The following is a 57671-nucleotide window of genomic DNA, read 5'->3' as shown; positions in this document are numbered from 1 at the left end:
GTGATCGCGCGACCGGGATCGAAATCGTAGCGCAGCGACTGGTAGATCGCGACTTCCAGCGTCGTCGCACCGGGTCCGCCGCCCAGTACGAGGACCAAGGTGAAGCTGGTCACGCAGAGCATGAAGATCAGGCTGGCCGCCGCCGGCAGAGCACTGCGCAGGGCAGGCCATTCGACCACCTTGAAGGTGGCGAGCGGGCTCAGCGAGAGTTGCCCGGCCAGCTTCCAGCTTTCTGCCGGCACGCGGTCAAGGCCCGCTACCATCAGACGCGCAGCCAGGGGAAGGTTGAAGAAGACATGGGCGATCAGGATGCCGGACAGGCCGTAGATATCCAGCCGCGCGAGCCCGACTGCCACGAAGGCGTCGGATACGATGCCGTTGCGGCCCCAGATCGTCAGGATCGCGAGCGCGCCGACGAGCACGGGCAGCGCCTGCGGCAGCAGGAAAAGGCGAAGCACCGCCCGGCGACCGGGGAACCGCGCGCGGTGGAGCGCGAGCGCCAGCGGAATGGCACCTGCCACCGACAGGAGCGTGGAAAGCACCGCCTGCTCCAAGGTGAACAGGACGACGCCGAGTAGGTAGCGATCACCGGCCAAGGTCCGAAAATCGGGCGCCGCACCGGTCGCTACGAGAAGAACGAAGAAGGCGCCAGCCAGAAAGCCGACGAGGATCGTGGCGGCTCCGAGGCCGAGGCCGATCCGCCAGGCACGGTCCGCAGCGCCGGTCATGTTCGTCTCATCATGCGGTGCCGTCCGCCCCGACCATCAGCGGCCGATGGCCTCGAGCCATTCCCGCGTCCACTCCCGGCGGTTGGCCGCGACGGTTTGCGGATCGATCATCAGCGGCGTATCGACCTGAACCAGCCGGTCGAAGGCTTCCGGAAGTTCGACGCCGTCCAGCACGGGCAGCGTCCAGTTGGTCGTGGGGATCAGCGACTGCACGTCGGCGGACAGCATGAAGGTCAGGAAGCGCGTGGCGAGTTCGGGATGGTCGGTCTTCTCCAGCATCGCAGCCACCTCGATCTGCAGATACTGCCCCTCCGCAAAGCTTGCGGCCTGGTACCGATCCGTCCCCTCCTCGATCATGTGATAAGCGGGCGAGGTCGTGTAGCTCAGCACCATCGGCACCTCCCCGCTGGTGAACAGGCCATAGGCCTCGCTCCAGCCGGGCGTCACCGTCAGGATCCGCCGCGAGAGCTGCTTCCACTTCGCCGCCGCCTCGTCGCCATAAAGCTTTTTCATCCACAGCATCAAGCCGAGCCCCGGCGTCGAGGTGCGAGCATCCTCGATGGCGATCTTCATTTCCGGATCGCCATTGACCAGATCCTCAAGGCTCGCCGGCGGCTCGGCGATCGCCTGCGTATCGTAGACGAAGGCCAGATACGAATAGTCGTAGGGGACGAAGACCTCGTCCGAAAAGCCGGTCGGGACATCCAGCGCCGACAGGTCGACGCCGCTGGGCGAGAACAGGCCCGTCGCCTTGGCCTCGGGAATGAGATCGGTGGTCAGCCCCAGGACGACATCGGCCTCGGTCGACGGTCCTTCCAGCTTCAACCGGTTGAGGATCGCAACGCCGTCCTCGAGGCCGACAAATCGCAGGTCGCAATTACACACCGCCTCGAAGCCGGCTTCGATCTTCGGTCCCGGACCCCATTCGGGCGTGAAGCTCTCATAGGTGTAGACGGAGAGCACCGGCTTTTCGACTTGGGCGTCCGCCACCTTCGGCCCCGCAAGCAGGGCAGTGCAGGCGATGAGCCCCCAGGCTGCAAGCGCAAATTGATCGGAAAGTCTGGCCATTGCGGTGCCTTTCGGTGCGGCGGCCTTCGAAACGAAAGCGTCCGCGTGGCACCCACCGACGCTCGCATCCCTACGCCGGCATGATCCGGATCAGGTTCGTCGGGTCGGCCTGCGCCTCTCAGCCCGAAGGCACCCCGTGTGAGCAATTCCAGACTTAGAGGGCACACCGACCGCAGGCAAGGGCGCCGGCTTTTCTTGGCTTTACTAGTCCTATGGACGCAAACCTCGCTCCCAGTCCTGTCCCGAGTTTGGCGGCGTGGCGTGGGACGGCGCCACTTCTGCTGGACTGCCGACCACGTCCGTCTTCGTCCGGTAGCCTCACAGCTGGCAATTGGCCTTTTCCGGGCAATGCTATAGGCGAGCGACGATGTCGCGCTTTTCCGTTCTCCTTGCCGGCCATGTCGCCCCGACCCCCGATCTTGCAATCGCGATCGCCGGCACGCGGGTGATCGCGGCTGATGACGGCGTACGCCACGCCGCGGCGTTGGGCGTGACGCCGGAACTCTGGGTGGGCGATTTCGATTCCAGCCCGCCGCGGCCAGCGATCGAGATGACCAGCCTGCCGCGCGAACCCTACCCCCGCGACAAGGCGATGACCGATGGCGAGATCGCCATCGAGGCGGCACTGGCACGCGGCGCAAGCCGGCTGCTTCTCGTGGGCGCCCTCGGCGGGCCGCGCAGTGATCACGCCTTTGCCCATCTGATCCTGGCGCTGCGCTATGCAGCCCGCGGCATCGAGGTGGAGCTCTTCGACGGCATCGAACGCGCGTGGCCTCTCGGCCCGGACCGGCGATGCTTCGATCTGGTTCCCGGCGCGCAGTTCTCGATCCTGAAATTCTCGGACGTCTCGGGATTGACCATCACGGGGGCGAAATGGCCGCTTGAGGCCGTCGACCTGCCCTTCCACTCGATTCTCACCCAGTCGAACGAGGCGCTCGGCCCGATCACGGTGTCGCTCCGCGGCGGGGCCGCCCTGCTGCTCGCCCAAAGCGATGCGAACGTACGCTAACGCCACTCCCGGTCATCGCCGCCAGCGGGCTTGGCGAATACCCTCAGCTTCGACTATGTTGCATCGCGTGGGTCCCGTAGCTCAGCAGGATAGAGCATCAGATTCCTAATCTGAGGGTCACTGGTTCGAATCCAGTCGGGATCACCAACGTCATCAAAGACTTATGACGATACGGAATGTGGTAGCCAGTGAGCGGGGGACGGGGTGGGGACGGCTTGGTAATTTCCGCGACTCGATGACGACGCGGTTGCGCGTTGGTCAGAAGGGCAGCGGCCTGGGGTTTCGACCCAAAAATCTCGTGTTTCGACACAGGGTTTCCGCGCACCTGTGTCGAAACATTGTGCGAAACAGGTGGATGGCTGGGTCGAAACCCACGCTCGCTCAAGGATCTCCGGAACTGAAAATTCGGCATGCTTCCAATTGGGACACGAAGCTTGCCATTCGCGTCTCTCCCCACATCGCACATCTTCAAGGCCGCCTTGAGGATCGGGCCAAAGACACGCGCCGGCTCGCGGCTGTTGCCCGTTGAAGTGAAAAAGACGAACGGCGACATAAACTTCTGCGGCGAACTTTCCCGGCCGCTCTCCGATGAAGGAAGCAGCCTTACCACTGGTGGAATTTGACTTCTGCGCGGCAGACCTAGCCGGCGCTGCTATATGTCCGGCCTTCTTGCCGCCTACACAGACGGCGAGACTCACGCCAACATTCTGTCTGGGAATTGGCCACTACGCTCGGCGATATAACGAACGTATTCTTCAACGTATTCCGAGCTGATCAAAGGCACCTGCGCGAATCAGACGTCGTACTCCCCGTCAAACTTCGCGAGAAGATGACCACGTCCAAGAAGGCGTTCCGAGCACATTGACCCGTGTCAACGCGGCGGCGCCCAGAGCGCTTTAGCTGGCGTGATATTCGGGTTCCGGGTGACACCGCTTTTGCGCGAACGGGGAAACTGGTTTGGCCTGTTCAAGATACAGTATCAGCCGGGAGAGCAGGCTGCGGCGACACACGTTACGCAAGGGAGAAAGCCATGACAGGATATCCCATCGACATGTCCGTCAAACCGGACGTCCAGAGCGTTTTTCGATACGGCCACCAACACCGTCAGCTATGTGGTGAAGGATCCCGCCTCGACTTCCTGCGCCGTGATCGACAGCGTTATGGACATCGACTACGCCGCCAACGATGAGGCCATCCAGCGCCTCGTCGGCGAGTTGCTGCTCGAGCAAAATGATGAGTGGGCGGTTCTGCGGGCCAGGTACATGACANTGGACATCGACTACGCCGCCAACGATGAGGCCATCCAGCGCCTCGTCGGCGAGTTGCTGCTCGAGCAAAATGATGAGTGGGCGGTTCTGCGGGCCAGGTACATGACACTGGAATCTGTCGCTCCCCTGAGCGATGATCCTCTCGTCAGCCTGCCAGCAATGGCGCGCTGATCAGCCCGGCCTTGCCGGAAAGCGCCGTGCGAAGCCGTGAGCTACACCACGCCCTGGGACACGATCGCGCCGAGGGCTTGCCGCTATATCGGCTTACTCACGTCATTGAACGCTCGCTGGTCTGCAAGGCATCCCGCATTGAACTCGTTGACGATCCATCCAATGTCCGCAGCCGCGGCCATTGCGTGTACCTGCTCCTGGATATAGCGGACTTGAAGCAGGGCTTCGATCAGCGAGCTTTCGATGTTGAACGGCACCGGGTCACCAGGATCCGCTTGCCCCGGATCGAACGCGAAGAAATCCTGCGCTTTCTCGATGTTCCCGACGACAGCCGAAAGTTCGCGCCAAACGATCGCAAGTTTGTCTGCTTGCCCTAGTGACATCGTCAATCTCCGAAGCTCGCCTACGAACATCGGACCTAACGTAATTTCGTTTATATTCAGCGAACGCGCGTGTGGGGCCGAAGTCTCTGGGGAAGGTATTCGGCCGTAGGGACCGGGAGTCTGGCTTCAGCGGGCAAATGAGAGGGCGTTTTCTTCGTCGGTGTCGGGCTTCTGGCGCTTTCGGAGCGATTCCGCCCGGTTCTTGAGATGGCCATCCAGAAGCTCCAGGCTTTCTCTGATTGCACTGATTTCAGACGGAGGAAGATCACGGAACAGTTCTCGTTCGAGGCGCTGCCGGATTGCTTCGACAGATCGTTGAAGCTCCGCGCCATCCGGCGTGAGAACCACGCCCGTCTTCCGCCGGTCGTGCGGATCTGCCACGCGATGCACGAACCCCTTGGCTTCTAGCAATGAGAGCATCCTTGACGCGGTCGGCGGACGAATCCCCAAACGTTGGGCGATGGCGGTGACCGATTTCGGCTGACATTCTGACAAGATGCGCATCATTTCATCTTGCCCGATAACCAGGCCTGCTTCACGCACGGCGAGATCGACGTAGACCCGGGTCAGCTTACCGACACGGAGAAGGTCTTTGACGAGGCGATACTCGGAGATCGTCACATTGAGATGACTTTTTTCGTCCACGCCGACTCACCTGCTCCAGCTTCCGTAAAGTTTTATACGCTTCAGCCGAAGATCGCGGAAGACTGGTGCCGGCGAGATCACCCGTCCTCTTCCGCCGCCTCCACGATCCGATCTTTCGCGTCGATGGGCAGCGCTTCCCACGCCATGATGACGGTTTTCACGTAGCGCGGCGTCCCGGACTGCCATTTCCCTCGCAGCTGCGTGCTGACGGTGTCCTCAGTCTAAGGCATGTCGCCATCAAGCTCGCAAATGATTCGGCGGCAGCGCTGATGATCGTGCACGGGATGCCGACGCCGCACGACCCCGATATCCGGCGAGAGATGGCGGCGACGATATTGAAAGATGCGATCGCCGACGCGCCGTCCAGCTAGATCAAAACGAGAACATCCCCTAGCCTCCGGTTCACCCAGAATCGGAGGCTTCTCTTGTCTAGGCGATCTCGCTATGTCCGTCCCCTTGGCATCCTGCCCCCAGACGCAGGCATCACGGACATGCACATGCGCACCATCATCGCGCTCGCGATCGAAGAGATCCCCGTCGACATGAGGGCCCGGATCGCGATGAAGCGGCCGGCCGTGTCGTGGCAAGATTACGATGAGGCCCGGCGCCCGACGACGCTAGTCGTCCTCCGCTTCCACTCCGTTTTCGACGTCGACCTCTTCGCGCTCTTCCTGGTCTCCGCACGCGGTCAGCCCCACACTGGCCATGAGAGCGAGAGCGACGATGGCCGGGGTTCGAATATTCATTGGTCTGCCTCCGGTGATGGACATCTTCGGTAGAACGACGCGGATGGGCAGAAGTTGCCTCTCATCACAAGCGGTAGATCACCGCCCCCGAAAGCGCTCCGACTGAATGACACGGCATGAGCGCCAGGGGCAGTAGCAAGCCGAACTCATAGACCAATGCTGGAAGCGACTTTCTCGAAGGCGCAGCTTCGTCTGACATATCGGCCGGCCTTGTTCGCCGGACGGGGTCCGCCGAACCCGAGCGCTTCGTTACGCGCCACGAGACTGCCATGGTGGGCAAGCGCAGTGCGATCCTCTTCGCGTCGCACAGCCAGACACCCAAATTGAACCTGCTCATCTGCGACAAGCGAGTTCGCCGCCCCCCGATGGTCTCGCAACTATCCGGCCGAGTAGTGCACAGATATCCTACTTGGCCTTCATGGGAGTGTCCGACCGGTTCACTGTGATCAAACCAACGCTGAATCACAGCATACAAGCGACGAAGGACTGCGCGGGACACGACCTGATCGTTAAGCATCAGCGCAAGAGCCGACTTTCGCGAACCGGATCTGGCGGAGAACGCTTGCATCTTGCCTGGCAGGGTGGGATGTCGGGTTGAAATGCTCTGACCGGCTCATACCTTGAGTTTCAAAGACTATCCGTCCACCAAGGCATCCTTCATCATGGTTTGCCGGCCTCTGCGGCGACGTCAGCAAACGAGGTACTCCGACATGCTGGGCTGCAGCAGCACTGCTGGCTATCGGTATCCTGGCGCTCGTCGCAGGCGGCATGGTCTGGCTGGTCTGGACGACTTTGTCGGCGCTGATCGGGTTGCGGGCATAGAGCCGACAGCCACGAAAGGCGCCACCACAGGCGGCAAAAGACCAGATAGGTCAATCTGATACCCGGTTTGATCGCTACTGCGGGAAGTCTTGGCAGGTCCTGCGGCGACACACCCAGACGTCGAGAAGTCGGCTGCTTCCTTTGCCGGGACAGCGAACTCGACACGGTTGCGGCCGCGTTGCTTGGCCAGGAACAACGCTTCGTCGGCAGCCTTGAAGAGGCGTTTGAAGGAGAGGTCCTCCCCCTGCTGGGTCGCGACGCCGACGCTGACGGTGACGTTGCCCGTCTCCCGGTCCCTGTGAAACACGTCCGCATCAACCGCGGAGCGGATCCGCTCGGCCGTGTGGGCTGCCGCCGCCAGCGTGGTGTCGGCCATCGCCACGACGACTTCCTCTCCCCCGAACCGGGCAAGCGCGTCGGATTTGCGGACACTGGCCCGCACCACCGCCGCGACCTTCTGGAGGATCGCGTCGCCGACATCGTGGCCGTAATTGTCGTTGACCTCCTTGAAGCGATCAATGTCGATGACCAGCACCGATATCGGCTTACCGTTGCGCTGCGCCGTCTCGACCATCTCACTGGTGCGGCGCTCGAGATGGCGGCGATTGGGCAGGAGCGTCAACGGGTCGGTCGTTGCCTCCGCTTCCAGAGCCCGACCAAAGACGAAGGCCTTGCGCTCATTGCAGAGGAAACGGCCAAGGATGAGGACGCCGAGGACGTCCGCGATGATCATCGGGCCGATCGTCCGCAGGAAGATCTCCCCCGCATTGTCGACGGGAACCGTCAGGATGAAGAGCAGCGGCACGTTGCTGAAGAAGCCGAGCATGAGCAGTTGGCGCGTGCCGGCAGGGCGCATGTTTTCGAAGATGCAATAGGCGAAGATCGCCCCCACGCCGGCGGTCGTGACGATGTTGGCGATCCCGGGCAGCGCTGCGGAACCGCCGAGATACAGGCGATAGGCGCTGGTCACCGCCGCGGCCACCGTTGCGGCGCCCGGGCCGCCGAAAGGCGCCGCCAGAACCAGCATCACGGCACGTGGATCGATACGCAAGCCGGGCGCCAACTCGACGGCATTTGCGATCGACAGCGATGCACCGACCCCGAACAAAAGGCCCAGCGCGATGCCGCGAGCAATTCCCGGCTCGGCTGTGCGGAGCGCCCTGCCATACAGCATCGTCACGAGAGCGAAGATGCCCAGCCCGTTCACGACCCCCAGGAAGAATTCCGTCGATGGCACTGTCTGCTCCGGTTTACACGCCATCAGCATTAACCCGGAAGACGTTACGAAGCCGGAAATGCCGATGATGGACCGCTGGCGTGGCGCGGACATCCGCTCGCGCGATGGATCCCTCAGCATCGGGGCGGCCCGGCCGGTGACGGCCCGCCCGAGAGACTGTCGCGGCGCCCGCGGGGGCCCCGGGGCCCCCCGCCCGGCCGCCCCCGGCCCCCCCCCGGCCGCGCCACGCTCTCGGGCGGGGCCGCCCCCGCCGGGGCCCCCCCCCCCCGCGCCGGTGCGGCGGGGGGGGGGGTGCGGCGGCCCCCCGGCTCGTGCAGGATCGCGCCATGACCCGGCAACGATCCTCACTCGGCCTTTTCGGCATCTTCGGACGGTCAGAAGATCTGCGTCAGCTCGATCGGGCGCTCCGATCCGTCGATCTACATCCGCGAATGGTACCGGAGGCGGTGAAACTGACAGCGGTCAATCTGATGAAGGATCACGCTGTCGGCGCGACGCCCGCACCGCAAGCCTATCAGGCCGCCGCGGAAATCCTTGCCTATTGCATGATCGGCGCCGAAGGGTTCGCCGGCGCCAACGACGTGGCGCTGGCACTGCGGGTCGGCGAGCGGATCGAACGCGCCATGGAGGTCGGCGACAGCCTCGATGCCCAACTCGTTCTCGTCACCATGACGGCGAAAGTCATCCAGCCGAGCGTCATCGAGCGCTTCGAGCTGACGAGCGATCCGCAATAAGGATCTGCGCAATGCACTACTTGGCGATGCGCAGGCTCGACACCTGCTCCGTGATTGCATCGAAGGCTGCGAGCAGATCGCTGGAGCTCTTGGCGTCGTAATAGAGCTTCTTCGTCGGATCGATGATGCCGTAGGAAGCACATTGCTCCAACAGCTTCTTGACCGATGAGCCGTCTTCCAGGTCAAAGGCGATGGTGAAGATGACGATCCCGTCCTCGCCGGTCACCTTGCGGCCATCATCCTTGATGTTCTGGCAGATCGCCGCGACCTTCTCGTTCATCGCGGTCACGAAGCTCGACGCTCGCGCCTTCTTGTTGGTTTTGCCGGTGGTATCATCGAAGATGCGGCCCCAGCGGTGATTGCCATAGGCATCATAGGTACTGGCGTAGCCGAATGTCCCGTAACCGGATTCGTTGTAGTCGTTCTTGTTGCCGCCGTAATTATTGTCGCCGTCGGTCATCAACACCAGGACCTTGAGGTTGTCCTTGGCATCCTCGGCCCGCCCTTGGCTAAAAGGCTCGCGGGCGGAAAGCACGCGCCAGCCCCAGGCTATGCCTTCGGGGATGTTTGTTTCCCCTGCCGCCGTCATTGCGTTGATCGCTGCATCAACGGTCGCTTTGACGTCGGTCAGGGGCGTGATGGGGGTCGTGCGACAGCCGCGATTCGGCCCCTCGCCTTTTCCCCGCGGCGAACTTGCGCCGAAATATTTAGCAATTTGCGATTGCGCCGTCATCGCTGCGTCAGCCGATATGCGCGACGTCCCGCCATCCATGAAGTAGTCGTTGTCGCCGTTGCTGCCGTCGTATTCGTCCGGCGCAAAGGTTGGGACGAACAGCGTGTCTGGCGCGAGGTAGGCCGGTTCCGCGTCGGTGATCGCCAGACCGCCGGGCCGCGATTCCACGCAGCCCTTCCACGGACCCAGTTCGTCCCGGTGGACGCCATTCTTGTAGACGAAGAACCGTGTCAGCGGCGTCTTGGAGGAGATCTCCTGCCAGTAGTCGTCGGTCGCACTCCTCTCCGCAAGCCTCGCGCCACTGCTCGATTTCCAGTTGGCCCAGTCGAGATACTCGTTGTGGATCGACGAGCGTCCCTTGGTGTCCATCCAGGCAGCGCTCGCATTGTCCGGCCCGACATTGACGGCCGCGGCGAAGGGAACCACGCCGAACTGCACCGGCAGTTCCAGGGTCGAGGAGGCGGCGCCTTTCAGGAACTGCGCGGTCAGGTTGGTGGCGGCCTCCTTGATCGTATTGATCTTGCGCTTGCCACCACCGGATTTCGGCTTGCTTCCCATCGAGCCAGAATTGTCCAGAACCATGACCAGCTCGATTGACTGGTTCTGGACGACGATCTGGCTTCGCGCGGCCAGCGGAAAGGCGCTCCAGTCGAGTTCGCCGCCGGTCACGAAGGACAGCAAATCGCCGAAGATCGTCGGGTGCTGGCGGGCTGCCGAAACCTGCAGGACGGTGTTGCCGTCCTTGTCAAACACGCCGTCATAGGCGAACTGGGTAGATTTTCGCGCTTCCGCGCCAGCGTTCTCGAAGAAGTAGCCTTCGGCGACCTTCGAAAGATGCGCGTTCTCCTGATTGTTGGCATATTCTCGGCCGGCTGCGAGCGCCGCAATGTCGACCGAATGCTGGAGATTGCGCTTCGACGCGTAGATTCCGGAGATGTCCACCGCGGCGCCCATGCAGCAGGCAAGGATCGGCAGCGTAAGTCCGAAGACGATCGCCACATTGCCGGATTGGGCGGCGCGAAACCGCGTACATGTCGAGCTTTTCACGAGACCAGCCTCCACCACGATCCGTTCGTGGAGACACGAGCTTACCGTTGCGGCGTTTCCATATGGTTTCCCCAGGGGGATGAATCCGTTCGAACGGTCACCCAGTTCGTGCGAACGTTAAAAATTCGTTCTCGCACGCCGCATTGACCGGCCTGCCGAAGGCTGCAAGAAGCGCGACGATGATCCCGTCCGATGCTGCCTTCGACTGTCAGGCCTGCGGCGCCTGCTGCGCCTATTCGGCTGACTGGCCACGTTTCTCCATCGAAAGCGATGCAGACCTCGATCGCATCCCCGCCGCGCTCGTCGCCGGCAATCTCAGCGGCATGCGTTGCGAGAACGATCGCTGCGCGGCCCTGGCCGGCACGGTCGGGGCCGGTACGACCTGCACGATCTATGCCCTGCGTCCGCAGGTGTGTCGCGAGTGCTTGCCCGGCGGTGAGGATTGCCGCATGGCACGGCAGCGCTTCGGTCTGGAATGTGATATGCTCCCGCCAACGGGCGTGACATTCCAGGAAGACAGCCCCATCTCGGCCAACGCGCGAGAGTGAAATTTCCGCCGGCCGCTACATATATATTTGAAAGACGGGTTCGGCCTTTGGCCTGATCCCATGCATTGGCGATTTCCAGAGTATGCCGATGCCAGTCTAGCTTGCCGCGAAGCCCGGCAACGACGGCCATGACGACGGGCCGCAGACTGCGGAAGATTTTTGCCGACCGTATTGCGGATCGGGGACCGCTGAAGGCGAGCCCTGTTTGGCATGCGACGGCACCGGACGTATCGCCGAAATCGTTGGCGACGCCTGACAACACGGCTCGGCTTGCATTGCAGGCCGAGCGACTTTTGAAGAAGCGAGGACACAGATGGCAGCCAGGGCAGCCCATGAAGACCGAACCTACAAGGTGACCGAAGCGGTCGATCTCGGCGAAGGTCTCATTCTCCCCGAGGGAACCTACCCCGGACGTCTGCAATGGACGGAATTCTCCCAGGTCAACGGACCGCCGCGGATCGTCAGCCAGCGCTTCGTCCTGCCGCTTTCGGCGGCCGAAGTGAAGGGCTATGGCGGCAAGCTCGGCCGCACCCAGAAGCTGCGGGAGGTGGATATTTCCAAGCTCGTGGCGAACGGCCTGATCGTCGAGGTCTGACGACGTCGGCACCTATGTGCCGGATGATGTGCAAGGGGCGGCGGTCGGGATCGATCGGCCGCCCTTTTTCGTGCTGCGTCAGGCAGCCAGCGCCTTGCGGGCGTCGACCATTTCGCGCCCGAGGGAGTCGGCGACGGCGCGGTTGGTGATCAGGCCGCGATGGACGTTCAGCCCGTGCATCAGATGCGGATCGTTCGACAGCGCCACCAGGCCGGAATCGGCCAGCGCCAGTCCGAAGGGCAGTGTCGCGTTGTTGAGGGCGTGCGCCGAGGTAATCGGCACGGCGCCCGGCATGTTGGCGACGCAATAATGCACGACGCCGTCGATCTCGAAGGTCGGGTCGGCATGGGTGGTGGCGTGGGACGTCTCAAAGCAGCCGCCCTGGTCGATGGCGACATCCACCAGCACAGCGCCCTTCTTCATGCCCGGCAGCATGTCCCGCCTCACCAGCTTCGGCGCCGAAGCGCCGGGAATGAGGACGGCCCCGATGACCGCGTCGGCGGCAAAGACCTCCTCCTCGATGGCGGTGCGAGTGGAATAGCGGGTCTGGACCCGGCCGGCGAAGAGATCGTCGAGTTCGCGCAGCCGGGCGATCGACCGGTCGAGAATGGTCACATCGGCGCCGAGGCCGATTGCCATCTTGGCGGCTTCCTTGCCGACCACGCCGCCGCCGATGATGACCACCTTGCCGCAGGCCACGCCCGGCACGCCGCCGAGCAGCACGCCGCGGCCGCCATGGGCCTTTTCCAGCGCATGGGCCGCGGCCTGGATCGACAGCCGGCCGGCGACTTCCGACATGGGGGCGAGCAACGGCAGACCTCCACGGCCGTCGGTCACCGTCTCGTAGGCTACGGCCGTCACCCCGGAGGCGATCAGGCCCTCGGTCTGCTTCGGATCCGGGGCGAGATGCAGATAGGTGTAGATGATCTGGCCGTCGCGCAGTTGCGCCCATTCGGCGGGCTGCGGTTCCTTGACCTTCACCACCATGTCGGCCGTGCGGAAGATTTCCGCCGCGTCCGGGGCAATGGTGGCACCCGCAGCCTCGTAGTCCTCGTCACTGGCGTCGATGCCGGCGCCGGCGCCGGTCTCGATGATCACCGCATGGCCGTGCCCGACATATTCGCGTGTCGCCGACGGCGTCAGGCCGACGCGGTATTCGTTGTTCTTGATTTCCTTCGGGCAGCCGACGCGCATCGTATCCTCCATCTGTGGGCAGATGGATTGAAACGCCGCCTCGGCGCAAAGTCCCAGCCTTATCGAGCAGTTTCTCCGCCATTGTCGATGGATTCTTGCGTTCGGCGCCAGCTCTGCGCAATCTTCCTCGCATGGAGACGATCGACCGCTTCGACATACAGATCATGCGCACGCTGGAGCGGGAGGGCCGGCTGTCGAACGCGATGCTGGCCGAACGGGTCGGGTTGTCCGCCTCGGCCTGCTCGCGGCGGCTCGACCGGCTGGAGGCCAGCGGCGCGATCCGCGGCTATCACGCCAAGCTGTCCAACCGGACGCTCGGCCACACGATCACGGTCATCGTCAATATCGGCCTCTCTGGCCAGACCGAGCGGCAGCTTTCCGAATTCGAGGCGGCCGCGCGACGCTGCCCGAACGTCCTCGTCTGCTTCCTGATGTCCGGGGTATACGATTATCTGCTGCGCGTCGCGGCCCGCGATCTCGAAGATTACGAGCGCATTCACAAGACCTATCTGTCGTCGTTTCCCCATGTGGTGCGGATCAATTCGTCCTTCGCCCTGCGCGAAGTCCTCGATCGCACGACGGTTGGGATCGATCCCAACGTCTGACGAGGCCTGCATCTCCCCAGCCGGACACGCCAGCGTTCCGCCTCAGCCGAGCGCGGTCTGCCCGGTCTCGGCCGGAAACGGATCGGATGTCGCGGCGCGAGCCTGTTCGGTGAAGACCCGGCCGACTCCGATGAGGATCGGGCGGTCGACGCCGATCCTGGCGACAATGTCGCCAAGTTCGGCCAGCGTGCCGGCGGCGCGGGTCTCGTCGTCGCGCGACAGATTGGCGGCAACGGCGACCGGGGTCGTCGCCGGGAGGCCGTGATGGATCAGCCGCTCGGCGATCCGCGCCGCCATCCGCCCGCCCATGTAGAACACCGTGGTCGCGCGATCGTTGGCCAGCGCAGTCCAGTCCAGATCCTCCGGCAGGCCTCCCCGCTTGGAATGGCCGGTGACGAAGCGCAACTCCTGCGCCCGGTCGCGATGGGTCAGCGAGACGCCGAAGCTCGCCGCCAGCGCCGAGGCCGCCGTGATGCCCGGGACGATGGCGACCGGAATGTTCTCGCGGGCCAGTTCGTCGAGCTCCTCGCCGGCACGCCCGAACACCGACACGTCGCCGGATTTCAGCCGCACCACGTGCTTGCCCGCCTTGGCGAAGCTGACCATCATCGCGTTGATGTCCTCCTGGCGGCAGCTGTCGCGGGTAGCGCGCTTGCCGACCAGCATGCGCCGCGCCTCGCGGCGCGCCAGTTCCAGGATCTGGTCCGAGACGAGGTCGTCGAACAGGATCACGTCGGCGGCCTGCAGCGCGCGAACCGCCTTCAGGGTCAGAAGCTCGGCCTCGCCGGGCCCGGCCCCGACCAGCGTCACCCGGCCACCGGCCTGGGGCGAGCGGACAAGGTCGTCGATGAAGCCGCCGGCCGCCGCCTCGGCAACGGCGTCGGGGGGGCGGGTGGTGAAGGCGCTGTCGGCGAAGCGCTCCCAGAAGGCGCGGCGCAGGGGCCCTGGCGCCAACCGCTCCATCACCGCTCCGCGAACTTTGACCGCAAGCTCCGCCCAATGGCTGAGGGCCGGCGGCAGCAGCGTCTCGATGCGGCGGCGGATGGCCTGGCCGAGAATCGGCGCGGCGCCGTCGGTGGAAATGCCGATGACGACAGGCGAACGATTGACGATCGTGCCGAAGCGGAAGTCGCAAAAGGCCGGCTTGTCGACGACGTTCACCGGCACGCCGGCCGCGCGGGCGGCACAGGCGAAGGCCTGGCCCTCGGCGAGACTCTCGGTGTCGCCCACGGCGATCGCCGCCCCGGCGAAGACATCCGTCGCCCACGGGCGATCGTGATGGACGACGACGCCGGAGTCCGGTGGCACGGCGAGAAGCTCTGCCATCTCGGCATCGATTTCCTCGGCCGGCACGTAGAGATCCACATGGGCGCCTGCGGAGGCCAGGAGCTCGGCCTTCCAGGCCGCGCCGGGCCCACCGCCGGCCATGACCACCCGCTTGGCTGCCAGGTCGAAGAATACCGGCAGGCTCGCCAGCGGCCCCATGCGCTGCGACCGCTGACGCGCGCCGTTGGCGTCGGTCTCGTCGAGACTGTCGTCGCTCACCAGGATCGGGCGCTCGGCCATGTGATCGTCCTCGGTCTTCATTCCATCCTCACCTTGTGACATAGCGCCCCGCATCGCCACAGGGCGAGGCGAATTTTTGCGTATCTCGCAGGCTGGCGGGATCGTCCTTCGCGCCGGAGCCGCTTGCGGGGCATGAGCGTCCTGGCCGAGAGGCTGCCCTGACCTCGCGGCGTCAAAAGGGGCCACAGGGCGCACGCCGCCGACGGCTCGCCGTGCAGAAACCTCGACACTTCCATGGAAAACCATTCCCGCATCGGTGCGGTGGCACGACATGCTTTGCTCTTGTCTGTCTTCGAGAGAGGGGCTACGTCCGCCACGACACACGCGAGACAGGCCGGCTACCGGCGTCGAGGCTCGCACGAATGACGGGGCCTTCGCACAGGGCCCGAACATGCCGAGGATCAGCCATGACGTATCTGGTGACCGACAATTGCATTCGCTGCAAGTACATGGACTGCGTCGAGGTCTGTCCGGTCGACTGCTTCTACGAAGGCGACAACATGCTCGTCATCCATCCGGACGAGTGCATCGACTGCGGCGTGTGCGAGCCCGAATGCCCGGCCGAGGCGATCAAGCCGGACACCGAGCCCAATCTCGACAAATGGCTGAAGATCAACACCGAATATGCCGAGAAATGGCCGAACATCACGATCAAGCGTGATGCGCCCTCCGATGCGGAGACGTTCGACGGCGAAGAAGGCAAGTTCGAGAAGTACTTTTCAGCCGAGCCCGGCCAGGGAGACTGAGCGCTCGCCGGTTCAGGTCAATCCGGATGCCGCCTGATCAGGCGCCGTCCCAGCGCAGGCGATCATGCGCCCGCCGCTCCTTCTTGGTCGGCGGCCGCGCCGAGGGCTGGTAGCCCGGCGCCGGCTTGCCCTTGGCAGCTTCCCTCTGTTCCGCCACCGCTTCGCGCGACGGTGACAGGTCCTCGTAGAGGGTGGCCGCTTCGGTAGCCGGTCCACGCCGTTCGCCCGGGTCGACGATTTTCAGCACGAGGACATCGTCCCTGCGCGTGATGGTCAGCGTATCGCCTGGCCGCACGGCCCGGGCGGCATTCTCAGTCTTGTCCCCGTTGATGCGCACGCCGCCCGACTGGACCAGCTTCTGGGCCAGGCTTCGGGACTTCACGACCCGCGCGAAGAACAGCCATTTGTCGACGCGCTGTCCCGCGGGCGCTGCCGGAGCCATCGGCTCCAGTATGCGCTTATTTGCCAAGCTTGTCCTTCAGGGCTGCCAGTTTCGCGAAGGGGGAATCGGGGTCGATGCGCTGGGGCCGTGCCGGCTGCGCAACCGCGTTGCCGCCCTGAGGCTTGTCGACGCGACGGCCCCGCTCTGGCCGCTCGCCCCGGCCCTTGAAGTCCGCGTTGTCCGCACGATCGCCGCCATCGCGGCTCTTGCCGCGCTGGCCGCCCTTGGCGAAGCGCGGCGCGCGCTCCTCGCCCTCGCCGGCACCCTGCTGAGCACGGCCGCGGCCCCGCTGACCCTGGGCATGGCGGGCCCCGCCACGACCGGCGCCGCGCTGCGCGCGCCAGACCTGGACCAGCTTCGGGGCCTCGGCTTCGGCAGCCTCAACCTTCATTGCACCGCCCTGGGCCGCATCGGCCACGTCTGCCACCGGGGCATCGGCTGCCGGCGTATCAGTTGCCTCGGCCGGCGTTGCAGCCGCCTCGCCGTCGGTTGCCTCGCCGAGAGCCGCCGCGGCGGCCTTGCCGACCTCGGCCAGCCCGCCGGTGTCCGTTGCCTCGGGAATGGCTTCGGCGAGACTTGAAGGAGCCTCGGCTGCGTCTGACGGAGCGGCCGGATCGGCAACCGCGTCAACCGGACCCGAATCCTGTGAAACCGTCGGCGTTTCGTCCGCGGTTGCCCCGACCTCGTTCTGTGTCGTCTCGGGGGCCGTGGTGGCGACATCGTCGCCGGCGGCGTCCGGCGCCGGCTGCGGCGCATCGGCAGTGGCGGCTGCCTCCGCAGCCTTCTTCGCCGCTTCGACGCGCGCAGCCTCTTCGGCCGCCCGGGATGCGTCGTCCAGACGGGCCAGCTCGGCCTCGACCTTGGTCTGCTCCACCGGCTCGGCGCGATAGCCGAGACCCTTCAGGACCTCTTCCATGTCTTCCGATGTCGCACCGAGGATCGACATCATCCCCGGTGTGACCAGGAACTGTGAGCCGTCATAGGCGCCTTCCGGCCGCTTGCCGGTGCCCGGTTTCCAGCCGAGTGCGGGACGGATCAGGTCCGCCAGGCGCTCGAGGATGTCGACGCGCACGGCCCGGCGGCCGAGGAGCCGATAGCCGGCCAGACCCCAGAACACCGGATCGAAGGAGGCATCGGCGACGGCCGAGGTGCGGCCGGTCGCCAGCAGATGCGTGACCTCGCCGTAGCCCGGCTTGTCGCGGCCGTCATTGTGGATCGCCCACAGCAGCGTCAGCAGCGCAGCAGGCGCCGGCTTGATCAGCGCCGGGACGAAGATGTGGTAGGCGCCGAAGCGCACGCCGCAGCGACGAAGGGCTGCGCGCGATTCCTGGTCGAGCGAGCGCACGTCCTCCGAGATCTCGCGTCGCTGGATCAGGCCGTAATTCTCGTAGAGCCGGTAGGCGAGGCCCTTGGCGACGCCTTCCAGGCCATCGGCCGCCTGCAGATCGAGCAGCGGCTTGAGGACGGTGGTGATCTGGTAGGTCACCGAACGCTCGGCCCGCGCCACGACCTTGTCGCGCGCCGAGCCGGTGAGCTGCTCGTCGGCCAGCAGCACCGTCTTCGGCTTCAGCGGGTCGTCGCCGGTCGTCAGCATGGCCACGGGCGCACCGAGCCAGCGCACCAGCCCGTCCGAGCCCAGCGCAATGTCGCCATTGGGCGAATTGGCGAACCGTTCGGCGCGCTTTTCGAACTCGCCGGCCAGTGCCTTCTGGGCAGCAGCCCGCACTGCGCGGCCATCCGGCCCGTCGGCCTTGCCGTCGGGGGTGAACCTGAACCCCTGCAGCTCGCCTACCGGGTGGCCCTCGACCACAACCGTGCCGTCGCCGCCGATCTCAGCTTCCATGAACGCGTTCTCTCTCAGCCGCCTCATCAAGACGCTTGTCCTGCGGTCTACGAAGCGTTTCGTCAACCTGTCGTGAAGAGCGTCGGAAAGACGGTCCTCGATCTCGCGAGTCTTTTCCTGCCAGTGTGTCGGATCGGCCAGCCAGTCCGGACGGTGCGACATGTAGGTCCATGTGCGGATCTCCGCGATCCGCTGGGACAGCGTATCGATGTCGCCCTCGGTGCGATCGGCGCGGCGCACCTGGCTCGCCAGATAGTCTTCCGCGACATGACCGTCGGACACCAGATCGGCGTAGATCGTGGCAATGATCTCGGCATGCTGGGCCGGCGCGATGCGCCGATAGTCCGGCAGCTTGCAGGCTTCCCAGAGCAGTTCGACCGCGGCCGGGCTGGTAGCGCGATCCTTCACCGCCGGGTCGCGCGACAGAAATTCCAGCGCCCGCTGGTCGACGGCGGGCAGCGAGCGGGCCAACGCCTCGCTCGGCGGCGGCGCCTCCAGACTGGCCTTCAGGGCGTCGATCGAGGCGAAATCGAAGTCACGCGAACGCCATTGCAGGACCTTCACCGATGCGAAGGAATGCGATTCCAGCGCCTCGACCATCTCCGGCGCCAGGGGATCGACCTTGCCGGTCACGCCGAAGGTGCCGTCGCGCAGATGTCGCCCCGCGCGCCCGGCGATCTGGCCGAATTCGGCGGGCGTCAGCTGGCGATACTGGAAGCCGTCGAATTTCCAGTCCTGCGCAAAGGCGACATGATCGACGTCGAGATTGAGCCCCATGCCGATGGCGTCGGTGGCCACGAGGAAATCGACGTCGCCGGACTGGTAAAGCTCGACCTGGGCGTTTCGGGTCCGCGGCGACAGAGCGCCGAGCACGACGGCCGCCCCGCCCCGCTGGCGCCTTATCAGCTCGGCAATGGCGTAGACCTCGTCCGCCGAGAAGGCGACGATGGCGGAGCGGCGCGGCAGCCGGGTGATCTTCTTGGAGCCGGCATAGAGCAGGTTGGACAGTCGTGGCCGCGTGGTCGCATGGGAGCCGCTCAGCAGCCGCTGCAGCACGCCCTGCATGGTGGAGGACCCGAGCAGCAGCGTCTCTTCGCGGCCGCGGGCATGCAGGATGCGGTCGGTGAAGACATGGCCGCGCTCCAGATCGCTGGCGAGCTGCACCTCGTCGATGGCCACGAAAGCGGTGTTCGGCGTGCGCGGCATCGCCTCCACGGTGCAGACCGAATAGCGCGCATTGGGCGGCTTGATCTTCTCCTCGCCGGTGATCAGCGCGACAGCCCCGACGCCGACCCGGTCGCAGACCTTCTGATACACCTCACGCGCCAAAAGGCGCAGCGGCAGGCCGATCGTCCCCGAGGAATGGGCGACCATCCGCTCGATGGCGAGATACGTCTTGCCGGTATTGGTCGGCCCGAGGACGGCGGTGACATTGGACCCGTCGAAACGGATGCTCTCTCGGGCGGGGCGATGGTCGGTCATTCGTCCCGCTCATGTGGGAAGTTATATCGGTTGGAAAAGGTTCTGGGCCGATTCGCAAGGCTGGGAAGCCACTTGGACGTTGCGTCCGAGGTCGCGGGAAAAAAATCGACATGCCATAAACTTTTTTTGGAACGCTTTCGCCAGACCCGCATTCTTCAAGCACCCCCAAGCGATCATCCCCCTCGATCGCAAAGCAGCAGACGGAAAAAGGCAGCTCCCCCTCGCTGCCTTTTTTCGCGTCTGGGGGTCTGCTTCGCGCGGCCTGGCGAGAAACCCGTCGTGGGCACTAAAATTCATTTGCATTGCGCTCGGGCCTTGGCCTAGCGACGGGGCTCCCGCCGCTTACACGAATGCGTCCCCATGCAGGCCGGCATCCTTCTCGCCTTCGCGTCCTATTTCGCCTTCGCCTGCGGCGACGCCTCCCTCAAGGCGATCGGCGACCGGCTGCCGATCTTCGAGATCGGGTTCTTCGTCTCGGTCTTCGCCCTGCTTCCGGCCCTGTTCACCAAGCGGCCCGAAGACAATTGGGGCAATGTCTTCGTGCCCACGCGCCCCGGCCTCCTCGCGCTGCGCATGGCGAGCGGCACGCTGGGCGGCATCCTCGGCGTGATCGCCTTCACCAGCCTGCCGCTGGCCGAAGCCTACGCCCTGATCTTCCTTCTACCGATCTTCGTGACGGTCTTCTCCTTCGTGGTTCTGAAGGAGCCCATCGGCTGGCGGCGCTGGCTGGCCGTCCTCGGCGGCCTCGTCGGCGTGCTGCTGGTGGTGCGGCCCGGCTTCCGCGAGATCCTGCCCGGCCATTTCGCCGCCATCGGCGTGGCCATCTGCGGCGCGATCACGGTAATCGTGCTGCGCGTCCTTGGGCCGTCCGAGCGCCGGATCACGCTGATCGGGGCGGTGCTGGTCGCCGCGATCGTCGTCAACGGCATCCTGATGGTGCCGGATTTCGAGATCCCGGCCAACGATCTGTGGCCTATCTTGATCCTTGCCGGCGTCTGCGCCGGCATGGGCCATCTGCTCATCGTCTTCGCCACCCGCCTCGCTCCGGCGGCCCGCGTCGCCCCGACGCAATACAGCCAGATCGTCTGGGCGACGATCATCGGGGCGAGCTTCTTTTCCGAATTCCCCGACCTCATCGCCATTGCCGGCATGGTCCTGGTGGCAGGTTCCGGCCTGTTCACCTTCGCGCGCGAGAAGGAAACCGCGGGCTGGCCGAGCCGGGTCCCGCTGATCCGCAACCGGTAAGCGCGAAAGCGTCAGTTCTTCAGGACGACGCAGGAGCCTCCGGCGCCGCGCAGCCGGCCGCACAGCGCGTTGGCCTCGCCGCGGGTGTCGGCCCCGATGCGGACCGCATAGATGCGCTGGCGAGCAGCATTGCGTCCCCGGATGACGAGCGGGTCCCTCCCCTTCAGGATGGCCCCGAAGCTCGACTGGACCCGGCGGAACATCTTCATGGCGACGGCCTGCTTCGCATGGCCGGCGACCTGCACGCCCCATGGCCGCATCGGCGCGCTCTCAACGACGTCATCGAAGGCGGCAAAGACGGCACGGGTCTTCATGATCGGCAGCCGGGCACAGCTCTCGTCGAAGTCGCGCTCGGCGTCGAGCGGCCGCTCCTCCAGTTCGCGCCCCTCCTCGCGGAACCAGTCGGCCGGCCGGAAGGTGATGGCGTTGACGTATTCCTCGGTCTCGAAGGGCAGCGAGCCGCCGCTGGCGAGCCAGCGCTTCACCCGGTTGATCCCGCCATTATAGGCGGCCGCCGCAAGGCCCCAATTGCCGAGTTCGGCGCGCAGATCGGCGAGATACATCGCCGAGTGATGCAGGGCCTGGCGCGGATCATTGGGATCGTCGAGGCCGCGTTCGTCGGCCGTATAGGGCATGAACTGGGCGATCCCCCGCGCGCCGACCGGCGAGACCGCGCCGGCATCGAAGCGGCTTTCCTTCCAGATCAGTCTGGCGAAGAAGTCCGGTGACATGCCGACCGCGGCCGCGTTGCGGGCAATCAGCTGGCAGATGCCGCCCGCGGTGAGCGGCGTGTCCGGCGCAGGGACCGACGGATCGATCGGTTCGGCAAAGGCCGGCGGGCTTGGTGGAAAGGCCAACGCTGGCAGGGTAATCGAGCCTTCGGCGGCAGCCATCCCCGGCCACCAAACGACCAGCGCCACCAGCACGGCGGCGCCGAGGCGAGCGTTTCGGAGGCGGTTGGGCGGTGCAGCGGTCATCGGCAGATCCCCCATGAACGGTAGGCATGCACAGGATGGCCGACGATGCTACTCCGCGGCCTGGCGGGACCCGAAGCGCCGTTCGATATAGTCGGCGACCATCGCCTGGAATTCGGCGGCGATGTTCGGCCCGCGCAGGGTCACGCTCTTCTTGCCGTCGACGAAGACCGGTGCGGCGGGTGTCTCGCCCGTCCCGGGCAGCGAGATGCCGATATCGGCATGCTTGGATTCGCCAGGGCCGTTGACGATGCAGCCCATCACCGCGACGTTCAGCGCCTCGACGCCCGGGTACTTTTCGCGCCAGACCGGCATGTTCAGGCGGATGTCCGACTGGATCTTCTCGGCCAGCTCCTGGAACACGGTCGATGTCGTGCGACCGCAGCCCGGACAGGCGGCGACCACCGGCAGGAACTGGCGAAAGCCCATCGTCTGCAGGAGTTCCTGAGCCACCTGCACCTCGCGGGTGCGGTCGCCGTTCGGCTCCGGCGTCAGCGAGACGCGAATCGTGTCGCCGATCCCCTCCTGCAGCAGGATGCCCATGGCCGCCGACGAGGCGACAATGCCCTTGGAGCCCATCCCGGCCTCGGTCAGGCCCAGATGCAGCGCATGGTTGGTGCGGCGCGACAGGTCGCGATAGACGGCGATGAGATCCTGGACCTGGCTGACCTTGGCCGACAGGATGATGCGGTCGCGGCCAAGGCCGATCTCCTCGGCGAGCTCCGCCGACATCAACGCCGACTGAATGATCGCCTCGCGCGTGACGGCGCGGGCCGAGCGCGCCTGCGGCAGGGCGGTGTTGGCATCCATCAGCCGGGTCAGCAGCTCCTGGTCGAGGGAGCCCCAGTTGACGCCGATGCGCACCGGCTTGTGATAGCGGATCGCGGTCTCGACGATCGCGGCGAACTGCCGGTCCTTCTTGTCCTTGAAGCCGACATTGCCGGGGTTAATGCGATATTTGGCCAGCGCTTCGGCGCAGGCCGGATGATCGGCGAGCAGCTTGTGGCCGATATAATGGAAGTCGCCGACCAGCGGCACGTCGACACCGAGCCGGTCGAGGCGTTCGCGCACCTTGGGAACGGCCGCAGCCGATTCGTCGCGGTCCACGGTGATGCGCACGATCTCCGAGCCGGCCTTGGCGAGCGCAGCCACCTGGGCGACGGTCGCGTCGATATCGGCCGTGTCGGTGTTCGTCATGGACTGGACGACCACCGGCGCTTCGCCGCCGACCATGACGCCACCCACATCCACCCCGACGGTGGACCGGCGCGGAGCCGGATCGGCATCGATCGGGGCGGCCGGGTCGATCGGCGAATGAACGGTCATGGCAAGCCTCGGATGGATGGTGGCATATGTCGAGGTGGCGCCTTCGCGCCGGCTTGTCAATTCAGCCGGCCCGCGTGACGCGGTCATGACGGGCACTGGATGGCCTCGAATCCTGCGCGTGCACTGTTCCTGCGGACAATCCGGCCTTGATGCCGGGGGCAGGCGTGCCCTATGGCGAGAGCGAGAACAGCGCGAGGAAGTGCCCATGCCCGTCGGATACGGACCGATCATCGTCGTCATCGTGTTTCTGCTGCTGATCGCGGCGATGCCGACATGGCCCTATTCGCGGCAATGGGGATACCGGCCGACCATGGTCCTGGCGATCATCTTCACGCTGATCGCCGTCTTCGTCGCGATCGGCGGGTTCGGCCCGGCCTGACAGGCGGACGGGGCGAGGCCGGCAGCGGGAACCGATTCCCGGTTCAAAGGTTTGTGATCGCAAGTATCATGAACAATCGGGAACACGCCAATGAGTCTCGGCACAATCCTTCTGATCGTCCTCATCCTGATCCTCATCGGCGCCCTGCCGACATGGGGGTATTCCGGCGGCTGGGGCTATGGCCCCTCCGGCCTGATCGGCGCCCTGCTGGTCATCGTCCTGGTGCTGCTGCTTCTGGGCAAGCTCTGACGGCACAGGCATCGGGGCGCCTGGCGACCCCGATGCCGGCCCGCCTTACGGCGAAACCGGATCGCTCACCGTGGGCATGACATCCACCGAGCGGTCGTCCGCACCGGACAGCAGCGCCGACATGGCCAGGATGACCAGAAGCAGCCCGGACATGCCGAGAAATACCGCCGTGAAGCCGACATGCTCGGCAATGAAGCCGATGGCCGACGGCGCGATCAGGATGCCGGAATAGCCAAGGCTCGTCGCCATCGCCAAGCCGACGCCCGGCCGCAGCCCGGCAATGTTTCCGGCCGCCGAGAAGGCCACCGGCACGATGTTCGACAGGCCGACCCCGAGCAGCGCGAAGCCGGCAATTGCCCAGCCGAGGCTTGGCGCAAGGCCGACCGCCCACAGACCCGCGATCCCCACAATCAGCGACAAGCGCACGGTGCGCACCGCGCCGAGCCGGTCGCGGATGCCGTCGCCGGCAAAGCGGAACACGGCCATCGACGCAGAGAAGGCCGCGAAGGCGAAGCCTGAGCTGGCGATCGCCGCGCCCAGATCCTGGCGCAGATAGATCGCGCTCCAGTCGATCGCCGCGCCTTCCGGCACCATGGCGAACAGCGCCAGGATGCCGATGGCCAGCCCCTTGAGCAGCGCCGGCCGGTTGCGGCGCGCGGCGGCCTTGATGGCGGTCCATCCGCCATCCCCACTCTCCTCGCCGGCGCCGGCCGACACCTGCCGGTCGTCGAACATCGTCCTGTATACCGGCCAGATCAGGGCGAGCGTGACCGCGCCGATAGCCAGCGCATGGGGCAGCGCCCCGATCGCTTCGATCAGCGTTCCGCCGATACCGGCCCCTACGAAGCCGCCGACGGACCAGAAGCCGTGGCAGGACGACATGATCGCGCGGCCGAGGCGGCGCTCCACCGCCACGGCATTGGCATTCATGGCGACATCCATGCCGCCCATCGTGGCGCCGAAAAAAAAGATCGCGATCGCGACGAAGACCGCCGAAGGCGCCACCACCACCACCAGCGGCAGGGCAATTGCCAGCAGCGCCTGCGTGATCAGGACGGGGCGCCGCGACCCGCTGCTCGCCAGGACACCGCCGATCACCGGCATCGCCGAGATCGCGCCCAGCCCCAGCGCCAGGATGAACAGGCCAAGGGTGGCTTCCCCGATCCCCAGGCGCGCGGCCAGCAGCGGCACCTGAGGCGTCCAGGAGCCGAGGACCAGGCCATTGACGAAGAAGGCCAGCGCCACCGCGATGCGGGTCGGCGGAAAGGCGCGCGGTCGCGGCGAGGCTGCCGATATATGCGCTGCGGAGGCGGTCATTCGAGGCTCCAGAAAGGTTCGGCGCAAAAAGTGTAGCGAACGGGCAATGCGGTCAGGGGGTGGAAACGCGGACGATCTCGGTCCCGCCCTCTGCGAAAGCCGCAAGGATTGCCGGGTCGCAATCCGACTGCGTCACCAGGCGGGTCACCTGCGACGCGGCGATGACCCGGAACGGCGCGACGGTGCCCAGCTTGTCGCCGGTGGCGATCACCATGACCGATCGTCCGGTATTGGCCATGCGCCGCTTGAACTCGGCTTCCTCCTGGCTGAAGGCGGTGATGCCCTCGACCGGGTCGGCACCGCAGGCACCCAGCACCACTAGATCGGGGCAGAGACGCTCGGCGTCACTCACCGCCTTCGCCCCGAGGCAGGCGCCCGCATGGGAATCGAACTGGCCGCCGACCAGGACGACGCGCAGCCCGCCCCCGGCAGGCACGGCCAGGGCCACGGCGGGCGAATTGGTGACGATGGTCCCGCGGGCATTTTCGGGCAATTGCCGCGCAAGCGCGATGTTCGACGAACCGGCATCGATGAAGATCGTGGCGTCGTGCGGCAACAGGCCGGCCGCGACCCGGGCGAGTTCGGTCTTTACCGCGCTCGCCTGTTCCTGCCGCTCGGCGATCGGGCCCCCGCTCGGCGCGACCGGCAGCGCGCCCCCATAGACGCGTTCGCAGAGGCCGGCCGCCGCCATGTCGCGCAGGTCGCGGCGGATCGTGTCCTCGGACACCGCGAATTCCCGCGCCATGGCTGCCGCGATCACCCGACCGTCGCTGGCCAGGCGCGCGCCGATGGCTTCCTGGCGCTGCCGGGTGAGAAGTGAGGTCGACATCGTCCGTTACCGAAACCTTGATGCATGATTATGCACGTTCGTGCACGATCTTGCCGCATGATGTCAATCGGTATTCGATCGTTCCTGCCCTGAACAGCACGATGCCGCCGGGTGGTGTCCCGGCGGCATCGAGGATTCGCGGGAAGGTCTCCCCGGGCTTACTCGGCCGAGAAGACGATCAGCAGATCCTTGGCGTCGATCTGTGCACCGGCAGTGACATGCACCGCCTCGATGGTGCCGTCGCGCTCGGCGTGGATGGCGGTCTCCATCTTCATCGCCTCGATCGACAGCAGCACGTCGCCGCTCTGCACGGTCTGTCCGGCCGCGATCGCCAGCGTCGAGACGACGCCCGGCATCGGCGCGCCGACATGGTTGGCATTGCCGGGATCGGCCTTTGGCCGGACCGCGCCGCCGGCGGCGCCATGGGCCCGGTCCGGCACCTTGATGCGCCGTGGCTGGCCGTTGAGCTCGAAGAACACCGTGCGCATGCCCTTCTCGTCGGTCTCGCCGAAGCCGAGGCAACGGATGACGAGGGTCTTGCCGCGCTCGAGATCGACCAGCACCTCCTCATCCTGGGCGATGCCGTAGAAATAGGACGGCGTCGGCAGCATCGAGACCGGACCGTAGAGCTCCTGCGCCGCGGCGAAGTCGGTGAAGACCTTCGGATACATCAGATAGGAGGCGAATTCCTGGTCGCCGGCCTCGCGCTCCAGCTTCTCTTCCAGCTTGGCCTGTTCGGCGGCGAGATCGGCCTCGGCGAGCAGCGAGCCCGGACGCACGGTGATCGGCGCCTCGCCCTTCAGCACCTTCTTCTGGATGTCGGCGGGCCAGCCCTGCGGCGGCTGGCCGAGATCACCATGCATCATCGAGACGACGGATTCCGGGAAGGCGAGATCCTTCTTCGGGTCCATCACGTCGGCGACGGTGAGGTCCTGCGACACCATCATCAGCGCCATGTCGCCGACCACCTTGGAGGACGGCGTGACCTTGACGATGTCGCCGAACATCCGGTTGACGTCGGCATAGGTCTGCGCGACCTGGTGCCAGCGGGTCTCAAGGCCCAGGGAGCGGGCCTGTTCCTTCAGATTGGTGAACTGGCCGCCTGGCATTTCGTGCAGATAGACCTCGGAGGCCGGCCCCTTCAGGTCGCTTTCGAAGGCGGCATACTGGTTGCGCACCGCCTCCCAGTAGAAGGAGATCCGGCGGATCGACTCGGCCGACAGGCCGGAATCGCGCTCGGTGCCCTTCAGCGCCTCGACGATGGAGCCCAGGCACGGCTGCGCCGTGTTGCCGGAGAAGGCGTCCATGGCCGCGTCGACCGCATCGACGCCGGAATCGATCGCCGCCAGCACGGTTGCCGCCGAAATGCCCGACGTGTCGTGGGTGTGGAAATGGATCGGCAGGCCGACCTCCTCCTTCAGCGTCTTGAACAGGACGCGCGCAGCCGCCGGCTTCAACAGCCCGGCCATGTCCTTGACGCCCAGGATGTGGGCGCCGGCGGCCTCCATCTCCTTGGCGAGCGCGACGTAATATTTGAGGTCGTATTTAGCGCGGTCCGGGTCGAACAGATCGCCGGTGTAGCAGATCGCGCCCTCGCACAATTTGTCCGCCTCGCACACGGCGTCCATGGAGACGCGCATGTTCTCGACCCAGTTCAGGCAGTCGAAGACCCGGAACAGGTCGACGCCGCCGCGCGCCGCCTCGGCGACGAAGCGCTTGACGACATTGTCGGGATAGTTGGTGTAGCCGACGCCGTTGGAGCCGCGCAGCAGCATCTGCAACAGGATGTTGGGCGCGCGTTCGCGCACCAGCGCCAGGCGTTCCCACGGGTCCTCGGTCAGGAAGCGCATGGCGACGTCGAAGGTCGCGCCGCCCCAGCATTCGAGGCTGAGCAGTTGCGGCAGGCCGCGGGCATAGGCGTCCGCGACTGCGACGATGTCGTGGGTGCGCATGCGCGTCGCCAGCAGCGACTGGTGGCCGTCGCGCATGGTGGTGTCGGTGAACAGCACCTGCGGCTGCGCCCGCATCCATTCGGCAAAGCCGCGCGGCCCGAGTTCGTCGAGCTTATGGCGCGAGCCGTCGACGATCGGCGCCTTGAACAGCGGCGGGATCGGCAATGCGTGCTCGGCCGAGGGCCGCGGGCGGTTCTTGGTCTCGGGATGGCCGTTGACCGTGACGTCGGCGAGATAGGTCAGAAGCTTGGTCGCGCGGTCGCGGCGCTTGACCTGGTCGAACAGGGCCGGCGTCTCGTCGATGAACTTGGTGGTGTAGGAATTGTCCCGGAACCTCGGGTGCGAGATGATCGCCTCGAGGAAGGTCAGATTGGTGGCGACGCCGCGGATGCGGAATTCGCGCAGCGCCCGGTCCATCCGCGCGATCACTTCCTCCGGGGTCGGCGCCCAGGCGGTCACCTTCTCCAGCAGCGGATCGTAGAAGCGGGTGATGACCGCGCCGGAATAGGCGGTGCCACCGTCGAGCCGGATGCCGAAGCCGGTCGCGCCGCGATAGGCGGTGATGCGGCCATAATCCGGGATGAAGTTCTGCTCGGGGTCCTCGGTGGTGATCCGGCACTGCATGGCATGGCCGTTGAGCCGGATGTCCGACTGCTGCGGCACGCCCGATTCCGGCGTGCCGATGGCATGGCCGTCGAGGATGTGGATCTGCGCCTTGACGATGTCGATGCCGGTGACTTCCTCGGTCACCGTATGCTCGACCTGGATGCGAGGATTGACCTCGATGAAGTAGAACTGGTCGCTGTCGGCGTCCATGAGGAACTCGACGGTGCCGGCGCCGACATAGTCGGTGGCATCGGCGAGCTGGCGGGCATAGCCGGCGATCTCGGCGCGCTGGGCGTCGTTCAGATACGGCGCGGGGGCGCGCTCGACGACCTTCTGGTTGCGGCGCTGGATCGAGCAGTCGCGCTCGAACAGGTCGACGACATTGCCATGGGTGTCGCCCAGGATCTGCACCTCGACATGCCGGGCGCGCTCGATCAGCTTCTCGAGATAGACTTCGTCCTTGCCGAAGGCGGCGCGGGCCTCGCGCTTGCCCTCGATAACCTCGCGCTCGAGGTCCTTCTCGTCGCGGATGGCGCGCATGCCGCGGCCGCCGCCGCCCCAGGACGCCTTGAGCATGACCGGATAGCCGACCTTAGCCGCCATCCGCCGGACCTCGTCCATGTCGTCGGGCAGCGGCTCGGTCGCCGGCACCACCGGCACGCCGACCTCGAGTGCCAGGTTGCGCGCCGCCACCTTGTTGCCGAGCCGGCGCATGGTGTCGGCGCTGGGACCGATGAAGGTGATGCCCGCCTCGACGCAGGCGTCGACGAATTCCGGGCTTTCCGACAGGAGGCCGTAGCCCGGATGGATGGCGTCAGCGCCGGACAGCCGGGCGACGCGGATCACCTCGTCGATGGCCAGGTAGCTCTCGATCGGCCCCAGATCCTTGGACAGGTGCGGGCCGCGCCCGACCTGATAGCTCTCGTCCGCCTTGAAGCGGTGCAGCGCCAGCTTGTCTTCCTCGGCCCAGATCGCCACGGTCCGGATCCCCAGCTCGTTCGCGGCGCGAAACACGCGAATGGCGATTTCGGATCGATTGGCGACGAGAATCTTGCGAATGGCCAAGGAACGCTCCTCCTTCAAAGAACGCCGGGCTTATCCCGCTTGAGGCCGGCACTCAAGATCGCGGTCGCGCGGGAGGTTTCGCAAGTGCGAAGACAAACGGGCGCCACAGCGAAATATCTGCGCAACTGAAAGCCAAGGCCGAACACGGCAAGCCGAGCACGACCTCGAAGCGGCTATCCAGCCAACACTCCCACGGATGGATGGGTTGCAACCATTCAGAACGGCTTTCCGGCGTGCGTAGCCGGGCTCGTCGGTTATGCTCCCGGCATCGATCCCGGTCGCAGATAGGGGAACATGTGAGGCACGTAATCGGCCTTGCCGATCTCGACGCCCTGATTGCGCAGGATCGCGTAAGCGGTGACGACGTGGAAGTAGAACTGGGGCAGCGCCCAGTCACGAACGTATTGTTCGCCGTTCATGTCGAAGGTGATACCCCCCTGAAGCCTGATCTCGATCGGCAGAAAGGCGCCTGCATCGAGCGCGTCGTCGGTGAGGCCGTCCAGATGCTCCAGGGCTTCGCCGAGCCGGGCGCGCATGTCCGCGAAGGATCCGGGCGCATCGCCGGCATTGCGCCCCTCGGTCGCCACGGCCTCGAGGGATGCCGGTATGTCCTGGCCGCGCAGGCGAAACGTCGCCTCCTGGGCCTGGTAAGCGGCAAAGCGCACCTGCGAGGCCAGGGGATACATGTCCGGTGCCAGTCGCGCAGACACCAGCCTTTCGGCCTGATCCGGCGGCTACTGCTCCACCTTGTCCAGCAGACCGGAAAGCGTCCGCAACATGTTCCTGTAGGTCGGCACGAGGAGGTTCGTCAGTGACATGGGTTCTCTCACAGTAGCAGCTGTATTCAGGTTAGCCCGCTCCCGCAGGAACGGACAGCATGGTGCCGGCAGCAGTCGGCCCGACTCCGGCATTGTGCCGGACGTTGCTCGCTCCCGCCCCTTATAACAGGGCCTTGGTGCACCTCTCAGCTCGTCCTGTTCGCCACGAAGCGTGCGGCTTCGACCAGCACTGCGCTCGCCTCGCCATAAGGTGCCAACTCGGCCTCCGCCTCGGCCACCAGGTGGTCGAGGCGGGTCCGGGTCCAGTCGACGCCGTGGAGGGCGGGCAGCGTCTTCTTGCCCCGCTCGCGGTCTTTGCCGGCGGCCTTGCCCAGCGCCGCGGCGTCGGCCGTCTCGTCGAGGAGATCGTCGGCAAGCTGGAAGGCGAGGCCGACGATCTCGCCGAAGCGCCGAAGCCGGGCGCGCCCCTGCGCATCCGCATCGGCGACGATCGCGCCGGCCTCGCAGGCGAAGGCGATCAGCGCACCGGTCTTCATCGCCTGCATCCGGGCGATCTCGTCCTCGGACAGGACATCGGTCTCGGCGGCCAGGTCCAGTGCCTGCCCGCCGACCATGCCCGCCGCGCCGGCGTCGCGCGCCAGCAGGGCGACCAGCGCCACCCGGGCAGCCGGGGACAGGCGCTCTTCGCCGGCCACGAGGCCGAAGGCGAGCGTCAGCAGCCCGTCGCCGGCCAGAATCGCCGTCGCCTCGTCATAGGCCCGGTGGACGGTCGGCTTGCCGCGCCGCAGATCGTCATCGTCCATAGACGGCAAATCGTCATGGACCAGGGAGTAGCAGTGGATGCATTCCAGCGCCGTCGCGGCCCCCACGGCGGCCTGCACTTCGCCGCCGAACAGGCGGGCGCTCTCAATCACCAGGAAGGGCCGCAGTCGCTTGCCGCCGCCCAGCGCGCCATGGCGCATGGCGGCCAGAAGGCGTGCCGGCGCCCCCGCGACCAGGTCGCCGCCATCGGCGAGGCATTCCGAAAGCCGTGCTTCGGTCAGGTCGGCCGCCTCGGACAGCCGGGCTTGAAACGGGGTCTGGCTCATCGCTGCGTCGCTCTCCTGTCAATGCGCGTCCGGCTTTGCCGAAGCGGGACGCCGGGTCAAGCCGCCGTGCGTGCGCGAATGCAGGTCGGCGTGCCGCAGCGTTGCGGCCATGCGACGTCCCCGGTATGACCGCGAGATGAGCGCTCGCCTCCGCCCCTGCCCGTCACACAGCTGCGCCTGCTGCAAGGACGCGCCGCAATGATCCGGCGCGTGGCGGCGGTCGTCGCCCTTTTAACGCTGGTACTGGTGGCGGTTCCCCTCGTGCTGACGCCGGTCTATGCCCTGCGCACGATCCATCCCGTTTCGACGCTGATGCTGGCCGACCATTTCGGCTTCCGCCCGATGCAGCGCGACTGGGTGGCCATCGACGACATCGCGCCGGTGATGGTCTATTCGGTGATCATGTCCGAGGACGGCCAGTTCTGCCGGCACGACGGCATCGACTGGGGTGAGGTGCGCGCCGTGGTCGAGGAGGCGCTGGCCGGAGAGGAAACCCGCGGCGCCTCGACGATTCCCATGCAGACGGTGAAGAATCTCTTCCTCTGGGGCGGACGGTCCTACGTACGCAAGGCGGTGGAAGCACCGCTGGCGCTGTATCTCGACCTCGTCCTGTCGAAGCGGCGGATCATGGAGATTTATCTCAACGTCGTGGAGTGGGACACCGGCATCTACGGCGTCGAAGCCGCCGCCCAACACTATTTCAGCCGCTCGGCCGGCAATCTCACCGCCCGCCAGGCGGCGCTCCTGGCCGTCACGCTGCCCAACCCCGTCGAACGCAATCCGGCCAATCCCGGGCGCGGGCTCAACCGCCTCGCCGACCGGGTGCAGCGCATGGCCGGAGCTTCCGGCGATTATGTCGGCTGCGTGAAACCTGCCGGGGCCGGCTGAGCGGAATCGTCTCCGCCCCCTTCCCAACCGGCCGGGTCTTTGCTATGGGCAGCCTCGAATTCCCGTCATGGCGAAGTCCTGCAGCGATCTTGATGTGATTGCGGGCGACGCCGACGTGAATGCGCGGAGCCCCAGGCCGGCGCAGGACCAGATCACACAAACGTCGACGATGCCGTTTCCGGTGTCTCCCGACAGCCCGAACGGAGCAAGACATGGCCGTACCCAAACGCAAAACGTCCCCGTCGAAGCGCGGCATGCGCCGTTCGGCGGACGCGCTGAAGGCGCCCACCTACATCGAAGACAAGGATTCGGGCGAGTTGCGCCGTCCGCACCATGTCGACCTGAAGACCGGCATGTATCGCGGTCGCCAGATCCTGTCGGTGAAGGAAAAGGCGTAAGTCTTCGGCAGCACGCTGCCGCATCGATGACATGAGGCAAGGGGCCGGTCCGGCAGGACGGGCCCCTTTCTCGTGGGCGGTCCGGAATGACCGGGTGCCGGTCGCCCGGCGCGATTTCCGATACCCTGCCCTCGGACATCACAGCCCGGCCGCCACGCCTCCCCGCCGGCCGGTCAGCGAAGCCGCGAAGCCCTAGTCGGCCTTCTTGGTCTCGGTCTTGCGGGCGTCGAGCGCCTCGATCCGCTTCTGCATCTCGACCAGCTGCTCGCGCATCGCCTTCAGATCGTCGGCGGCCGGCTCCTGGGCACTGTCGCGCGTGGCGGCCGCCTGGCCGGCACTGCCATTGGCCATGGCGCCCGCCGCGAAGGGATTGAACACCGCCATTGCCTGGCGGAACATCTCGGTGTTACGACGAACCTGCTCTTCCATCAGCTTGATCGGCGTCTGCGCCATGGCGCTCGGCAGCTTGTCGCGGAACCCCTCCTGCTCGCGGGAGAAGGCGCTCATGGACTGTTCCAGATAAGCGGGAATGACCATCTGCATCTGGTCGCCGTAGAAGCGGATGAGCTGGCGCAGAAAGGCGATCGGCATCAGGTTCTGTCCGCCCTTGTTCTCCTGCTCGAAGATGATCTGCGTCAGCACGGAATGGGTGATGTCCTCGCCGGTCTTGGCGTCCTGAACCTCGAACTCCTCGTTCCGCTTCACCATCGCCGCCAGATTCTCCAGCGTCACATACGTGCTCGTACCCGTGTTGTAGAGCCGGCGGTTGGCGTATTTCTTGATGACCGTCGCATCCGAATTCTTGGCCATTCCTCACCCCTTAGCCCGCGTTCCCAGCGTCAACGCCGTCCTTTTGTGCGACTGCTTCGTTGCGCCGCATAAATGATAGGCACAAAACCCGGCGGTACTCAAACCATTCCCATGTCGCATCTTCCTTTGTGCTCGCCGCCACTGTCCTCCTCGGCACGTGGCCCGCAGGCCGTGGGTCGCACCGGGGTTCGCGTTTGACAGTCGCAAAGCGGCTCTGCGACAACACGGATGAAGTCGTCCGCGGCGCCCTGTGTGCCGCCGGCCGGACTCGTCACGGATCGCGGGCAGCCCCGCAGGGAGACACAGATCATGAGCAACGGACAATCGGTCGTCATCGTCGGCGCCGCGCGCACCCCGGTCGGCTCCTTCAACGGCGCCTTCGCCACGGTACCGGCCCATGAACTGGGCGCGGTGGTAATCCGCGAGGCGCTGGCGCGCGCGAAGGTCGATGCCGGCGAGGTGGACGAGGTCATCATGGGCCAGATCCTCACCGCGGGCGAGGGCCAGAACCCGGCCCGCCAGGCGGCCATGGCGGCCGGATGCCCGAAGGAGACCACCGCCTGGGCGCTCAACCAGCTCTGTGGCTCGGGCCTTCGCACCGTCGCCATCGGCATGCAGCAGATCGCCATGGGCGACGCCAGGATCATCGTCGCCGGTGGCCAGGAATCCATGTCCATGGCCCCGCATGCGGCGCATCTGCGCCAGGGACAGAAGATGGGCGACCTGAAGATGGTCGACACCATGCTGAAGGATGGCCTGATCGACGCCTTCAACGGCTATCACATGGGCAACACGGCCGAGAACGTCTCGCGCCAGTGGCAGATCACCCGCGATATGCAGGACGAATTTGCCGTCGCCTCGCAGAACAAGGCCGAGGCTGCCCAGAAGGCCGGCCGCTTCAAGGACGAGATCGTTCCCTTCACCGTCAAGGGCCGCAAGGGCGACACGGTGGTCGAGGACGACGAGTACATCAAGCACGGCACGACCCTGGACAAGGTGCAGAAGCTGCGCCCCGCCTTCGACAAGGAAGGCTCGGTGACGGCCGCCAACGCCTCCGGCATCAATGACGGCGCCGGCGCGACGGTGCTGATGAGCGAGGCCGAGGCCGAGCGGCGCGGGCTCAAGCCGCTGGTGCGGATCGTCTCCTGGGCGACCGCCGGCGTCGATCCGTCGATCATGGGCACGGGCCCGATCCCGGCGTCGCGCAAGGCGCTGGAGAAGGCCGGCTGGAGCGTCGAGGATCTCGATCTCGTCGAGGCCAACGAGGCCTTCGCCGCCCAGGCCTGCGCGGTGAACAAGGATCTCGGCTGGAACCCGGACATCGTCAACGTCAATGGCGGGGCGATCGCGATCGGCCATCCGATCGGCGCGTCGGGCACCCGCATTCTCAACACGCTGATCCACGAGATGATCCGGCGCGACGCCAGGAAGGGCCTGGCGACCCTGTGCATCGGCGGCGGCATGGGCGTCGCCATGTGCTTCGAGCGCCCGTAATTCGGGCCGTTCGGTACGGCTCGGCGGCATGACGGAGCTCAACTTCGAGCAGCTCGTCTTCTCGGGCGGCGGCACGCGCTGCTTCTGGCATGGCGGTTTCCTGAAGACGGTCCGCCGGCCGATGGCCCTGGAGCCGACGCGAATCGCCGGCGTGTCGGGAGGCGCGCTGGCGGCCAGCTGCTTCATCGCGGGGCGCGACGAGACCCTGCTGGAGACGATGGGCGCAACGTTCGATCGGCGAGAGGAGAACCTTTCCACCAGCTGGAACGAGGTGCAGTCGGACGGACTGACGCCGCATCAGCGCCTGTACCGGGAGATCGTCACCGAAACGCTGGACCGGCAGGCGATCGCGGCGATCGCGGACGGGCCGTCCTTCCAGGTTCTGCTTGCCCATCCACCGACCCGGCTGCTGCCGAAATGGTCGACCTTTCCGATGATGGCGGCCTACCTCCTCGATATCGCCGTCCGCTCGACGCCGAAAGTCGTGCTGCCCACCTCGCTTGGCGCCGACCAGTCGTTCGTCGACGCGCGCCAGGCGGCCCGTGACGGCACGCTGATCGACCTGATCTGCATCGCGGCGGTCATCCCGCCGGTCTTCAACGTCGAGGGGTGGAACGGCCGGCCGGTAATCGACGGCGGGATGACCTCCAAGGCACCGATGCCCGATCCGAACGAGGGGCGGACCCTGATCCTTCTGACCCGGCGGTTCCGCCACCTGCCGCAATCGGATACCTGCCTTTATGTCCAGCCGTCCGAGGCGGTGCCGGCCGACAAGATCGATTTCACGGACCGCGGCAAGATCGAGGAAACCTGGCGACAGGGCGCCAGCGACGGCAAGGCCTTCCTGCTTCGGCACAGGCTGGGAACCGACGCGCCGTCCGCCGCACATGACAAGACGCAGGGAACGCGCGACGCTCGCGCGCTCTAGGAGTTTCAAACCGGGAGGAAGACATGGGAAGAGTTGCGATCGTCACGGGGGGCACGCGGGGAATCGGCGCCGCCATCTCCGAGGCCCTTAAGGAAGCCGGCTACACGGTGGCCGCGACCTATGCGGGCAATGACGAGAAGGCGAACGCCTTCAAGGAGGCGACCGGCATCGCCGTCTACAAATGGGACGTGTCGTCCTACGAGGCCTGCGCCGAAGGCATCGCCAGGGTGGAGGCCGAGCACGGGCCGGTGGAGATCCTCGTGAACAATGCCGGCATCACCCGGGACGCGATGTTCCACAAGATGACGCCCGAGCAGTGGCAGGAGGTCATCGGCACCAATCTCAACGGCCTGTTCAACATGACGCGGCCGGTCTGGGAGGGCATGCGGTCCCGCAATTTCGGCCGTATCATCAACATCTCGTCGATCAACGGCCAGAAGGGCCAGGCCGGCCAGGCGAATTACTGCGCCGCCAAGGCGGGCGACATCGGCTTCTCCAAGGCGCTGGCCCAGGAAGGTGCCAAGAAGGGCATCACCGTCAACACGGTCTGCCCCGGCTACATCAACACGGAGATGATGGCGACGATCTCCGACGACGTGATGCAGAAGCACATCCTGCCGCAGATTCCGATCGGCCGCCTCGGCGAGGCAGGCGAAATCGCCCGCTGCGTGGTGTTCCTGGCGTCGGACGATGCCGGCTTCATCACCGGCTCCACGCTGTCTGCCAATGGCGGCCAGTACCTGCACTGACGGCTGCGGACCCCGTTGTGCCCGGGGGCGGCCGGCAGGGCCACCCCCGGGCGTCGGTCTGCACTGGGTCGCAGCGCCGATATTCTGCATCCACCTGACAATCAAGGAACTTAACAACCGGAAATCCTGTTTTCTGTCCGGACCAGCGCCGGAATTCTTTGCGGCTGCGTCGTGTCGGCAGGAAACGATCCGTGACCTTCAGGAAACCCCTTTACGCATTGGTGGCAATTGCGGCGATGACCGCCACCACCCCGGTGCTCTCGCAGAGCATCCAGATCGGCCCGGACGGCATTCGCGTCGTGCCGCAGGAACAGATGAGACGCGACGATCGTGAACGGCGCGACCATCGCGACGACCGCGGCGCGAACCGCCGCGAGGTGTCGGAACGCGACGCCGTGCGGATCGCCAAGCGCCAGGGGATGCGCCGCGTCGATCAGGTCAGCCGCAGCCGAGGCGCCTACCGCGTCGAAGGCGGGGATCGCCGCGACCGCCGGATGCGGGTCGAGATAGACCGCCGCAGCGGCGACGTGCTGTCGGTCCGCTGACAGGTCTCGCTCGCAGCGGTCGACGTTGCCCCAGGTGGCTCCGTTCAAACCACCTGCGGGAACCGAAACGATAAAGGCCCCGTCGCAGATGCGTCCGGGGCCTTTATCGTTGTGGAAGGCGCAAGGCTACAGAATGCCGCCCGAGCTTCCCAGGATAGCAAGCGCCGGAGATGTGGCCGTGCTGGTCGACTGTGCCTCCTGCAGGGCGAGATAGCGGACAATGAACCGTTCCAGCCCCTTGGGATCCTTCAGCGTCTCCAGATCCAGCTTCTTCGCGATGGTCCGCTCCTGCAGATCGAGATTGCTCTGGCTCGACTCGGCCGGAAGGCCGACCGCCGTCTGCACCACGGTCAGGAGCGCCGGGTCGGCGAGGATTTCGTAGATCGAGGTCAGGTCGGGGGCCATGCGGCGGAAATACAGTGACAGGCGGACGGATTCGTTGTCGGCGCCGGCTTCCTCCTCCATCGTCTGGCGCAGGTAGAAATCCTGCGTCGACAGGAAGTCGCTGGCACTCTGGATTTCCTCGACGCCACGCTCGATGCCGCCATCGGGGGTGAAGGCGTAGGCGGCCGAGAATTCGATCAGACGCCGGTCACCCGACTTGTTGACGAAGCTTTCCGGGTCCGACGGGTCGCTGGTCAGGATCGCGACGAGATCCTTCTGCGACAGGCGCTCGGCCTCCAGCCCATAGGCCTTGAGGGCGAAGTCGACGACCGTCTTGTTGGCGACGAAGTCGTCGACCGAGACGATCGATACCAGTGCCTTCTTGTAGGCCGTGGTGTCTTCCTTGGCGGCCTTGGTCTCGGCTGCGGTAGGCTTGTCGCCGAGGCGCTCGGCATAGCGGGTGGCCGTGTCGATCTGGTTCGCCTCGGTCTGGGCGATGCGCTGGGCCGCAAGATTGCCGCTCTCGCCGAAATTGAATGCCGCCGCCAGGTTCACATAGCGCTCGTCGCCCAGCGAATTGGCGTAGGACGAGGGATCGGACGGATCGCTGCGCAGCACCCGCATGATGCTGCTGCGGCTTTCCGTGGCCGGATCGAGGCCGAACGCCTTGAGGGCGTAATCGTAGAGCGCCGTGCTCGAGGCGAACTGGCGGACCGTCGAGACGCCGCTGACCGCGACGCGGAAAAGGCTGGTGGCGATCTTGTCGTTGCCGGCCGTGCTGGAGCGGTAATTGGCGAAATAGCCTTCCACCGTCGCCGTGCGCGCCGCCTCGCTCTGGGCAGCTTCACCCACGGCCAGGTTGCCCTGGGTATCGAAGTTCAGGCGTTCCGCAAGACGCTTGTAGTTCTCCTTGCGGGCGAGCGACGCCGGCGTGTCCTCCGGCATCTGGTTGAGGGCGCTATCCGGGTCCGACAGGTCGCTGGTGATCAGCGTCCAGGCATAGGACGGCATCTCGGAATCGCTCAGGCCGACCGAACTGAGCGCCATGGAGAACAGGCGCGGATCTTTGACGAATTCGTCGGCGGTGCGGACCTTGGCGATCTCGGATTCGTAGTAGCTGACCTGATAGGCCGCCGCCTGCTCGCTGGTGGCGAGGCCCTTCTCGTCGAAATAGTCGAAGACCGTGTTGTTGGCTTCGCTGACGCTCTGCAGGCCGCCGGCGGGCACGGAGCCATCCGGCTCGAAGCCCAGCATGGCGGCGAGATCGGCGTAGCGGTTGTCGCCGTTGGCAGCCGGGCCGTCGGCGGCGTTGCCGGTCAGGACATCGCGGATGAAGGATTTGGACGCGACCGAAGGGTCGATGCCGACGGAGGACAGGGCGACGTTGAACAGATGCGTGCTGTTGAGGAATTCGTCGACATTGCCGATCGCGCCAATGCCGTCCATGTAGCCCTTGGCCGCCACGGCATGCACCTGGCCGGCGCGGGTGCGGTATTCCGAATAGGCTTCGACGATCAGGTCGGTCTGCCCGACCGACTGGGCCACCAGAACGGGCGGCTCCTTGGTGCTGACGAAGCTGAAGGCCTTGGCGAAGGTGCGGTAGCGCTCGTCCGACAGCTTGTTGGCCAGGCTCTTGGTATCGCTGAGGTCACTCTCGAGCACCTTCTTGATGAGCGCTCGCGAGTCGATCTGCTCTTCCAGCCCGTAGGCCTTCATGGCGTAGGAATAGAGCCGGTAGTCGCCCATGAACTCTTCGATCGTCGAGACCGAATGGATGTTGGTGCGGTAATACTCCGCCTCGCGCTTGACCACCGGGTCGGCCGCGATGCGGTCGAGCGTACGGGTCATGTCGCGGGTGTAGAGCTGGTACGAGAGCGTATTCGACAGCATGCCGGCGTTTCCTGGCCGTGCGGACAGCACGTAACACGCGGCCGCGTCAGGCGGCCCACAAGAGACAGCATACGGGACAAATCCTTAACCGGGACTGGATAGCCGGGACGAAAGGCGACTCGCGTGCAAATCTCCGTCAGGCCACGGCGAGCGTCCGGCGTTCCGCATCCGACCGGATCGACAGGTCCAGGAGCTTCTGCACCTCGGCCGCGTGGCGAAAGTCCGGCTGTCCGTTGATGCCGGACAGGAGCGCCAGCACGAAGCGATCGGCATTGCGCGGCGTCGGCGGGCAGTCGAGCTGTTTCCAGGTCTGGGTCTCGATGTCCGGCCCGAGACAGGCGTGCAACGTCGAATCCGTCGTGTTGGACCAGATCTGCAGGGCGCCCTTGTCGCCATGGATGGTCAGGTCGAGATCGTTCTCCTTGCCGGTGGCCGAGCGGCTCATGTGGACGACGCCGAGCGCGCCATTGGCCAGTTCCACCGTCATCGCGCAGGAATCGTTGGCGTCGAGGCGATAGTCGCCGATCACCCCGCCCTCGGCCTTGTCGAAGGTCTTGAGCCGAGCGCCCAGCGCCACGATGTCGAGACCCGTGCCGAAGGTAACGAAGTCGAGGATGTGGATGCCGATGTCGCCGAGCACGCCACCGGAACCGTGGGCGGTCGACAGGCGCCACAACCAGCGCTCGTCGACGCGCCAGTCGCCCCAATGGCGGCCGGTCAGCCAGCTCTGCAGATAGCTCGCCTCCACATGCCGGATCTCCCCGATCTCGCCTGCCCCGACCATCCGGCGGGCCATCTGGATGGCATGGGCGTTGCGATAGGTCAGATTGACCATGTTGATCACGCCGGCCCCTTCGGCGGCGGCGACCATGTCGAAGGCGTCGGCGGCATTGACCGCCAGGGGCTTCTCGCAGAACACCGCCTTGCCTCGCGCCACGATCCGCAGCGTGGTCGACTTGTGGACCTGGTCGGGCGTCGCATTCACCACCGCGTCGAATCCGTCCCAGGCGAGCGCCGCGTCGAGAGCGTCGAAGGCGTGCGAGATGTCGTGCATGGTCGCGAAGGTCCGCGCCCGCTCGCCATTGGTATCGCAGGCCGCCACGATCAGGCAGCCGGGAATGGAGGCGAAATGTTCGGCATGGCGATGGGCGATGCTGCCGGTGCCGAGGATCATGATCCGCTTGGCGCCGTCCTGCGGGGGTGTCACCGCCCCGCCGGTCATTGGTAGCCGGCCTCGCCGTCCTTGTGCAGGGAGGGGCCGCGCTGCCGGATGGGTTCGGGTGCCGCGTCGACTGGCACGTTCGGCGCATTCGACACGTCCGCCCATGACGGCGCCGGATTCCACGCCCAGCGAACCGCGTTGCGCAGGACCGTCTGGACGGCCGGATCGTGGTAGATCGGGTAGGTCTCGTGGCCGGGGCTGAAATAGAAGATGTTGCCGGCCCCCCGCCGGTAGGTCAGCCCGGACCGGAACACCTCGCCGCCCTCGAACCAGGAGATGAACACCGTCTCCACCGGCTCGGGCACGAGGAAGGGCTCGCCATACATCTCGGCCTGGGGCAATTCGATCGCCGAACCGATTCCTTGCGTGATCGGATGGGAGCGGTTGACCGTCCACAGGCGCTCGCGCTCGCCGGCCTCGCGCCAGCGCAGCGAGCAGGGCGTGCCCATCAGGCGCTTGAAGATCTTCGAGAAATGCCCCGAATGCAGGACGATCAGGCCCATCCCCTGATGCACCCGTTCGGCGACACGCTCGACCGTTTCGTCGCGCACCTGCCGGTGCGCCTTGTGGCCCCACCACAGAAGGACGTCCGTCGCGTCGAGACGCGCCTGCGGCAGACCGTGCTCGGCCTCGTCCATGGTTGCGGTCGAGACCTCGAGATCGGGATCCTGCCGGAGCGCCGCGGCGATCGTCTGGTGGATTCCGTCCGGATAGATCGCGCGAACGTCCGGCTCCTCGCGCTCGTGGACGAACTCGTTCCATACGACGGTGCGGATCGCCATGACTGCCTCCGTTGCGCGCGGTGATGCCCGTGGTGGGCGGTCAGATGGCCTCAAGCAACGCGAAGGGAAGCTGCGCCAGCGCCGCCGGCAGCGGCAGGTCCGGCGCCAGCTCCAACTCCGCGCCGGTGATGGCGTCGCGATAGGAGCGGCCGGCAAGGCCTTCGGGCAGGCGAATGGCGGTGTCCTGCCAGCGCTCGGCTGGCACGTCGATCGCCTCGCGGCCGTCGAGGAGGGTCAGACACAGCCGCGGTGCGATGGCGATCGCGGCATGACCAGCGTCGTCGGTGCGGGCAAAGGCGACGACATGCGAGGCCATCGCGCCTTCCACGGCGAGCGGCACATAGGCGCCCGAGGTGAAGAGCGCCGGCACGCGCTGGCGCATCGCCAGTCCGCGCGCGACGATCATCGCCTTGATGCGGCCGCTGCGCCAGTCGGCCAGCGCCTCGCCTGCGTCGCAGGCGTCGGCCAAGGCTGCCGTCAGGGCTGCAAAATCGATCTTGCGCCGATTGTCGGGATCGACCAGGGAAAAATCATAGAACTCCGTGCCCTGGTAGATGTCGGGCACGCCCGGCGCTGCCATCTTGATGGTAGTCTGGGACAGCGAATTCAGCGCGCCGGCGGCCACGAAGGGCTGCGCCGCAGCCCAGAACCCGGCCAGGAAATCACCCGTCTTGCGGATGTCGAGGAGCGCCTGGACGAACTCCTGCACGCCGGCCTCGTAGGCTTCTGCCGGCGAGGTCCAACTGGTCCAGCGCTTGGCCTCGCGCACCGCCTTTTCGGCGTAAGCGGACAGGCGCTCGGCGATCCCGCCGCAGGCATCGGCGTCGGTGGGATCGAAATCCGTCGGCAGGACGCCGAGCAGCGACTGATAGAGACCCCATTCCGTCGCGGGCTCGGGCGATTCCATGTTGCCGCCGTCGATGGACCGGCGGAACGGCGACAGGCGCTCGGCAAACTCCCTGACCAGCGACTGCCAGTGCTCCGGCGCTTCCGAAAGCGTATAGAGCCGCGCGCGGGCGTCCTCGCCGCGCTTGGTGTCGTGGGTGGTGGTCGCCAGCAGGCCTTCCGGCTGGTCCTCGACGCGGATCTGCATGGCCTCGTGGAAGAGGCTCGTATCGGCGCCGTAGTGGTCCGGCTCGCCGCCCACCTCGTTGAGGGCGATCAGCCGGTTGTAGCGATAGAAGACCGTGTCCTCGACCGCCTTGGCCATGACCGCGCCCGTCGTCTGCTGCAGGCGGCGGGTGAAGTCGAGCGCGCCGGCGACCTCGGCGCCGTCATCGAAGTCGAGCTTCAGCAGGCGGCCGATGAACTGGATCGGCTCGTCCGCCTCGACCTCGCGGCCGGTCATGGCCAGATCCACGGCGTCGTCGATGATGGCGATGTCGCGGCGCGGCACGCCGTCGACCGAGACATAGGTGCGATAGACCGGCAGGGCCGTCGCGACCTCGACGATGGCCCGGGCCATGGTGTCGGCGCCCAGGTCGCGGGTGGCCAGGCCCCGGCCCGCCACCGACAGGGCGAGACCGGTGAGATAGGACAGTTCACCGGCGAGGTTGCGCTGGAAGATCGCCCGCTTCTGGCGGGTGATCATCGCCCGCAGGTCTTCCTCCTCGCCCAGGAAGCCGTGATAGGCGGCGGTCATCGGAGCCTCGCGCGCGGAATCGACATACAGGCCCGACAGCGCCGTGATGAACTCGTAGCCGGTCGTGCCGGCGATCTCCCAGGACGTGCGCAGGCGCTCGTCGCCGGTGAGGATCTTCTCGACATGGATCGAGGGCGAGCGCCGCACCGACTGGAACGCCTGGCGCAGATCTTCCAGATACCCCTTCGGATCGGCAAGGCCGTCGACATGGTCGATGCGGATGCCGTCCAGCCGGCGTTCGCGGGCCAGGCGCATGACCATCTGGTGGGATTCGCGGAACACCCGGCGCGATTCCTGGCGCACGCCGATGAGGTCGGCGATCTCGAAGAACCGCCGATAGGTCAGCTTCTCGCGCGCCGTCCGCCACCAGGCCAGGCGCCAGGCCTGCGCCTCGTGCAGATCGTGCAGCGCCGCCTGGTCGGCGCTGACCGTCGCCAGCGCCGTGTCCAGCGCGGCCCGGAAGGCCGGGTCGGCAAGATGCTCGTGAAACCGTTCGGTCATCTCGTCGGCTTCGGTCGGGGTGGACACCGCAAACCGGCGGACCAGTCGGTCCTTGTCCGGATGATCCATCAGGCCGAAGACCTGGCCGTAGGTCCGCGGATCGATCGGCAGGCCGTAGCCGGCGGCATCGAAGCGCAGGCTCGAGGTCGGCTCGTCGAACAGCACCGACAGGTCGCCGTCGGCCAGCGCCTCGCCATAGGGCTTGGCCAGCACCGGAACGAGAATCTTCTCGGCTTCCCAGGATATGTCGAACGTTCCGGCATAGCGGCTCTCGCGGCCCCAGCGCAGCACGTCCTCCCACCAGTGATTGGTCGGCGAGACGCCCATGTGGTTGGGCACGAAGTCGAGGATCAGGCCGAGATCGGCCTTGACCAGCGCATCGCTCATCTCGGTGAAGCCGGCGACCCCGCCCAGGTCCTCCTCGAAGGAATTGTAGTCGGTGACGTCGTAGCCGTGGGTCGAGCCGGGCGAAGCGGCGAAGATCGGCGAGGCGTAGAGATGGCTCGCACCCAGCCGGCCGACATAGGCGGCGAGATCGGCGGCGACGGCAAAGTCGGTGCCTTCGCGAAACTGCAGGCGATAGGTGGCGACGAGTTGGCGACTCATTATGCGTTCGGCCTTTCTTCGCGCATGGCTTCAGCCATGGCCCGGAAGCGTTCGTGATCGGCCAGCGTCTCGAGCCGGACGTCCGAACGGATCCGCCAATTGGGATATTGATCGGTGGTGCCGGGCAAATTCGGCTGGCGCTCCTGCCCCACCATGTCCTCGAGCTGAACGGTCAGCAGCAGCGAGGGTGCGCGCGCGACGTAGCGATGCACGGCGACGGCGATCGCCGCCGGCAGAGTCTCGGGCAGATCGGCCGCGCCGGCGCGTGCAAATCGCGCCATCTCGGCCGGCAGGAGCCACGCCTCTGCAAGCGCCGCCAGCAGCGCGATGCGGTCGTGGCGGCGCGCGGCGAGATCGCGCTCCGTGGCTGCCACGTCCTGGGTGCCCGCTTCCGAGCGCAGCTTCACGTCGGCGCCCGTCCACCACCCGGCGAGCGTCGCCAGATCGTGGGTGGAGACGCAGGCCAGGGCCAGTTCCGGATAGGCGGTCGGCGCCAGGAAGCGATCGTCCTGACGCTCGAAATACAGCACGCGATAGGAGAGGATGTTGGCCGCCTCCATCGTGTCACGGAAGCCTTCCGGCACCGTACCCAGATCCTCGCCGATGACGAGGCACTGATTGGCTTGCGAGGCCTCGGCCACCGCGTCCACCATCGCGCCCAGCGGATAGCGCACATAGCCGCCGCCCGACGAACCGGTGTCCTGCGGAATCCACCACAGCCGCGCCAGCCCCATGGCGTGGTCGATCCGCACCGCGCCGGCATGGCGGGTCAGCGCCTCGAAGGAGGCCCGCAACGGACGGTAGTCGCGCTCGCCCAGCACCTTGGGAGACAACGGGGCAAGGCCCCAGTCCTGGCCCTGGCTGTTGAACATGTCCGGCGGCGAGCCGACACGGGCGGCGTTGACGTTCAGCGACGGGTCGCTCCAGGTTTCAGCTCCGTCGGGGGCCACGCCCACGGCGAGGTCGAGATAGAGGCCGATCGCCATGCCGGCCGACTTGGCCGTATCCTGGGCGGCGGCAAGCTGTTCCTCGGCGGTGAACTGCAGCCAGGCATGGAAGAGCAGCCGGTCGGCATGGGCCGAGGCGAATTCGGCCACCGCCGGGCTCTGCCGGTCCTGCAATTCCTGCGGCCAGTTGTGCCAACCGGCATGACCGCCTTTCGACACCTGCCGTTCCGAGATCGCCTCGAACAGGGTGAACCCGGCCAGCGCCTCGCCGCCCGCCTCGCGGAAGCGCTCGAAGGTCTGCGAAGACTGGATCTCGGCACGCCGGGCGGCAAAGACGCGGTCCAGCGCCAGACGCTTCAGCCGTCCCACTGCCGGATAGTCGACGAGGTCGCCGTCGAGGCTCTTGAACAGCTCCGGCTGCTCCCGGCGAAGCGCGTCCAGGGCGGCCTCGCCACCATCCAGCCGGTCGACGGCGATGTAGAGCGGATTCAGGAAGCTCCGGGTGGACGGAGAATAGGGGCTGAAGCGGCCGGGGTCGGCAAGGAACAGGGCATGCAGCGGATTGACCCCGACGAAGGTCGCGCCTTTGCGGGCGGCGATGACTGCCAGATCGGCCAGATCGGCGAAATCGCCGAGACCCAGATTGCGTGCCGAGCGCAGCCCGTAGAGCTGGCACGCGACACCCCATTTGCGCTTGCCGTGCAGCGATTCCGGCATCGCGCACTGGAGTTCGGGCGTGTGATGCGCCGCGGCGAAGCGGCCGGTCTCGCCGCCCTCCGGATCGACGCCGAGCGCCGACAGGAGGCTGCGCACCGCCGCATCCGAGATGCGCACCGGCTCGCCCATCTCGGAGGTGTATTCGACCTGGATACCGTGGCTTTCCGCCAGTTCCTGCAAAGTGCCGCTCAAGATACCGGCCCCGCGATCAGGCTTTGCTGTTCCAGGCGGAACACCACCGAAGAGCCCGGCAGGATGCCGCTATTCAGCTCCTCCTCGACACCCTTCGGATAGGCGTGCACCAGCGCTCCGCCGGTCAGGTCCTGCTTCACGACCGTGCCGGGGATCGGCCAGGGTTCGTCGTCCAGATTGGCGAAGAGATGCAGCACGGCGCCGTCCTTCAGTACCCAGGCGACGACGAAGGCTTTCGTGTCGTCGGCGGTGAAATAGCTGCCGCCATTGCCGGGAATGCCCTTCAGCAGCGGGACGATCGCCGCCTGCCGCTTGGCCAGCAATTGCCGCGTCAGCTCCAGGCGCCGGCGGTAGGTCGGCCGCTGGGACATCGTCCAGTCGAGCCGGGAATTGTCGAAGGTGCCCTCCTCGTTCGGATCGGGGATCAGCTTGCGGGCGTCCTCGTCCCGGAATGCACTGAACTTAGCGAACTCGTCGCGCCGTCCCTCGCGGACGGCCGCACCCAGCTCGCCGTCGAAATCGGTGAAGAAGCTGAAGGGATGGGTGTCGCCGAACTCCTCCCCCATGAACATCAGCGGAATTTGCGGCGACAGGAGCAGGATGGCCTGCAGGCACTCGACGGCGCGGCGCGAACCGAGATCCGTCAGCCGGTCGCCGAAGGCGCGGTTGCCGATCTGGTCGTGGTTCTGGATGAAGTTGACGAAAGCCGTCGGCGGCAGATGCGCGGAACTTTCACCCACATTGCGGCCGCGGTGCTCGGAATGCTCGCCTTGGAACACGAAGCCGGTGGCCAGGCACTTGGCCATCTGCTCGACGCTGTGGCCGACATAGTCGGTGTAGTAGTTGTCATATTCGTGCGTCGCGATGACATGGGCGCAATGGTGGAAATCGTCGTTCCACTCGCCAGACACCAGCTTGGGCTGCCCGGTCTCGCCGCGCTCGACATGCCAGGTGATATTGCGATCGTCCTCGGTGGTCAGGTGCACATGCCGGTTCGGGAATGCGGCACGCACCCGTTCCGCCAGTTCCCTGACCAGCGGCGTGTCCGTGGTGTCCTTGATCGAGTCGATCGCATCCAGGCGCAAGCCGTCGATGCGATATTCCTCGAGCCAGAACAGCGCGTTGTCGATCATGAACTCGCGCACGGGCTGCTCGTCATAGGCAATCGCGGCCCCCCATGGCGTGTGGATTTCCTCGTGGAAGAACTCCGGCGCATAGGAGCCGATGTAGTTCCCCTCGGGGCCGAAATGGTTGTAGACCACGTCGAGAAAGACCATCAGGCCGCGCTCATGGGCCGCGTCGACCAGCCGCTTCAGGCCCTCGACCCCGCCATAGGCCTCGTGCGGGCAGTAGAGCAGCACGCCGTCATAGCCCCAGCCGCGACGACCACCGAACTGGGCGACCGGCATGAGCTCGATCGCGGTGATCCCGAGGTCGCGCAGATAATCGAGCTTTTCGATCATCGCATCGAAAGTGCCATTCTGGGTAAAGGTCCCGGCGTGCAGCTCGTAGAAGACCACCTCTTCCCATGGCCGGCCCGTCCAGTCCGCGGTCTTCCAGGCATAGGATTTCGGGTCGACCAGCTGCGACAGACCATGGACATCGCCCATCTGGGCGCGCGCGGCCGGGTCCGGCACGACCATGCCGTCATCCACGCGGAAGCCGTAGCCTCCGCCGACCGCCACCTGGTCGGTCGCAATCCGCCACCAGCCTTCGGCGTCCTTGTCCATCGGCAGGAAGTCGCAATCCTTGTCCGGCCGGCCGATTGCGAGCTCAGCGCGCCCGGCGCCCGGCGCCCAGAGCCGGAAGACAGTCTCGCCGTCCACACGCTCGGTGCCCCAGGACGTCCTGAAGGAGAATCTGTCGACTGCCATGTGCCTGTCCTGTCATTCGTGTGGGCCGGACACCGTCCGGCATCGCCGCTGATGCGCGGCGTCGCATGTCTGCCCGCAAGATCGTGTTGCCAAGCGCAAGCGCCGGCACGCAGCGTCCGTCGCGGCCAGGCCGCGACCCCCAGCGGGGCCTTCGGCAACCTAACTAATGCGGCTGGCGACCCTGCCACCCCGCATGGTGGTCAACTGCGGAAATTTCGTCGTCGCGTCATCACTTGAGCCACGGCGCGACTGCATTCAGCGGGCGCCCTGGCCGCCCTGTGCCTGCGTGGGGGCGCCCACCCGTCCATGGACGAGGTCGTGGATGAAGCCGAGCTTGCCGATCACCGTTTCGGACAGGACAAAGGGATAGAGGTCCTGATGGCCCATCGAACGGTTGAAGGAGTTCAGTGCCGCCGACAGCGCCAGCCAGGCCGTGGAGATCTCCTGGGTCGTCACGCCCTCGGAGAAGACGTCGAAATCGATGCGGGTGGTCAAAAGCCCGCTTTCCTCGACCCGCGGATTGACGATGACGCCCCAGTTGTGACCGGTCTCCAGTGTGTCGACGATGTGGAAATAATGCGCCCAGGTCTCGGCGAAATCCTCCCAGGCATGGGCGCCCGCATAGGACGAGACAAACTCGTCCTGCCAGTTCGGCTTCGGGCCGTTGGCGTAATGCGTCTGCAGCGCCTCGCCGTAATCGACCGTGTCGTCGCCGAAGATCGCCCGGCAGGCCTCGAGGGCACCGCCGTCCCGCACAAGGCGGTCCCAGTACCAATGTCCGACCTCATGGCGGAAATGCCCGAGCAGCGTACGGTAAGGTTCGCCCATCGATGTGCGGCGTTTCTCGCGCTCGGCATCATGTGCCTCGACGAGGGCGATCGTGATCAACCCGTCGTCATGTCCCGTCATCACCGATTCGCTCGCACCGGGATCGTTCGACAGGAAATCGAAGCCCAGCCCCTCGGGCTCCTCGTCGCGGGTCACCAGCGGCAGGTTAAGGCGCATCGCCGTGTAGATCATGCGGTGCTTGGCGATCTCCATGTTGCGCCACAAAGCGACATTCTCGGCGTCGGCGAGATCGGGGACCGTGACATTGTGGCGGCAGGCGGCGCAGAGCGTGTCGGGATTGTCGCCCGCGATCAGCCAGTTGCAGACGCCGTATTCCCGGTTCTGGCAGTACTTCCAGCGGCCTGCGTCGCTGTAGGCGCCGACCGACTTCCAGATCCCGTCGTCCTGCTCCAGTGCCAGGATGTGGTTCGCGCGTGGCTCGTAGCCAAGCCCATGGTGACACCGCTCACAGACGGTGTTCTCGAAAAACACGGTGTGCGAACAGGACGGGCAGGAAAACAGTTTCATCGTCGATACCTTTGCGGCGCCTGTCGCGGTGCGAGCAGCCAGAGCGCATCAATGCGTGCGACCGGGGCAAGTTCCGGCCTACGGCGACCGGAACGAAATAATTTCCGACCGGTTTGCCCCGTAGGACAGACGAACGCTTGCCGGATAACTTCCCGGCCTTATGGTCAGATGACCGCCTGCCAGCATTCGCCCGCCGAGTTTGCATTCGCCGCACGAAAGTTCCGATGTCGATCCTAGCAGCCCTGCACCACGTCACCCATTACCGTTATGACCGCCCGGTCCGGCTCGGACCGCAGGTAATCCGTCTGCGACCGGCACCGCATTCGCGCACGAAGGTGCCGTCCTATTCGCTCAAGATCCTGCCGGAAAACCACTTCATCAACTGGCAGCAGGACCCCTTCGGCAACTACCTGGCGCGTCTCGTGTTCCCCGAGGAAGCGACCGAGTTCCGCATCGAGGTCGACCTTCTGGCCGACATGACGGTCTACAATCCGTTCGACTTCTTCGTCGAGGAGGCCGCCGAGGCCTGGCCGTTCCAGTATGAGGAACCGCTCCGCACCGATCTGGCTGCTTATCTCGACGCCGAGCCTGCGGGCCCTCTCCTCACGCGCTATCTTGCGGAACTCGACCGCAGCGAAACCCATACGGTAGACTTCCTCGTCGGGCTCAACCGCACGCTGCAGCAGCAGATCGCCTATCTCGTGCGGATGGAGCCGGGTGTGCAGACGCCCGACGAGTCGCTGGAGAAATGCTCTGGCTCCTGCCGCGACACCTCTTGGCTGCTGGTCCAGATCCTGCGGCACCTGGGCTTTGCCGCCCGCTTCGTCTCCGGCTATCTGATCCAGCTCAAGCCCGATGTGGTCGCGCTCGACGGCCCGACCGGCACGGATGTCGACTTCACCGACCTGCATGCCTGGGCCGAGGTGTATCTCCCCGGCGCCGGCTGGATCGGTCTCGACCCGACCTCGGGCCTGATGACCGGCGAAAGTCATGTGCCGCTGGCCGCCACGCCGCATTACCGCTCCGCTGCACCCATCACCGGCGCCGTCAGCTTTGCCGAGGTCGAGTTCGACTTCGAGATGACCGTCGACCGGATCTCGGAGCGGCCGCGGGTGTCCTATCCGTTCTCGGAGGAGAGCTGGCAGGCGCTGGACCAGCTCGGCGAGGCGGTGGACCGCGAACTGGTCGCCAACGACGTGCGCCTGACCATGGGCGGCGAGCCGACCTTCGTCTCCATCGACGAGTTCGAGTCGCCGGAATGGAATGCCGATGCCACCGGGCCGATGAAGCGCGGCCTGGCCGACGACCTGATCCGTCGGCTGCGCGACCGCTTCGCCCCCGGCGGCTTCCTCCATTACGGCCAGGGCAAATGGTATCCGGGCGAAACCCTGCCGCGCTGGACCTTCTCGCTGTACTGGCGCAAGGACGGCGTACCGGTCTGGACGAATGCCGAGCTGGTGGCGCGCGAAACCGAGGCCCGGCCGGTGGGGCCGGAAGAAGCCGAGCGCCTGTCGCGCAAGGTCGCCGAGGCCATCGGCGTGTCGCCCGATTATGCGGCGCCGGCCTATGAGGATGCCGCCTACTGGCTCGCCCGCGAGGCGCAGCTGCCCGAAAATGTCGAGCCCACCGATTCCAAGCTGGAAGACCCCGAGGAACGGGCTCGCCTGGCCACGGTCTTCTCGCGCGGCCTGTCGAAGCCGACCGGATACGTCCTGCCTGTGCAGGCCTGGCAAGGACGCGGCGAGCGCGCCCTGCGCTGGCAGTCGGAGCGCTGGACGACGCGGCGCGGGCATCTGTTCCTCGCACCCGGCGACAGCGCGCTGGGCTACCGGCTGCCGCTCGGCGCGATCCCGCATCTGGAATCGAAGGACTATCCCTACATCCACCCGGCCGACCCGATGCAGCCCTTCCCGCCGCTGCCGCCGCAGAACCGCGCCCAGTACGGCCGCGTCGAGATGCAGAGCCAGCGTGACGATGCAGCCGAGCAGGTGATGACCGGCCCGGCGGGCGACATGCGCCAGTCCATGGGCGATGGCGGCATGACGGCCCGTGCCGGCACCGCTGCGCCGGCCGAGCCCGCCGAACCCAGCCCCAACACCATCCTCGGGGCCGTGCGGACGGCGCTGGCGATCGAGCCGCGGGACGGCAAGCTCTGCGTGTTCATGCCGCCGCTGGAGTCCGCCGAGGCCTATCTCGACCTTCTCGGCGCCGTCGAGGAGGTCGCGGAAGCCGAGAACCTGCCGATCCAGATCGAGGGCTACGCCCCGCCGGCCGATCCGCGCCTCAACGTCATCCGCGTGGCGCCGGACCCCGGCGTCATCGAAGTCAATGTCCACCCGTCCTCGTCCTGGCGCGAGAGCGTCGACATCACCACGACGGTCTACGAGGAGGCGCGCCAGTCGCGCCTGGGCACCGACAAGTTCATGATCGACGGCAAGCATGCCGGGACCGGTGGCGGCAACCACGTCGTCGTTGGCGGGGCCACGCCGCTGGATTCGCCGTTCCTGCGCCGGCCAGACCTTCTGAAATCACTGGTCCTCTACTGGCAGCGTCATCCGTCGCTGTCTTACCTGTTCTCGGGCCTGTTCATCGGGCCGACGAGCCAGGCACCGCGCATCGACGAGGCGCGCCACGATCAGCTGTACGAACTTGAGATCGCCATGGCGCAGATCCCGGAGGATTCGTCCACCGTGGCGCCCTGGATGACCGACCGGCTGTTCCGCAACCTTCTGATCGACGTGACCGGCAACACCCACCGGGCCGAAATCTGCATCGACAAGCTGTTTTCGCCCGACGGCCCGACCGGCCGGCTCGGCCTCGTCGAGTTCCGCGGCTTCGAGATGCCGCCGGACGCGCGCATGAGCCTTGCGCAGCAGCTGCTGATCCGGGCGCTGATCGCCAAGTTCTGGAAGACGCCGGAGACCGGTCGCTTCGTGCGCTGGGGAACCACACTGCACGACCGCTTCATGCTGCCGGAATTCGTCTGGCAGGATTTCCGCGACGTCCTCGCCGATCTCGGCGCCGCCGGTTATCCCATGCGCGCCGAGTGGTTCGAGGCGCAGGCCGAGTTCCGGTTCCCGTTCTGCGGCCGGATCGAGCGCAGCGGCGTGTCGCTGGAACTGCGTCAGGCGCTGGAGCCCTGGCACGTGATGGGCGAGACCGGGGCCATCGGCGGCACCGTGCGCTTCGTCGATTCCTCGGTCGAGCGCCTGCAGGTCAAGATGAGCGGCTTCGATCCTGCCCGCCACATGGTCACCTGCAACGGCCGCGAAGTGCCGATGACGCCGACCGGCACGGGCAAGGACGCGGTGGCGGGCGTGCGCTTCAAGGCGTGGCAGCCGGCCTCGGGCCTGCACCCCACACTGCCGGTCGACGCGCCGCTGACCTTCGACATCTACGATCGCTGGTCGAAGCGGTCGCTGGGCGGCTGCGTCTACCATGTCGCCCATCCGGGCGGCCGGAACTACGACACCTTCCCGGTCAATTCCTACGAGGCGGAGGCACGTCGCCTCGCCCGCTTCCAGAATACCGGTCATACGCCTGGCGAGTACCAGCCGATCGGCGAACGGCCGAACGCGACCTTCCCGGCCACGCTGGACCTGCGGCGACCGCCAGGGATCGCGTAAAGCACTCCCCATTCCCGGCAGGCCGTTCCAATACGGAGCGGGCCTGCCGGGAATGATCAGGGGAGCTTGGCCTTCATCTCGGCGATCTCGCGGCGCAAGGCGCGCAGTTCCGACAGGACCTGCTTGTTCTCGTCGTGGATTTGTTCCTGGTCCGCCTCGGAGATCGCCTGATGCTCCTCCTGCATCGCCGAGACGATGACGCCGATGAACAGGTTCAGGACGGCGTAGGTCGTCGACAGGATGAACGGCACGAAGAACAGCCAGGCCTGGGGATGGGCTTCCATGACCGGGCGCACGATGCCCATCGACCAGCTCTCCAGCGTCATCACCTGGAACAGGGTGTAGACCGATGCCCCGATGGAGCCGAACCATTCGGGGAAGGTCTCGCCATACAGCTTCGTCGCCATCACCGCGAAGACGTAGAAGACCAGGAGCAGCAGGACCACGATCGAGCCCATGCCGGGCAGGGCCGCGATCAGTCCGCCGATCACCCGCCTTAGCGACGGCACCACCGAGATCAGGCGCAGAACCCTGAGGATGCGCAGGGCGCGCAGCACCGTCAGCGGCCCGGTTGCTGGCAGCAGCGCAATCGCCACGATGGCGAAGTCGAAGAGGCTCCACGGATCGCGGAAGAAGCGCCATCCGAAGGCGGTGATCCGCAGGGCGATCTCGATCACGAAAAGGACGACGATGGCCTTGTCGAGGGCCAGAAGCAGTGGCCCGATCGCGGCCATCACGCTGGGTACGGTCTCGAGCCCCAGCGTGATGGCGTTGATGATGATGACCGTGACGATGAAGTATTCCCAGCGACGCGAGCGCAGCAGGCTGGCGAGGTGTCCGCGCATGGTGTCCAATCTCTTGCTATGTCCAGAGAGCGAATGCCGCTATAGCGCATCTGGTGAGGAGTTCTACGGAATAGCATGCAGCCAAGTGAACCCGCGTCCGTTCTGGCCCGCTATGCCACCCTCGTCGGCACGGGCCATGACGAGATGCTGGCGCAGGACGGCTCCGTGCGACCGCACTACCGACCGCTGGTCGAGGCCCTCGAGACGATGCCGGACGGCGAGCGCGAGGCGCGTTTCCGCAGCGCCCGGCAGTATCTCAGCGAGGCCGGCGTCTTTCACCGGGTCTATGGCGACGCCAGCGAGGCGGAGCGCGACTGGCCGCTGTCGCAGCCGCCGCTCGTGCTCGACCCCGCCGAATGGCAGAGTCTGTCCGAGGGCCTGGTGGAGAGGGCCGACTTCCTCGAACGGCTGCTCGCCGATCTCTATGGCGAGCGCCGGCTGATCGCCGATGGCACGCTGCCGGGCCCGATCCTCGGCCAGAATCCGGAATTCCTGCGCCCCGTCGCCGATCAGGGCCTCGCCGGCGAACCGCTGATCCGGTTCATCGCGATGGATCTCGGCCGCGGGCCGGACGGGCGCTGGTGGGTGCTGGGCGACCGCACCCAGGCGCCGTCCGGGGCCGGCTTCGCGCTGGAAAACCGCGTCGCCACCGCCAAGGCGTTTCCCGAGCTAAACCGCGACATGAATGTCGAGCGCCTCGCCGGCTTCTTCCAGCGCTTCCGCGACAGCCTCTACCGGCTTGCCGGCCCCGACGCCTCGCGCATCGGCCTGCTGACGCCGGGCCCGCACAACGATACCTATTACGAACAGGCCTATCTCGCCCGCTATCTGGGTCTTCTGCTGCTGGAAGGCGGCGATCTCGTCGTGCATGGCGACCGGGTCGACGTGCGCACGGTCGACGGGACGCGCGCCATTCGCGTGCTCTGGCGCCGGCTCGACGCCGATTTCTGCGACCCGCTGGAGCTCTTCGCCGGTTCGCGGATCGGCACGCCGGGCCTGCTTCGCGCGGTCCGCGCCGGAACCGTCGCGATGGTCAATGCGCCAGGCTCGGGCATCCTGGAAAGCCGGGCCCTGATGGCCTTTCAGGAGCCGCTGGCCGAGGCGCTGATCGGCCGCCATCTGTCGCTGCCGACCGTGGCGACCTGGTGGTGCGGGCAGGAAGCGGAACGCGCCCATGTCGCGGCCCGTCGCGATCGCCTGCAACTGGCCGAGGCGTTTCCTCCGGCCTCCTCGGTCCATGACGGCCCGCCCGTCTTCGATTTCGACAGGACCGAGCCCGGGATGCTGGCGGAGGGCGCGCGGCTGGTCGGCCAGGAGATCGCCAGGCTCTCCACCGCACCGGCCTTCGTCGATGGTGTGCTGGAACCGCGGCCGGTGACGCTGCGCGTCTTCCTGGCGCGGGACGAGAATGGCTGGCACGTCATGCCCGGCGGCTTCGCCCGTGTCGCCGATTCCCGCGACGCCCGGGTCGTGTCGATGCAGCAGGGCGGCCGCTCGACCGACGTCTGGATTCCGTCGGAGACACCCGCGAGCCAGGTCACGCTGCTCGGATCGCCGGACCGGTTCCTGCGGCGGCTGCCGGGGGCGCTGCCGGCACGGGCCGCTGACAATCTCTACTGGCTCGGCCGCTATGCCGAGCGCTGCGAAGTCGCCACGCGTCTCCTGCGCATTTATGCGGCGCGTGCCGGCGAAGGCCAGCGTCTGCAGGAGGTGGAGACGAGCGTGGCCACGCTCCTGTCCGGCCTCGGCGTGTCGGTGGCGCCCGGCCAGTCGGCGAAGGGCCTCCTGGCGCTCGCCCGCCAGGCTGCCGATACCGCCTCGCGCATCCGCGACCGGTTCTCGCCGGATGGCTGGCGCAGCCTGAACGAGATCGTCGAGCTGATCGAACGGGCGATCGCCGAAAAGGACCGGGACGTCGTCGCGCTCGCCAGCCAGATTCTCACGCGCCTGTCCGGCTTCACCGGCCTCGTGCGCGAGAACATGTACCAGTTCACCGGCTGGCGGTTCATGCAGTGCGGCCGGCGCATCGAGCGCGGCCAGATGTCGGCGCTGATCGCCGCGACGCTGATGCGGGACGCGCCTCCCGAGGGCGCCCTCGAAGCGCTGCTCGAATTCACCGACAGCCTCGTCACCTATCGCCGCCGCTATTCGGTGGACCTGTCGCAGGAGACGGTGGTCGACCTCACTGTGCTAGATCCGCTCAATCCGCGCTCCCTCGCCTTCCAGGTGAACGATCTGGAATCCCGGCTGGTGGAACTGCCGGGCGTCCGGTCGGGCGAGACGCCGGACATGCTGTTCCGCCGCGTGGCCCGCCTCAGGGTGCGGCTGGAGACCGCCGACGCGGTGGAGGTGGACACCGCGTTCCTGCAGCGCGTCGCCGGCGATCTGGGCCTGTTGTCCGATCTTATGGGCCAGCGCTATCTGATGGCCGGCCCCGCTGCATCGGCCGGCGGAGGCGATCCGGAATGATCTACGACATCCGCCTGACGATCGCCTGCAACTATCCCGCGGCGGTCGCCGATGCCCGCCATCTCCTGTGCGTGCGGCCGCGCGGCGATTGCGGGCAGCATGTTCTTTCGTCGCATGTCGATGTGTCCCCGCATCCCGACGAGCAGCACGGCGAGCGCGACTTCTTCGGCAATTTCGTCGAGGACGTGACCGTGCGCCGTCCCCACCGCGATCTCGACGTCGAGATGCGGGCCCGCGTGCGGGTCGACCGGGCCCCGGCGGATCTCGTGGCGACGCCCACCCTGGTGGAGATCGCCGATGCCGCGATCACGTGGCGGGAGGCGCACGGGCTGTCGCCGATCCATTTTCTCGGCCGCAGCCGGCGGATCGTTCCGGTCCCGGCCGTGACCACCTATGCGGAAGAGCCTCTGTCGGCTGTCCCCGAGGCCGGGACCGCCGTGCTCGACCTCGCCCGGCGGATCCATGCCGACTTCGCCTACGAGCCGGGCGCGACCGACGTGCGCACCGGCGTCGCCGAGGCGTTCGCGCGGCGCCGCGGCGTGTGCCAGGATTTTGCCCATGTGATGGTGGCCGGCCTGCGCGGCGTCGGCATCCCGGCGGCCTATGTCAGCGGCTTCCTGCGCACCGACCCGCCGCCCGGGAAGCCACGCCTCGAAGGTGCCGATTCCATGCATGCCTGGGCCGCCGCATGGCTCGGCCCCGAAGTGGGGTGGATCGGCTTCGACCCGACCAACGGGGTCGTCGCCGGCCGCGATCACATTATCGTGGCCATGGGACGCGACTACGCCGACGTGGCACCGGTCGCCGGCGTGGTTGTCACGGCCGGCCACCAGAGGACATCGCACGCCGTCGACGTCGTGCCGCTGGACGATGATACTGGATCTGCTGGCAGCGCCTGACGGGGAAGCGGGACAATCCGTTGCGATCGTAACGAAGCGTCGATATTTCCGCGATAGTATCCTTACGTCAATCTCGATCATCGCGGGCCCATGCAGATCCACACACCTACGATGCTTCTTGTTTTGAGCGGGCTCTGCCTGGGCGCCAGCCTTTGCCATCTCCTGGAATGGCGCAACCTGCGTGAAGTTGCCCTGCTGCGCTGGAGCGCCGGCATGGCCCTGATCGGACTGGCAGCCGCCACCGCACCGCTGCGTCTCCTCGGCCTCGACGTCCTGGCGATCGGCGGGGCCAATGCGTTGCTGCTGACGGGCTATGCGCTGATGTATGTCGGCTTTGCCCGGTTCTGCCACGTCAAGGCCGGACCCTGGTGGTACCAGGGCAATCGCATTTCAGAACAGGCTGAGCAGGCGAGAGAGGAATGCATTGTCCCAGCCTGCCCTTTGGAATTTCCCCTTCAAGGATTCCTTTGAGCCGTCCTTCTGCAT

Annotated in this window: 47 protein-coding genes, 1 tRNA gene, 2 pseudogenes and 1 riboswitch (1 of these 51 running past the window's edge); of the genes and pseudogenes, 24 read left to right on the top strand and 26 right to left on the bottom strand. The window is 66.3% G+C overall.

What is annotated here, in order from left to right; translation table 11 throughout:
* A protein-coding gene (gene thiP, locus VQ042_RS09295; protein WP_331818449.1) for a thiamine/thiamine pyrophosphate ABC transporter permease crosses the window boundary here: on the bottom strand, window positions 1–728 show its beginning. Its footprint begins 898 nt before the window's first position; 728 of the gene's 1626 nt are visible here — the first part of the coding sequence; it begins with the start codon at window positions 726–728; its stop codon lies off the left edge, out of view.
* Between the two features lie 36 nt (window positions 729–764).
* On the bottom strand, window positions 765–1796 hold the full coding sequence (gene thiB, locus VQ042_RS09290; protein ID WP_331818447.1) for a thiamine ABC transporter substrate binding subunit: 1032 nt from the start codon (window positions 1794–1796) through the stop codon (window positions 765–767).
* A 50-nt stretch (window positions 1797–1846) separates the two neighbouring features.
* Window positions 1847–1943: riboswitch (TPP riboswitch) on the bottom strand.
* A 220-nt stretch (window positions 1944–2163) separates the two neighbouring features.
* Between thiB and VQ042_RS09285 the strand changes: the two genes are divergently transcribed.
* The 4 genes and pseudogenes from VQ042_RS09285 to VQ042_RS25965 form a co-directional block, all read left to right on the top strand.
* Window positions 2164–2805, top strand: a complete 642-nt coding sequence (locus VQ042_RS09285; protein ID WP_331818445.1) for a thiamine diphosphokinase — start codon at window positions 2164–2166, stop codon at window positions 2803–2805.
* Window positions 2806–2875: 70 nt separating this feature from the next.
* Window positions 2876–2952, top strand: a tRNA-Arg gene (locus tag VQ042_RS09280).
* A gap of 883 nt (window positions 2953–3835) precedes the next feature.
* A pseudogene (locus VQ042_RS09275) lies at window positions 3836–3986 on the top strand (MBL fold metallo-hydrolase); the annotation flags it as partial.
* A pseudogene (locus VQ042_RS25965) lies at window positions 3987–4244 on the top strand (hypothetical protein); the annotation flags it as partial.
* An 83-nt stretch (window positions 4245–4327) separates the two neighbouring features.
* Here the strand turns inward: VQ042_RS25965 and VQ042_RS09265 are convergent.
* Window positions 4328–4627 (bottom strand): hypothetical protein, encoded by a 300-nt coding sequence (locus VQ042_RS09265; RefSeq protein ID WP_331818443.1) that lies wholly within the window; start codon window positions 4625–4627, stop codon window positions 4328–4330.
* 126 nt (window positions 4628–4753) lie between these two features.
* The gene (locus VQ042_RS09260) at window positions 4754–5272 is read right to left on the bottom strand and encodes a MarR family winged helix-turn-helix transcriptional regulator (protein WP_331818441.1); all 519 of its coding nucleotides are present in this window, start codon (window positions 5270–5272) and stop codon (window positions 4754–4756) included.
* A gap of 65 nt (window positions 5273–5337) precedes the next feature.
* Here VQ042_RS09260 and VQ042_RS09255 point away from each other — a divergent pair, with 65 nt between their 5' ends.
* The gene (locus tag VQ042_RS09255; protein WP_331818439.1) at window positions 5338–5643 is read left to right on the top strand and encodes a hypothetical protein; all 306 of its coding nucleotides are present in this window, start codon (window positions 5338–5340) and stop codon (window positions 5641–5643) included.
* A 126-nt stretch (window positions 5644–5769) separates the two neighbouring features.
* Entirely contained in the window at window positions 5770–6051 is a 282-nt protein-coding gene (locus tag VQ042_RS09250) for a hypothetical protein (RefSeq protein ID WP_331818437.1), read from the top strand.
* 703 nt (window positions 6052–6754) lie between these two features.
* Here the strand turns inward: VQ042_RS09250 and VQ042_RS09245 are convergent.
* Complete coding sequence (locus VQ042_RS09245; RefSeq protein ID WP_331818435.1) at window positions 6755–8425, bottom strand: GGDEF domain-containing protein; 1671 nt, start codon at window positions 8423–8425, stop codon at window positions 6755–6757.
* Window positions 8426–8523: 98 nt separating this feature from the next.
* On the opposite strand from VQ042_RS09245, the gene VQ042_RS09240 reads away from it, so the two are divergent.
* Window positions 8524–8811 (top strand): hypothetical protein, encoded by a 288-nt coding sequence (locus VQ042_RS09240; RefSeq protein WP_331818433.1) that lies wholly within the window; start codon window positions 8524–8526, stop codon window positions 8809–8811.
* 16 nt (window positions 8812–8827) lie between these two features.
* Here the strand turns inward: VQ042_RS09240 and VQ042_RS09235 are convergent, their stop codons facing one another.
* Window positions 8828–10213, bottom strand: a complete 1386-nt coding sequence (locus VQ042_RS09235; protein WP_331818510.1) for a hypothetical protein — start codon at window positions 10211–10213, stop codon at window positions 8828–8830.
* A 557-nt stretch (window positions 10214–10770) separates the two neighbouring features.
* Between VQ042_RS09235 and VQ042_RS09230 the strand changes: the two genes are divergently transcribed.
* Window positions 10771–11139 carry a YkgJ family cysteine cluster protein gene (locus VQ042_RS09230; RefSeq protein ID WP_331818431.1) on the top strand — a complete coding sequence of 123 codons (369 nt, stop codon included), beginning with the start codon at window positions 10771–10773 and terminating at the stop codon, window positions 11137–11139.
* Between the two features lie 313 nt (window positions 11140–11452).
* Entirely contained in the window at window positions 11453–11734 is a 282-nt protein-coding gene (locus VQ042_RS09225; protein WP_331818429.1) for a hypothetical protein, read from the top strand.
* 78 nt (window positions 11735–11812) lie between these two features.
* Here VQ042_RS09225 and ald read toward each other — a convergent pair whose 3' ends face one another.
* Window positions 11813–12928 carry an alanine dehydrogenase gene (ald, locus tag VQ042_RS09220; protein WP_331818427.1) on the bottom strand — a complete coding sequence of 372 codons (1116 nt, stop codon included), beginning with the start codon at window positions 12926–12928 and terminating at the stop codon, window positions 11813–11815.
* Between the two features lie 131 nt (window positions 12929–13059).
* On the opposite strand from ald, the gene VQ042_RS09215 reads away from it, so the two are divergent.
* Window positions 13060–13533, top strand: a complete 474-nt coding sequence (locus VQ042_RS09215) for an Lrp/AsnC family transcriptional regulator (protein WP_331818425.1) — start codon at window positions 13060–13062, stop codon at window positions 13531–13533.
* Window positions 13534–13575: 42 nt separating this feature from the next.
* On the opposite strand, the gene cysG is transcribed toward VQ042_RS09215, so the two are convergent.
* A complete protein-coding gene (cysG, locus tag VQ042_RS09210) occupies window positions 13576–15018 on the bottom strand; it encodes a siroheme synthase CysG (protein ID WP_331818505.1) in 1443 nt (480 codons plus the stop codon).
* A 488-nt stretch (window positions 15019–15506) separates the two neighbouring features.
* Here cysG and fdxA point away from each other — a divergent pair, with 488 nt between their 5' ends.
* A complete protein-coding gene (gene fdxA / locus VQ042_RS09205) occupies window positions 15507–15845 on the top strand; it encodes a ferredoxin FdxA (RefSeq protein ID WP_331818423.1) in 339 nt (112 codons plus the stop codon).
* A 37-nt stretch (window positions 15846–15882) separates the two neighbouring features.
* On the opposite strand, the gene VQ042_RS09200 is transcribed toward fdxA, so the two are convergent.
* Complete coding sequence (locus VQ042_RS09200; RefSeq protein WP_331818503.1) at window positions 15883–16287, bottom strand: RNA-binding S4 domain-containing protein; 405 nt, start codon at window positions 16285–16287, stop codon at window positions 15883–15885.
* Window positions 16288–16303: 16 nt separating this feature from the next.
* On the bottom strand, window positions 16304–19612 hold the full coding sequence (locus VQ042_RS09195; protein WP_331818421.1) for a helicase-related protein: 3309 nt from the start codon (window positions 19610–19612) through the stop codon (window positions 16304–16306).
* Window positions 19613–19972: 360 nt separating this feature from the next.
* Here VQ042_RS09195 and VQ042_RS09190 point away from each other — a divergent pair, with 360 nt between their 5' ends.
* A complete protein-coding gene (locus VQ042_RS09190) occupies window positions 19973–20857 on the top strand; it encodes a DMT family transporter (protein WP_331818419.1) in 885 nt (294 codons plus the stop codon).
* A gap of 11 nt (window positions 20858–20868) precedes the next feature.
* Here VQ042_RS09190 and VQ042_RS09185 read toward each other — a convergent pair whose 3' ends face one another.
* Both VQ042_RS09185 and ispG read right to left on the bottom strand, forming a co-directional pair.
* Window positions 20869–21834, bottom strand: a complete 966-nt coding sequence (locus tag VQ042_RS09185; protein ID WP_331818417.1) for a lytic transglycosylase domain-containing protein — start codon at window positions 21832–21834, stop codon at window positions 20869–20871.
* A gap of 48 nt (window positions 21835–21882) precedes the next feature.
* Window positions 21883–23157 carry a flavodoxin-dependent (E)-4-hydroxy-3-methylbut-2-enyl-diphosphate synthase gene (gene ispG, locus VQ042_RS09180; RefSeq protein WP_331818415.1) on the bottom strand — a complete coding sequence of 425 codons (1275 nt, stop codon included), beginning with the start codon at window positions 23155–23157 and terminating at the stop codon, window positions 21883–21885.
* A gap of 205 nt (window positions 23158–23362) precedes the next feature.
* Between ispG and VQ042_RS09175 the strand changes: the two genes are divergently transcribed.
* Window positions 23363–23536, top strand: coding sequence for a DUF3309 family protein (locus VQ042_RS09175; protein ID WP_331818413.1), 174 nt, complete (start codon window positions 23363–23365; stop codon window positions 23534–23536).
* 90 nt (window positions 23537–23626) lie between these two features.
* A complete protein-coding gene (locus VQ042_RS09170; RefSeq protein ID WP_331818411.1) occupies window positions 23627–23785 on the top strand; it encodes a DUF3309 family protein in 159 nt (52 codons plus the stop codon).
* A 45-nt stretch (window positions 23786–23830) separates the two neighbouring features.
* Here VQ042_RS09170 and VQ042_RS09165 read toward each other — a convergent pair whose 3' ends face one another.
* The 5 genes from VQ042_RS09165 to VQ042_RS09145 form a co-directional block, all read right to left on the bottom strand.
* Complete coding sequence (locus VQ042_RS09165; protein ID WP_331818409.1) at window positions 23831–25102, bottom strand: MFS transporter; 1272 nt, start codon at window positions 25100–25102, stop codon at window positions 23831–23833.
* Window positions 25103–25154: 52 nt separating this feature from the next.
* Window positions 25155–25931 carry a DeoR/GlpR family DNA-binding transcription regulator gene (locus VQ042_RS09160; protein ID WP_331818407.1) on the bottom strand — a complete coding sequence of 259 codons (777 nt, stop codon included), beginning with the start codon at window positions 25929–25931 and terminating at the stop codon, window positions 25155–25157.
* A gap of 158 nt (window positions 25932–26089) precedes the next feature.
* The gene (gene pyc / locus VQ042_RS09155; protein ID WP_331818406.1) at window positions 26090–29554 is read right to left on the bottom strand and encodes a pyruvate carboxylase; all 3465 of its coding nucleotides are present in this window, start codon (window positions 29552–29554) and stop codon (window positions 26090–26092) included.
* A 254-nt stretch (window positions 29555–29808) separates the two neighbouring features.
* Complete coding sequence (locus VQ042_RS09150) at window positions 29809–30264, bottom strand: DUF1993 domain-containing protein (RefSeq protein ID WP_331818405.1); 456 nt, start codon at window positions 30262–30264, stop codon at window positions 29809–29811.
* A 254-nt stretch (window positions 30265–30518) separates the two neighbouring features.
* Entirely contained in the window at window positions 30519–31421 is a 903-nt protein-coding gene (locus VQ042_RS09145; RefSeq protein WP_331818403.1) for a polyprenyl synthetase family protein, read from the bottom strand.
* Window positions 31422–31619: 198 nt separating this feature from the next.
* Between VQ042_RS09145 and mtgA the strand changes: the two genes are divergently transcribed.
* Together mtgA and rpmF are read left to right on the top strand one after the other, a co-directional pair.
* Window positions 31620–32309 carry a monofunctional biosynthetic peptidoglycan transglycosylase gene (mtgA, locus tag VQ042_RS09140; protein ID WP_331818401.1) on the top strand — a complete coding sequence of 230 codons (690 nt, stop codon included), beginning with the start codon at window positions 31620–31622 and terminating at the stop codon, window positions 32307–32309.
* A 212-nt stretch (window positions 32310–32521) separates the two neighbouring features.
* Window positions 32522–32707 carry a 50S ribosomal protein L32 gene (rpmF, locus tag VQ042_RS09135; protein WP_040325927.1) on the top strand — a complete coding sequence of 62 codons (186 nt, stop codon included), beginning with the start codon at window positions 32522–32524 and terminating at the stop codon, window positions 32705–32707.
* A 192-nt stretch (window positions 32708–32899) separates the two neighbouring features.
* Here the strand turns inward: rpmF and phaR are convergent, their stop codons facing one another.
* Window positions 32900–33517: a polyhydroxyalkanoate synthesis repressor PhaR gene (gene phaR, locus VQ042_RS09130; protein ID WP_331818396.1), complete on the bottom strand. Its 618-nt coding sequence runs from the start codon at window positions 33515–33517 to the stop codon at window positions 32900–32902.
* A 309-nt stretch (window positions 33518–33826) separates the two neighbouring features.
* Between phaR and VQ042_RS09125 the strand changes: the two genes are divergently transcribed.
* The 4 genes from VQ042_RS09125 to VQ042_RS09110 all read left to right on the top strand — a co-directional run bounded on the left by VQ042_RS09125 (window position 33827) and on the right by VQ042_RS09110 (window position 37233).
* Window positions 33827–35011, top strand: coding sequence for an acetyl-CoA C-acetyltransferase (locus VQ042_RS09125; RefSeq protein WP_331818394.1), 1185 nt, complete (start codon window positions 33827–33829; stop codon window positions 35009–35011).
* A 28-nt stretch (window positions 35012–35039) separates the two neighbouring features.
* A complete protein-coding gene (locus VQ042_RS09120) occupies window positions 35040–35939 on the top strand; it encodes a patatin-like phospholipase family protein (protein ID WP_331818392.1) in 900 nt (299 codons plus the stop codon).
* Window positions 35940–35962: 23 nt separating this feature from the next.
* A complete protein-coding gene (gene phbB / locus VQ042_RS09115) occupies window positions 35963–36688 on the top strand; it encodes an acetoacetyl-CoA reductase (RefSeq protein ID WP_331818390.1) in 726 nt (241 codons plus the stop codon).
* Window positions 36689–36924: 236 nt separating this feature from the next.
* Window positions 36925–37233: a PepSY domain-containing protein gene (locus tag VQ042_RS09110; RefSeq protein WP_331818388.1), complete on the top strand. Its 309-nt coding sequence runs from the start codon at window positions 36925–36927 to the stop codon at window positions 37231–37233.
* Window positions 37234–37359: 126 nt separating this feature from the next.
* Here VQ042_RS09110 and VQ042_RS09105 read toward each other — a convergent pair whose 3' ends face one another.
* The 7 genes from VQ042_RS09105 to VQ042_RS09075 form a co-directional block, all read right to left on the bottom strand.
* The gene (locus VQ042_RS09105; RefSeq protein ID WP_331818386.1) at window positions 37360–39507 is read right to left on the bottom strand and encodes a DUF1217 domain-containing protein; all 2148 of its coding nucleotides are present in this window, start codon (window positions 39505–39507) and stop codon (window positions 37360–37362) included.
* A 136-nt stretch (window positions 39508–39643) separates the two neighbouring features.
* Window positions 39644–40729 carry a Gfo/Idh/MocA family protein gene (locus VQ042_RS09100; protein WP_331818384.1) on the bottom strand — a complete coding sequence of 362 codons (1086 nt, stop codon included), beginning with the start codon at window positions 40727–40729 and terminating at the stop codon, window positions 39644–39646.
* The gene (locus VQ042_RS09095) at window positions 40726–41511 is read right to left on the bottom strand and encodes a ThuA domain-containing protein (RefSeq protein WP_331818382.1); all 786 of its coding nucleotides are present in this window, start codon (window positions 41509–41511) and stop codon (window positions 40726–40728) included. Before VQ042_RS09095 ends, VQ042_RS09100 begins: the two co-directional genes overlap by 4 nt.
* A 40-nt stretch (window positions 41512–41551) precedes the next feature.
* Entirely contained in the window at window positions 41552–44260 is a 2709-nt protein-coding gene (treY, locus tag VQ042_RS09090) for a malto-oligosyltrehalose synthase (protein ID WP_331818380.1), read from the bottom strand.
* Complete coding sequence (gene malQ / locus VQ042_RS09085; protein WP_331818378.1) at window positions 44260–46116, bottom strand: 4-alpha-glucanotransferase; 1857 nt, start codon at window positions 46114–46116, stop codon at window positions 44260–44262. Before malQ ends, treY begins: the two co-directional genes overlap by 1 nt.
* The gene (gene treZ, locus VQ042_RS09080) at window positions 46113–47990 is read right to left on the bottom strand and encodes a malto-oligosyltrehalose trehalohydrolase (protein ID WP_331818376.1); all 1878 of its coding nucleotides are present in this window, start codon (window positions 47988–47990) and stop codon (window positions 46113–46115) included. The genes malQ and treZ overlap by 4 nt, the downstream gene beginning before the upstream one ends.
* A gap of 255 nt (window positions 47991–48245) precedes the next feature.
* Window positions 48246–49346, bottom strand: a complete 1101-nt coding sequence (locus VQ042_RS09075; RefSeq protein ID WP_331818374.1) for a zinc-binding metallopeptidase family protein — start codon at window positions 49344–49346, stop codon at window positions 48246–48248.
* Between the two features lie 224 nt (window positions 49347–49570).
* Between VQ042_RS09075 and VQ042_RS09070 the strand changes: the two genes are divergently transcribed.
* The gene (locus VQ042_RS09070; protein ID WP_331818372.1) at window positions 49571–52972 is read left to right on the top strand and encodes a transglutaminase family protein; all 3402 of its coding nucleotides are present in this window, start codon (window positions 49571–49573) and stop codon (window positions 52970–52972) included.
* A gap of 56 nt (window positions 52973–53028) precedes the next feature.
* Here VQ042_RS09070 and VQ042_RS09065 read toward each other — a convergent pair whose 3' ends face one another.
* Window positions 53029–53817, bottom strand: coding sequence for an ion transporter (locus VQ042_RS09065; protein WP_331818370.1), 789 nt, complete (start codon window positions 53815–53817; stop codon window positions 53029–53031).
* A 75-nt stretch (window positions 53818–53892) separates the two neighbouring features.
* Between VQ042_RS09065 and VQ042_RS09060 the strand changes: the two genes are divergently transcribed.
* The 3 genes from VQ042_RS09060 (at window position 53893) to VQ042_RS09050 (ending at window position 57656) form a co-directional block, all read left to right on the top strand.
* The gene (locus VQ042_RS09060; RefSeq protein ID WP_331818368.1) at window positions 53893–56286 is read left to right on the top strand and encodes a circularly permuted type 2 ATP-grasp protein; all 2394 of its coding nucleotides are present in this window, start codon (window positions 53893–53895) and stop codon (window positions 56284–56286) included.
* Complete coding sequence (locus tag VQ042_RS09055; protein ID WP_331818366.1) at window positions 56283–57185, top strand: transglutaminase family protein; 903 nt, start codon at window positions 56283–56285, stop codon at window positions 57183–57185. Before VQ042_RS09060 ends, VQ042_RS09055 begins: the two co-directional genes overlap by 4 nt.
* Before the next feature lie 90 nt (window positions 57186–57275).
* Entirely contained in the window at window positions 57276–57656 is a 381-nt protein-coding gene (locus VQ042_RS09050; protein WP_331818364.1) for a hypothetical protein, read from the top strand.
* Window positions 57657–57671: the final 15 nt, after the last annotated feature.

This window comes from Aurantimonas sp. A2-1-M11 (genome assembly GCF_036549475.1).
Taxonomy (GTDB): Bacteria; Pseudomonadota; Alphaproteobacteria; order Rhizobiales; family Rhizobiaceae; genus Aurantimonas.
The sequence above is the reverse complement of the archived record's forward strand: the minus strand, read 5'-3'. Positions and strand labels throughout refer to the sequence as shown.

Bases quoted from the DNA above. Each gene is read 5' to 3' on its own strand.
- VQ042_RS09215 (WP_331818425.1), top strand. From the start codon at position 13,060: ATGGAGACGATCGACCGCTTCGACATACAGATCATGCGCACGCTGGAG.
- cysG (WP_331818505.1), bottom strand. From the start codon at position 15,018: ATGGGGCCGCTGGCGAGCCTGCCGGTATTCTTCGACCTGGCAGCCAAG.
- VQ042_RS09250 (WP_331818437.1), top strand. From the start codon at position 5,770: ATGCGCACCATCATCGCGCTCGCGATCGAAGAGATCCCCGTCGACATG.
- VQ042_RS09060 (WP_331818368.1), top strand. From the start codon at position 53,893: ATGCAGCCAAGTGAACCCGCGTCCGTTCTGGCCCGCTATGCCACCCTC.
- VQ042_RS09055 (WP_331818366.1), top strand. From the start codon at position 56,283: ATGATCTACGACATCCGCCTGACGATCGCCTGCAACTATCCCGCGGCG.
- VQ042_RS09100 (WP_331818384.1), bottom strand. From the start codon at position 40,729: ATGACCGGCGGGGCGGTGACACCCCCGCAGGACGGCGCCAAGCGGATC.
- treY (WP_331818380.1), bottom strand. From the start codon at position 44,260: ATGAGTCGCCAACTCGTCGCCACCTATCGCCTGCAGTTTCGCGAAGGC.
- ispG (WP_331818415.1), bottom strand. From the start codon at position 23,157: ATGACCGTTCATTCGCCGATCGACCCGGCCGCCCCGATCGATGCCGAT.
- VQ042_RS09095 (WP_331818382.1), bottom strand. From the start codon at position 41,511: ATGGCGATCCGCACCGTCGTATGGAACGAGTTCGTCCACGAGCGCGAG.
- VQ042_RS09185 (WP_331818417.1), bottom strand. From the start codon at position 21,834: ATGACCGCTGCACCGCCCAACCGCCTCCGAAACGCTCGCCTCGGCGCC.
- VQ042_RS09200 (WP_331818503.1), bottom strand. From the start codon at position 16,287: ATGGCTCCGGCAGCGCCCGCGGGACAGCGCGTCGACAAATGGCTGTTC.
- VQ042_RS09050 (WP_331818364.1), top strand. From the start codon at position 57,276: ATGCAGATCCACACACCTACGATGCTTCTTGTTTTGAGCGGGCTCTGC.
- VQ042_RS09170 (WP_331818411.1), top strand. From the start codon at position 23,627: ATGAGTCTCGGCACAATCCTTCTGATCGTCCTCATCCTGATCCTCATC.
- VQ042_RS09230 (WP_331818431.1), top strand. From the start codon at position 10,771: ATGATCCCGTCCGATGCTGCCTTCGACTGTCAGGCCTGCGGCGCCTGC.
- VQ042_RS09190 (WP_331818419.1), top strand. From the start codon at position 19,973: ATGCAGGCCGGCATCCTTCTCGCCTTCGCGTCCTATTTCGCCTTCGCC.
- VQ042_RS09195 (WP_331818421.1), bottom strand. From the start codon at position 19,612: ATGACCGACCATCGCCCCGCCCGAGAGAGCATCCGTTTCGACGGGTCC.
- VQ042_RS09160 (WP_331818407.1), bottom strand. From the start codon at position 25,931: ATGTCGACCTCACTTCTCACCCGGCAGCGCCAGGAAGCCATCGGCGCG.
- phaR (WP_331818396.1), bottom strand. From the start codon at position 33,517: ATGGCCAAGAATTCGGATGCGACGGTCATCAAGAAATACGCCAACCGC.
- VQ042_RS09120 (WP_331818392.1), top strand. From the start codon at position 35,040: ATGACGGAGCTCAACTTCGAGCAGCTCGTCTTCTCGGGCGGCGGCACG.
- VQ042_RS09225 (WP_331818429.1), top strand. From the start codon at position 11,453: ATGGCAGCCAGGGCAGCCCATGAAGACCGAACCTACAAGGTGACCGAA.
- treZ (WP_331818376.1), bottom strand. From the start codon at position 47,990: ATGGCAGTCGACAGATTCTCCTTCAGGACGTCCTGGGGCACCGAGCGT.
- VQ042_RS09165 (WP_331818409.1), bottom strand. From the start codon at position 25,102: ATGACCGCCTCCGCAGCGCATATATCGGCAGCCTCGCCGCGACCGCGC.
- VQ042_RS09105 (WP_331818386.1), bottom strand. From the start codon at position 39,507: ATGCTGTCGAATACGCTCTCGTACCAGCTCTACACCCGCGACATGACC.
- phbB (WP_331818390.1), top strand. From the start codon at position 35,963: ATGGGAAGAGTTGCGATCGTCACGGGGGGCACGCGGGGAATCGGCGCC.
- VQ042_RS09110 (WP_331818388.1), top strand. From the start codon at position 36,925: ATGACCGCCACCACCCCGGTGCTCTCGCAGAGCATCCAGATCGGCCCG.
- VQ042_RS09145 (WP_331818403.1), bottom strand. From the start codon at position 31,421: ATGAGCCAGACCCCGTTTCAAGCCCGGCTGTCCGAGGCGGCCGACCTG.
- mtgA (WP_331818401.1), top strand. From the start codon at position 31,620: ATGATCCGGCGCGTGGCGGCGGTCGTCGCCCTTTTAACGCTGGTACTG.
- VQ042_RS09070 (WP_331818372.1), top strand. From the start codon at position 49,571: ATGTCGATCCTAGCAGCCCTGCACCACGTCACCCATTACCGTTATGAC.
- VQ042_RS09285 (WP_331818445.1), top strand. From the start codon at position 2,164: ATGTCGCGCTTTTCCGTTCTCCTTGCCGGCCATGTCGCCCCGACCCCC.
- rpmF (WP_040325927.1), top strand. From the start codon at position 32,522: ATGGCCGTACCCAAACGCAAAACGTCCCCGTCGAAGCGCGGCATGCGC.
- VQ042_RS09265 (WP_331818443.1), bottom strand. From the start codon at position 4,627: ATGTCACTAGGGCAAGCAGACAAACTTGCGATCGTTTGGCGCGAACTT.
- thiB (WP_331818447.1), bottom strand. From the start codon at position 1,796: ATGGCCAGACTTTCCGATCAATTTGCGCTTGCAGCCTGGGGGCTCATC.
- ald (WP_331818427.1), bottom strand. From the start codon at position 12,928: ATGCGCGTCGGCTGCCCGAAGGAAATCAAGAACAACGAATACCGCGTC.
- VQ042_RS09075 (WP_331818374.1), bottom strand. From the start codon at position 49,346: ATGAAACTGTTTTCCTGCCCGTCCTGTTCGCACACCGTGTTTTTCGAG.
- VQ042_RS09065 (WP_331818370.1), bottom strand. From the start codon at position 53,817: ATGCGCGGACACCTCGCCAGCCTGCTGCGCTCGCGTCGCTGGGAATAC.
- fdxA (WP_331818423.1), top strand. From the start codon at position 15,507: ATGACGTATCTGGTGACCGACAATTGCATTCGCTGCAAGTACATGGAC.
- VQ042_RS09175 (WP_331818413.1), top strand. From the start codon at position 23,363: ATGCCCGTCGGATACGGACCGATCATCGTCGTCATCGTGTTTCTGCTG.
- VQ042_RS09125 (WP_331818394.1), top strand. From the start codon at position 33,827: ATGAGCAACGGACAATCGGTCGTCATCGTCGGCGCCGCGCGCACCCCG.